Source organism: Paenibacillus sp. FSL K6-1330, from assembly GCF_037976825.1.
In the GTDB taxonomy this organism is placed as follows: domain Bacteria; phylum Bacillota; class Bacilli; order Paenibacillales; family Paenibacillaceae; genus Paenibacillus_AQ.
Genome location: NZ_CP150269.1, coordinates 6,795,172 through 6,852,842 on the forward strand (window position 1 = coordinate 6,795,172; position 57,671 = coordinate 6,852,842).

Genomic DNA, 57,671 nt, shown 5'->3' on the forward strand with positions numbered 1-57,671 from the left:
GACTGGTCGATGTCAATGACCTTCTCGATATGCTCCAAACCTTTCATCTCGCGGTATTGCCCCGGACGTACTTTGGCTCTGTTCAAGTCACGAGCAAGTGTCTTGTAGAGGATCTCGTTGACCAGTGTCGACTTGCCTGACCCGGACACACCGGTTACCGCCGTAAAGACGCCAATCGGAATTTTCACGTTAATATTCTTCAGATTGTTCTCTTTCGCGCCTTTAATCTCAAGCCAGCGTCCATCGGTCTTGCGCCGCTTGCTGTTGACCGGAATGAACTTACGGCCGCTCAGGTACTGGCCCGTCAGAGAGTTAGGGTCGTTCATAATCTCCTTCGGGGTTCCCTCCGCGATGACTTGGCCGCCATGAATACCAGCGCCAGGACCAATATCGATGATATAGTCCGCAGCCATCATGGTGTCCTCGTCATGCTCGACCACAATCAGCGTATTGCCCAGATCCCGCATATGCTCCAGCGTCGAGATCAGGCGGTCATTATCCCGTTGATGCAGCCCGATGCTGGGCTCGTCCAGAATGTACAGCACGCCCATCAGGCTTGATCCGATCTGCGTGGCTAACCGGATCCGCTGCGCTTCCCCACCGGACAGGGTTCCCGCCGAACGACTGAGATTCAGGTAATCCAGACCCACATTGACAAGGAAGCCCAAACGACTGTGAATCTCCTTCAGAATGAGATTTGCGATCTGTTGTTCTTTCTCGCTAAGCTCCAGATGATCGAAAAATTTCAGGGACTCTCCGATCGACAGGCTAGTGACATAGGCCATGTTGCGGTCATTGACCGTAACGGCCAGGCTTTCCTTCCGGAGACGATGACCTTTACACACATCGCATGGCTTGCTGCTCATATAACCTTCGATGTATTCGCGAATACCCTCGGAATTCGTATCGCGGTAGCGACGTTCTAGGTTCGGAATGATGCCCTCGAAGGTTACATACGCTTCCTTGCGCTGACCGAAGTCATTCTCATAACGGAAGTGAACCTTCTCATTGCCTGTACCGTACAACAGTTTATTCATCTGTTCTTGGCTAAAAGTACTGACCGGCTTGTCCAGCGGAATGCCGAAATGCGCGCAGACCGATTTCAGAAACTGCGGATAATAAGTGGATGTGCCCCCGCTCCATGCGGCAAAGGCACCTTCCTCCACGCTTTTGCTCGTATCCGGTATAAGCAGCTCCGGATCCACAATCATCTCGACGCCCAAGCCGTCACAATCGGGACAAGCACCGAAAGGGGTATTGAAGGAGAACATTCTCGGCGTCAGCTCTTCCATACTAAAACCGCAGATCGGGCAAGCAAAGTTGGAGCTGAACCTGAGCTCCTCCTGACCCATGATATCAACCAGGAGCTGACCGCCTGATAGGTTCAGTGCCGTCTCGATCGAATCGGCCAGACGTGCCTCTATATCTTCCTTAACTACGATCCGGTCCACAACCACCTCGATCGTATGTTTTTTGTTCTTCTCGAGTTCGATGCTTTCCGACAGATCGCGCAGCTCTCCATCGACGCGCACCCGAACGAAGCCCTGCTTCGCTATATCGGCGAACAGGCTCTTATGCTCGCCCTTGCGTCCGGAAATGACCGGCGCGAGGATTTGCAGTCTCGTCTTCTCGGGATACTGCATGATGCGGTCTACCATTTGCTCGACCGTCTGGGAGGTAATCTCCACGCCATGCTCCGGACAGTGTGGGTGTCCGATCCGGGCGAACAAGAGACGCAAATAATCATAGATTTCCGTGACGGTACCTACCGTAGAGCGGGGGTTGCGACTCGTCGTTTTCTGGTCAATCGATATCGCCGGCGAGAGGCCTTCAATGGAATCGACATCCGGTTTCTCCATCTGTCCGAGGAACTGGCGTGCATAAGCGGACAAGGATTCCACGTAACGGCGCTGACCCTCGGCATAAATCGTATCGAATGCGAGAGAGGATTTGCCAGAGCCGCTAAGCCCCGTAAGAACGACGAACTTGTCACGCGGTATCGTGACGTCGATATTTTTCAGATTGTGTGCACGAGCGCCTTTGATCACAAGATTTTCAATGGCCAAACGATATCATCTCCTACTCCATATGGCATGCATGTGATGCTTATACTTTCACAAAGAGAACGACAGCGTAGGCCGTCCCCCCTGTCATTCGTTTCTCCAACATTTATTCGGCTTGCAGCTCCAGCAGCGCATCACGAAGCTCTGCCGCACGCTCGAATTGCAAATTCTTGGCCGCTTCCTTCATCTCGGATTCCAGACGCTGGATCAGATTCTGACGCTCTTTCTTCGACATCTTCTGTCCTTCTCCCACCAGATAATCTGCTTTTCCCTCTGCAACCTTTGTTGCTTCGATGACATCGCGGATCTTCTTACGGATCGTTTGCGGTGTAATACCGTGCTTCTCATTATATGCAATCTGGATGCTGCGGCGGCGCTCGGTTTCCTTAATGGCCCGATCCATAGAGTCTGTGATCTTATCACCATACATGATCACTTTACCTTCCGAGTTCCGGGCAGCCCGGCCAATCGTCTGGATAAGAGCGCGGTCCGAGCGGAGGAAACCTTCCTTGTCCGCATCCAGAATCGCAACCAAGGAAACCTCCGGCAGGTCAAGACCCTCCCGTAGAAGGTTAATACCCACCAGCACGTGGAATGTACCAAGCCGCAGATCGCGCAGAATCTGCATCCGTTCCAATGTCTTGATATCGGAGTGCATGTAACGAACCTTGATGCCAATTTCTTTCAGGTAATCAGTCAGGTCCTCTGACATCTTCTTCGTGAGGGTGGTCACGAGCACACGCTCGTCACGTTCCACCCGGTCATGGATCTCGCTAATCAGGTCATCGATCTGCCCTTCTGTTGGGCGCACATCAATGATCGGATCAAGCAGGCCTGTCGGCCGGATGATCTGTTCGACCATCGTATCGCAGTGCTCCATCTCATACGGACCCGGCGTGGCCGATACGTAGATGATCTGGTTGACTTTCTCCTCGAATTCCTCGAACTTCAGCGGCCGGTTATCCAGCGCGGACGGCAGGCGGAAGCCGTGATCAACCAGCACCGTTTTCCGTGCCCGGTCACCGTTGTACATCGCGCGGATTTGCGGGAGCGTAACGTGCGATTCATCAATGACAAACAACATATCATCCGGGAAATAGTCAAGGAGCGTATATGGCGTAGCACCAGGCTCCCTGAAGGTCAAAGGGCCGGAGTAGTTCTCGATGCCGGAGCAGAATCCGACTTCCTTCATCATCTCGATGTCGTAACGGGTACGTTGCTCGAGGCGCTGCGCTTCCAGCAGCTTGCCTTCCGAGCGCAGCAGTTCAAGGCGTTCTTCCAATTCGCGCTCGATGTTCACGATTGCTACCCGCATCGTCTCTTCACGGGTAACGAAGTGAGACGCCGGGAAGATGGCGATATGCTCGCGTTCCCCAACCAGTTCGCCCGTTAAGACGTCGATCTCCGTGATCCGCTCGATCTCGTCGCCGAACAGCTCGACGCGAACGGCATGCTCCCCCTTGGAGGCAGGGAATATCTCGATCACATCCCCACGGACGCGGAATGTACCGCGAACGAAGTTGATATCGTTCCGCTGGTACTGGATATCAACCAGCCGCGACAAAATCTCATTGCGCGGCTTCTCCATGCCCACCCTGAGCGAAAGCAGCAATTCTCCGTACTCATGCGGCGAACCCAAGCCATATATGCAAGATACGCTCGCCACAATGATGACATCGCGCCGTTCGAACAGCGAACTCGTTGCAGAGTGGCGGAGCTTATCAATCTCTTCATTAATGCTGGAATCCTTCTCGATATACGTATCGGAGGAAGGGATATAAGCTTCCGGCTGATAGTAATCGTAATAACTCACGAAATAATCCACCGAGTTATTCGGAAAGAATTCTTTAAACTCGCTGGCCAGCTGTGCAGCCAGCGTCTTGTTATGCGCAATGACGAGTGTGGGACGGTTTACCTTGGCGATTGTCTGCGCGATCGTAAACGTCTTACCCGTTCCTGTTGCACCTAGCAGCGTCTGATGTTTTTTCCCTTGGCGGAGTCCTTCGACCAACGCATCAATAGCCGTGGGCTGATCGCCCTGCGGCTGGAATTCAGACTGGATCTCAAAGGATTTGGTACTGACAACTAAATCGCTCATTGCCCTTCATCACCCTCATACTCTAAAATGAAATTCATGCTAAAAGATATGTCGAAACTTCCCGATGATATACTATGGGAAATTAGTGGTGTCTACGTAAAGAATAAGAATATTTGTTCCCGTCTCATTATACCCTTTACGTTTTTTTGATGCAAATAGTTTAATGAAAATTTCAATAAGTTCCAGCGCGAATGTTCCGTGCTTCAACTTGTATGACCCCACAGCCTTCATATTACATGTCGGACTAGCTTCAAGCGAACCCATGGTCTTCAATTAACTTCCTTAAGGAGATGATACAGCGTTATGGATATTACAATTATTTTTGGCATTCTCGCCGGTCTGGCCGCGTTGATCGGAGGGTTTTTATGGGAAGGCGGGCATCTGAGCGGCCTGCTGCAAGGAGCGGCTGCGCTTATCGTATTCGGCGGCACCATCGCGGCCGTCATCGTCAGTTTTCCGGCCACCCGGCTCCGCACCATCCCGGCTGCGCTCAAGCTGGCCTTCGGCCGCAGCAACCGTTCAACGGACGAGCTGATTGACGCCATTGTTGATATGTCGGTTACGGCCAGAAGAGACGGGGTCCTGGCGCTGGAGCGTATCTCCGCCGATCACGAGGATCCGTTCTTGCGGGAAGGCATGCAGATGGTCGTCGACGGCAACGATCCGGAGATGGTGCGCCAAATCCTGGAGCTCGATATCAATGCCGCCGAGCAGAAGCACGAAGGGTATGCCAAGATTTTCGAGTCCGCCGGGGGATATGCTCCTACCATGGGGATCATCGGTACCGTCATGGGATTGATCCACGTGCTGGGCAGTCTGCAAGACCCAACCGATCTCGGACCTTCGATCGCGGTCGCGTTCACCGCTACTTTATACGGCGTCGCAAGTGCCAATATTATCTTTTTGCCCATTGCGTCCAAGATTAAAGCACGTTCCGAAGAAGAAATTGCAAATATGGAGCTGCTGCTCGAAGGAATTATGGCTGTTCAGAACGGAGAGCACCCGCTGTTAGTTCGTAAAAAGCTAGCCTCCTTCGCTTCCGCTGGCACCACGGACATTCCGTCCTCAAGGGGGATTGTGCATGAAAAAGCCGAATAGACGGCGCCGTCATCGCAAGCAGACCGAAGGCGAACAGCGCGACCGCTGGATGATCACCTATGCCGACCTGATTACGCTGCTCCTGATCTTTTTTGTTGTAATGTATGCCATGAGCCGGCTCGATACGGAAAAATACAAACTTGTCACCCAATCCCTGCAAGCCACCTTCCAGAGCGGAGACAGCATCCTGGAGATGGGTTCGGGCATTACCGGCACAGCCGATACGGAGAACCATAAGAATCCTCCACCGCAGCCTGCCGCCAATGAGGAAGAAGAGGATAAAGATGCTGGTTCAGAACCGCTAACTGAACGGGAGCTGGCTTTCCGTGCCCAGGAGGAAGAACTGGCGAACTTTATGGGGCTTATTCAGCAATACGTGAAAGACAACCAGCTCGAAGAGGATATCTTTATCGCGGACGAGCCGCAAGGGATTGCCATTACGTTAAGCGACCGCTTTCTGTTCGATGTCGGCAAGGCCGAGCTTAAACCCGGGGCCGCTCCCGTTCTGGGCAAATTGGCGAGCCTGTTCGGTGATTTAAACACCACCGTGAGCATCGAGGGGCATACGGACAATGTGCCAATCGGACGCTATTCCAGCTACAAGGACAACTGGGAGCTTTCCGGTGCCCGGGCGATGTCGGTACTGCGGTTCTTCCTTGAGAGCAGCAAGCTGGATCCGGAAGGCTTCCAGTATGCAGGTTATGCCGATACGAGGCCAGCCGCGGATAATGCGACTGCTGAAGGCAAGCAGAAGAACCGGCGGGTCGAAATTACCGTGTTACGACAGCTTAAGGAGTAGGAAGATAGCCTCCACGCGGCTCAACCCACTCCACGCCTTGACTTAGAAGAAAATGCCACCCCATCGTCCCCAATATGAAATAAGCGCCCGGTAGACTGAATCCATGCATTCAGATCTGACCGGGCGCTTTCGTTTAAAAAAAATGATTCGATTACTAACAACGTTCCTGAGAGACATTAGGTTTCCAACATACTTGTTAAGCTAAGCGCCTTGCCCTGCCCCGCGCTCGCTTGGCCGCAGGACAGCGGAACCGACGGCCAGCAGAATGACCGCCATCAGACTGAGGATGGCTAGCGGCAGTGCGATATCGGAAAACGTGCCGCCTGTAGCCGCGATCTCCACCGCCTCAATGGCCCATTTTTGCGGTATGAAGTTGGCGATCTTCTGCATGAATTCCGGCATGATAGCAAGCGGCCAGAAACACCCGCCCAGCATGCAGGTCGGCGTGACGATCATGGAATTGATCATAGCCGCATTTTGCCCGTTTCGGATCAACCCAGCAACCGTACTTGCCAGCCCTAACGATACCATCATAAAGGCCATCAGAATAAGGAAATGCAGCAGTAACGGAATTCCGTAATCGTAACGGAGCACATACCGGCTGAGCGCGAGCACGATGATCACCTGCAACGAGCCGACCACCAAGCTGCCCAGAAAATTACCTAAAGCGATCTGATAGGCACGCACCGGTGCAGTGTACATGCGAGACAGCGTTCGCTGTCTGCGGTCATCGATCATCATCGACACAACGCTGGAGATGAGGGTCATCATGAACATCAGGGTAAAGCCTGTTACGTTCGAGAGTCCCGGCTTGGCGTACAGATTCAAATCCGTGACCTCAGTATCCACCCGATTCAGCGCGGATTGCTTGAGCACTTCTTGCAGCATCAACATGCGGTCAACAGCCGGCTCCGAGGTTTCCCGAATCAAAGCAGCCGTGCCGCTCAGACGCGTAACCGCAGAGTCCGCCGTCATTCGTATCATCACCGAAGCTTCCGAAGTTGAAGCCTCATATACCTGAACCGTCGGCCACTGTCCTTCAATCAATCCGTCGCTGAAGCCCCCCGGTATATAAACGCCTACCATGCTTTTATTCTCCACCAGGTCTTCTCTCAACATGTTCTCGGATTCGAACTCCTTGAGTACGTATTGGCCGCTGCGCTCCAGCTCGTTCATCAGATACTGGCCTGCCGGGCCCTCATCCTCATTCACATAAGAGACCAGAATGCTCGCAGCCGAGGTCTGCCCCAAGAAAAACACCGTCAAGGTAACAACCACGCAAGGAACCAGCAGGAAGACGATCCAGCCTCTTTTGCGCCCCAGTGTGCGTCTTACCATATGCCAGGCTATGGTTAAGCTATGCATGGTATCCCACCTTTCTGTACGTAATCATGGCTGCAGCCGACAGGGCCGCGGTAATAGCCGCTAGCATACCCAGACAAGTGAGAATCAATTGCACGTCGCTGTTCAGCATCATCCGCAGCATGCTCTGCATGGCCCAATGATTGACGGTGAAGGAAGCGATCTTTTGGAAAAATTCCACGGGAAGCGGCATGAATCCCCCGCTGACAAATGTCATGGCGATAATGATCGCCTGCATCAGCCCCCTGGCTCCTGCCGCCGTTGAGGAGACTAGGGTTATAAACGTGGCAATGGTCATGGACGATAGCGTGATTAAAACGCAGACCATGATGAGCAGCAAAGGGTGAGGCCCCCATTTCACGCCGTACAGCCACATGGAACCCAGCACAATGGCTGCTGCCTGTACAAGCGTAATCAGACTGCAGCCAATAATCTTACCGGCAAATACAGTTCCGGGTGTGACCGGTGCGCTTTGCAGGCGATACAGGGTCCGGCTTTCCCGCTCTCCCAGCAGACTGCTGCTTGCCATCTGACCGGAATACAAAAGAAACATGATCAGCATGGAGGCTGCGTAATATTGGGCTGCTGAATACGTGGCTCCTTTCTCGCTTAGTTTCCCGATCGTTACGTTCGATCCGGACGAGGTTTCAACAGGTGCTGCCGTTTGAGCGGCAAGAACTTTATCTCCGCCCATAACGATAACCTCCGCCTGTTTGTGATTGACATCCGCGATAAAGGTCTTGAAGATGGTGTCTGCTACCAGGTTAAGATTACGGTCTCTTCCGGGCAACAATTCAAGCTTCACGTCCGCTCCCTGGCCCATTCGTTCATCAAAGGAAGCGGGAATTATCACCGCATAATCCACCTCGCCCCTGCGCAGCTTTCCTTCAACCTCTTCACGGCTGGATGCCATCTCTTGAACCAGAATGTCCTGTATCTCCGGTGAGCCGGTTAGAGCCTGAACACTCCCCGGCAGCTGGCCTCCGTCCACAGCATTCACTACAAATCCCACTCTGACCGATGGCTGTTTAAACTCCTGATCGTTGCCAAACCAGCCCGAGAGTGCATTTCCCAATATAAAAATAAGGAGGAGTGGCAGCAAAAACTGGTTAATCAGCACCGATCGGCTGGTAGCCATCCGCTTTAGCTCAAACCAGGCAATAATCATCGTATTCATCTTCGGGTATTCCTCCTTCATGAATTCCTCTGCATATGTCCCTTATGATCAATCACGCAGCGTCCGCCCGGTCAGACTGAGAAATAGCGTTTCAAGCCCCGGTTCCTCGCACTCCAGAGAGCGAAGCGTCGTATGCTGCTTACTGCAGATGAACAGAATATCCTGTAGCTCCTCCTGAGCCGACGGTACATAGACCTCAATCTGGTTATCATTCTGCGTGACGCGTCGAACGCGCGGGTGAATGGTCAACTCCTCCACCAATTCCGGTGTGATCCCATCAGCCGTAAGTATGATTTTTTCCTCATGCGCCACGCGTGCCCGAAGCTCCTGCTGCGTCCCGCAGGCGATAACATGACCTTGATCCATAATCGCCACCCGATCACTGATCGCAGCAACTTCCTCCATATAATGACTCGTATAAATTACGGTAGAGCCCATGCGGTTCAACGTCTTCACGGATTCCAGGATGTGATTTCGGGACTGCGGATCAATCCCTACCGTAGGCTCATCCATAATGATCAGCTTCGGACGGTGCGTGATTGAGCATGCAATATTCAATCTTCGTTTCATCCCCCCGGAGAAGGTGGACGGCTTTTCCTTCGCCCGATCCTGCAAGCCGACAAACTCCAGCGCCTCTTGCACCCGTTCCTTCAACTGGTGGCCTCGCAGCCCGTACAATTTTGCAAAAAAAACGACATTATCCCAAGCCGACATCTCTTCGTACAGAGCCAGATCCTGCGGCACCAACCCGATTCTCCGCTTCACTTCCAGCGGCTGCTCATCAATCGAGATACCGTCCACCTTAATGCTGCCCTGATCCTTGGGAAGAAGGCCACAGATCATACTGATAGACGTGCTTTTGCCGGCCCCGTTCGGTCCTAAAAGTCCAAAGATTTCCCCTTCGTTCACTTCCAGGTTCATATGATCCACCGACAGCTTGTTTCCATATCTTTTCACGACATCCTTCATCTGCAGAAAGACCGCCATATTCACCATCTCCATTTCTCATATCTCTCGTAACCATTTGTTGATTTCATTCTACCTGGAATATCCGAATTATTAAGGTAGAAGAAGTCACCTTATAGGGTGACGAAAGTCATCTCCTTGCCCAAAACATCCTTGTGATATAATGAAGCCAATCGTTTGAACGTTTTGATTTCACTATGGAAAAGGGTCTGATCGCACGTGACATCCCCACTCACCTATCTAAGGTATGGATTAATTCTTCTTCCGGCCGCCGCAGACATCTTTTTGCAGCAGCTCGATGATTACGGGGAATATATGGTGTACATATTGCTGTTTCTGGCGATTACGGTGCTAAGCCGCTTTTTGCCATCGCCTGCTTATCTGAAGGCAGCCGCTCTGCTGGAAATTCCACTATCTCTGTGGCTATGCCATCAATACGGCTTCATGATGGTGTTCCTGTCCATCTCCACCCTATGCGTCTATTTGCCCTTATTGCAGCGGCCAGGTAGGCTATGTCTGGCGCTCGGTCACCTTCTGTTGCTCAACATGGCCATAACCGATTACGATGCCCTGCTGCTGACGACAGCCAATCTTCTGTTTCTGTTCATGGCAGTAACGTTCAACCACATCCATGAAATGCATCAGAAGCAAGTGGATCATATTCAGTTATACGACGAGCTGAAAAGGCTGCATTTCCAGCAGGATGAAGCAGGCAGACAATTGCTGCAATTTGCCCATCAGGTAGAGAGCGCAGCGCAGGCCGAGGAGCGTAACCGCATCTCCCGCCAGCTGCATGACGATATCGGCCACCGCCTGATTCGCATAAAAATGATGATGGAAGCAGCTCTCCATATCGTGCCTCAAGATTCCGGCCGCGGCATGGATATGCTCCATCAAATCCGTGACCAGCTAGGAGAGAGCATGGAGCAGATGCGATCGGCCGTAAAACAAATGAACCCGGTCCGGCGGATTACGGACGACTATTCCCTGGATCGGCTCCTGGAAGAGACCGGCCGGGAGACCGGGATCGAGACCGACCTTATATTGCAGGGCATCCCCTATCCGCTCTATCCCAGTCAACAGGTGGTGCTGTACAAAAATGCCCGTGAAGCTATCACAAACGCCATCCGCCATGGCGAGGCTAAACGAATCCAAATCATCCTGCATTACGGAGATCAGGACGTCCGGATGGAGGTTTCCAACGATGGCACAGTCCAGGAGCCAGCTGGCCACGAAGCTGCACCAGACCATCAAGGTATCGGAATGAGCAGCATGCTCGAACGAACCCAAGTGGTGGGTGGGACGCTGGAGGTACGGAGAACCGTACCTTTTACTGTCATCACCCGGCTGCCTGTCTACCAGAAGCGTGAGATTATGTAATTTAACAAGACAAGACGCAGTATCTTATTTTATAGAAAAGGTCGTGGCCATCCATGATATCCGTTTTAATTGTAGATGATGACCCGTTCATTCGGGAAAGCTTGAAATTACTGGTGGGGATGGACCCGGATATCGAAGTATCGGCTGTCGCGGAGCACGGCGAGGAAGCGCTGGCTTTGTTGGAGGAGGGACTTCCTGTCGATGTTGTGCTCATGGACATTCGGATGCCTGTATGTGACGGTGTGGAAGGAACGCGGCGGATTCGTGAACGACATTCGGATGTGCGAGTGCTTATGCTGACTACCTTCGATGATGATGATTATATCGTGGAGGCTCTGCGGAACGGGGCTAGCGGTTATCTGCTGAAGAACATTCCGCCGGACCGCATCATCCAGGGAATCAAAACGGTGCATGACGGTAATATGCTGATTCATCCCGATATCGCCCGCAAGCTGACTGGCATGCTTCGTCCAACATCGCAGCCCGTCCCTAAAGCTGCTGAGCTGGAACAATTCGGGCTGACCCCGGCCGAGAAGAAAGTCGTCGTCCTTATTGCGGACGGCTTGTCCAATAAGGAAATTGCCGGACAGCTTTTCTTAAGCGAAGGCACCGTCAAAAACTATGTCACCGAAATCCTGGGAAAACTGAATCTTCGGGACCGGACGCAAATCGCCATTTTTTATCTTAAAAAGTTGCAGGGTTAACATTCTTCGTTAAACTGGTCCGAGCATATGCATCCAAAAAAGCGGGCTGTCCCAAAAGATCTTAGATCTTGCGGGAGGCCCCTTCTTGCTGTTAGAAGACGCTCCATGTACGAATCGTTCCTCCCATCGCTGATATGAACGAGACCTGTCAAATAGCAGTTTGTAACTCCCTTGTTTTCCCAATCCCCTTTATACAAGAGAGGGTGTAAAAACTGAACTAGAAGGCAAAAGCTATCAACGGTGAGCAGTCTGATATCCGCGGGTTTTGTATACCGCATGTTTTCTCTCCGTCTGCAGAGAGTGCACCACGAACTGTTGTCGTGCGTCGTTTCCTTTGGAGGGATGGCACATAGCGATGGACGTGGATTCTCTCTTACGGCTTTTCCCTTTGCCTTCTAACTCAGTTTTTCATCTTCCACCTGTTTTTGGGGGAACGGGATCACCTTGAATCAACCATTCTCACAATACGACTAGATTCCAATAGGAATGGTGATCACCTATTTATCCCTTTCTCTTCAAGTTCTCGGGCAATCGACCAAATAAATCCACTTAGTTCACGCGCCACGGCCACAACTGCTTTGCCACTAGGCTTACCCTTTGACAGCATTTTCGTGTATTTTCGATGTAGTCGATACTGTGCCTTCCAGGATATGGCCTGAATTTCAGGAGATTTTCCTTGTTGACGTTTCTTTAACTCTCCTTGTAGCGCAGGTTTATAGCGGTAACTCCAAGCGGATTCGACCAATAAACGACGAAGGTGGGTATTCCCCGATTTCGTAATGTTTCCCTGCCATCGGCTTTGGCCACTTGAGTATTCCCTCGGCACCAAACCTGTGTACCCCATGAAAGCCTTCGCATTACCAAACCGGGTAAATGAACACACTTCCGCTACGATTCCTGTTGCTGTCGTTTCAGCTACTCCACGTAAGGTTTGAAGGGCTTGTATTAAGGGGGCGTGGTGCCCTTCCGTGGCTTCTTCGTGAATGGCTGCTTCCATACGCTTCAGACGTTCTTCATTTTCATCCATCTGATGCAGCATTTCCTGCAGAACCAAACGTTGAGAAGCGGACTCGAATGGAATACGTCCTAACCATAACCGGTATTTAGCCGTCCAACGGCGAAGTGGCTCTTTAGGTGCAATCTGATGACGAAGGAGAAACTTCCCGATCCGCTGCCGGATTCGAGCTCGATCTTCCTTAACATCTTCACGCATTCGTACCAAATCACGAAGCGCTTCTTCCTCTGGAGTAGGTACATGCACATGTGTTAATTCACCTGCTCGAAGTAATTGTGCCAGACGCATCGAATCCCTACGATCCGTTTTTACCCGTTCTCCTGGACGACTAGGCATAAGTGATGGGGCGATAACAATGCAGTCATATCCATGTGCAGTTAGCAAACGAACTAAAGGATATCCTGTTGGACCTGCCTCGTAACAAACGCTTAATTCATTGGGTTGGCCTAACTTCCTCAATACTTTCAAGATGTGATACTCGGTATGAGGAATCGTGCCCAAATACCGAGCGCCTTCTCTTCCTGGATCAGCTACAGATACAGCAATATTTTCCTTCGACACGTCTAAGCCTACGTATTTTATGGTATCCTTCATAGTACAGACTCTCCTTTGCAATTTAGCTCTGATTTTGGTTTTGGTTTAGCTTCTACTACACCATTATTCCCAAAATTAACCTAAGATGTTGCAATTACGGGGAGTCTGTCTCGTTCATGATAACTGTTGCCCCCACATTTCTTGGATTGGTTCTGAGCAAGGACGAAATGTGGGGGCAAAGGCGAGCGCTGACGCTTGTCCGGAATCGATTCGTCCTCTCCGCTAAGTTGTGCAGATCCCTCACTTTAATTAGACATACGAAAAGAAACTGGATTTGGAGGACGACATTCCACCTCATCATCTTGTTCGCATCATGCATGAAGCGGTTAACTGCTTGGATGACCGCATCTTTTCGGCCACCTATCCCGGTGGCGAACGAGACAGCTACCATCCCAAGATGCTCACCAAAGTCATCATTTACGCCTACACACAGCGAATCTATTTTTCTCGTCAGATCGCCAGCTCCCGGACTTCCGTACCATCAATCGTTTTCGTTCCTACGTCAAACGGGAACACTATTATTTGTATTTCTGCTTCGAGGACTGACGAAAGTGAGCCTAGGTCGGATGGCTTTCGCTTGCCCATAATCTACTCAAGCAAGCGACAAAGACCGAAAAGCAAGAAATGGCGGTGCAAGGATAACATCCTGAGCACCGCCATTTCTTCATTTGACACATTTTTTATCTGACGAACCGCCCGTCAAGTGAGCAAACCTACTTATGGGACAGCTCCTTTCAGTATTTATGATGAATGGAACCCGGCTTCTTCGGAGCCGCCGGTCGTCTTACTACCGGAAGAACCCCGCTTGCTGCGAATATGAAGTTTATTCGCCAGCAGGGTGATCAAGCTTACCGGCTTCAACCCGACCGCTATGCCATCCCTCGGGTCGGGGGCAACGATAGCTCCCAATTGATGATGATCCCCCGCGTAGATTGCACGCTGCAGGAATTTACTCTCCCCCTGATGGTTCTGAACCTCCAGCTTACAGAAGGCCGAATTCTGACGAAGCGCGCTATGCAGCTGTTCCTTACTGTGAATCAGTTTACCGTTCACCTTCAGGATCGTCTCTCCTGCCAGAATGCCAAGTTCGCTTGCCGGACTATTCGGAAGCACTGCGAGAACGCGTAGTCCACGAATCGGATGCACAAAGATCGGACTGCGCTGCTGTTCTTCATAACGGCTGTACCACACCAAGCCCTCATGCAGCAGTAATGCCGCTAATGCAGCCACGATCGTGAGTGGTGTCCACCACTCGGCCAACAGGCTCAATGCCAGCACAATGGCTCCGTAAAATATGAGCCGCTTCGATGTGATGCTTGCCTTCTCCTGCGGGAGCATGCTCTGCGTCATTTCCCCGAAGCCAATCACGACCGGGAGTGCCATCATGGTAAAGCCTGTACTCCAGGCATCACCACCGAAGAATGGCGTCCATGGCAGCACGCTTCCTCCGCTTACCGCCGGAACAAGCAAGAACAAGGGCAAGGGCCAGAAGCTCTGCATGTGATAACCGCCTACGAGCTTGCCACGCTTACCCTCAAGAAACAGCGGTGTAGCAAAACCCGAACCCTGTATCCTGACAAGCAAGGCTTCTGCAAAATGCAGAACGGCGGATAAAGCCAGCAGCGCAGGAATGTCCAATCCATGGATCGTTGTCGTTATGTGACTGACCCAGCCATCCGGCTGCCAATTCGGAAACCAGCCTAATCCAAACTGAATGATCCCGAGAAGACCGATGGAATAGGCAAAGCATAAGTACCGGATATGAAACAGCATCAGGATCAGGGAAGTCACCCATATGCATATGATGGCTTCCAGGCTTAAGGATATTCCCAGGAAGGCTACTACGATGGACACGCCGATTCCTGCCAGCAGCCCGCCCAGAAACGTTCGCCATGTCTGCAATCCCCAGGAATGCAGCTTCACATGGAACAACTTACGCTCCACCAACACCTGCCTTCGGTAGAACAGCATGACAAACAAAATCGAAATATAATAAAAGGGCTGCGTCAGCAGTTGTATGCCTGCATCTATCCCATACATCAGCAGTTGTTTCAATGTCTCCAACAGCTTGCCACGCTCCTTTCAGCTTCAAGATGCTTCGAAATTTATACTTTCAGATATCTTAAAAGAAAAAAAGAAGGCTAACGTTCAGCCTTCTTACTTGTTCGACGCCTTGGCGGCGATTTCCTTCCGGACCTCAGCAATTCCGCGATTCATTTGATTATCCTCTTTCGGATCCTGAATCTTCTCAATCAATGCGGCTTCCAATGCCTCGGCTGTAGCGCCGTTAAGGATACCGTCCGCTTTCAGCTTGTGCTTGCTCTGGAAACTCTTAACGGCCTTCTCTGTATTCCGGTCGAAATAGCCATCCGTACGCCCGATCTTATAACCAACCGCTTCAAGCATGATCTGTGCATTCTTCACGTCCGTGCTATTCGTGTCGTACGTATAAGTTTTCTTCTTATCGATCGGTGCAACGGTAAAGTATTCTGGCTGTGACACCTGAATATCCGGCTCAATTCCCTTCTCATGGATCCAGGTACCGTTTGGCGTCAACCACTTGGCAATCGTTACTTTCAGCAGGCTTCCATCGCCAAACTGCTTATCAAAGCTCGTTTGCACGGTACCTTTTCCGAAGGAATGCTCTCCCATCAAGGTAGCTCCTGCCGATTGCTGCAGTGCGCCTGCCAAAATTTCGGAAGCGCTGGCGCTGCCCTTGTTCATCAGCACCGTTATCGGATAAGATTTCGCCTCACCGCCCGAAGGATGCTTCTCCCGCTTCTTATTCTTATCCTCTACCTGAACGATCAACTCGCCTTTAGGTACGAACTGCTCTGCAATGTCGATGACAACGGACAGCACGCCGCCTGGATTGTTCCGGACGTCGATCAGCAGTCCCTTCATGCCTTGGCTTTCCAGTTTCTTGAGTTCTTCCTTAAAGCGTTCGCCTGTATTCAGCGAGAATTGGGAGATCTCAATAACACCGATTCCGCCCTTCTCCATCCGTGCCGACACGGTTTCCAGATCGACGTCATCACGAACGATAACATACTCGACAGGCTGCTCAGAGCCTGCACGCTTAATCTGAAGGACGGCCTTGGAACCTTTCGGACCGCGAATCTTGTTGACTGCCGCGTTCAACTCCAGACCCTGCAAAGATTCCCCATTAACTGAGAGGATGGTATCCTTTGCCCGGATCCCGGCTTTATCCGCAGGAGATCCCTTGATCGGGGATACAACAACGACACTGCCATCTACAGAGGATACCTCCGCACCAATCCCTGAGAAGGAGCCCTCAATGCTCTCTTCAAACTGGGCTGCCGTTTCTTTTCCCATATAGTTGGAATATGGATCTTCCAGCGCTTCCATCATCCCGTTGATGGCGCCGTCGATCAGTTTCGACCGATCGATATCCTTGTAATAATTGCTTTCGATGAGGTCAATCGCTGTCCCCAGTTTTTTCGCTTCAGACTGCTCCAGTCCATTCCTGTTTGCTATACTGGCCAGCAGCCCCTCACCGTCTCCGGTCTGGCTAGGAGCGGGCAGCTGGGTCAAAGCCATCGTTAACAGCACGCCGCACAGCATGGCAGCTATGACCAGAAAGACAGCCGTTCGTTTTTTCAGCAAGTACTTCACCGCCTTTGTACGTTTCAACTGCTACACATGGGGAATCCCGTCCACCTAGTATATGATTGGCTTGCCGGGAATATTTATACAGCGGTCTGAAGGTTATATGGTATAAGTCCTAAAAGTTTGTTACAGATAAGGCGAAGGATTGACCGGCGATCCATTGATCCGAACCTCAAAATGAAGATGCGGTCCTGTGCTCTGACCCGTGGAACCCACTTCGGCAATCTTCTGCCCTCTAGACACCTTGTCGCCTTCGCTGACTTTAATCCCGCCATTGCGGATATGTCCATACAAGGTCCATACGCCGCCCCCATGATCAACAATAACACAGTTTCCGTAACCGCTCCACCACTCGGCCAATATGACCGTGCCGCTCTCAGCTGCCCGGATCTCAGTCCCCTGTGGTACCGCGAAATCCTGGCCTGTATGCATCTTGCCAGCCTGGCCCGTTACCGGATGAACTCGAGGCCCATAACCCGATGAAAGTCTGGCACCGGAAACTGGGATCGCGAATGGTCCGCCGTTACCTGTGTATCCGCCGCCACCTTTACTTCCACCGAGGGTGGTCGCCTTGGCTCTTTTCGCCGCAGCCGCTTTGGCAGCCGCTGCTTTACGGGCAGCTTCCTCAGCCGCAAGCTTATTCTTTTCCTTCTGCAGATCCGAACGTTTGCTTGCTAAGGCAACCAACATTTTATCCTGCTCTTCGGTCAAGATTTCCGCATCTTCGATATCCTGATCATACTGGGCCAGTAGTACGCGCTTCTCCTGTTCCTTCTCGTTCAGGATACTCTTGCGGTCCTCCATTTGGCCATACAGGTCCTTGGCGGTTGCATACTGTCCTTCAAGCTCCTTCTTCTTGTCGATGACAAGCAGCTTGTCCTGCTTATGCTCCACCAGCAAATCCTGGTCCTGGTTAACGATCGTCTTCAAAGAATCCGCACGCTCAATAAAATCGCTGAAGCTGGTCGAGGAGAGCAGCACATCCAAATAAGATACTTGCCCATCCATATAGATGAGGCGAATCCGGGATTCCAACAGCTTCTCACGGGAGGCGATACGCTCCTCCGCCGCTTCAAGTTCTTTGGTTGTTTTTCTCAGCAGATCCTCTGTCTCCTCGATCTTCATGGAGATTTTGGTCAATTCATTGCTGACGATGCTGATCTGCTCCATCACATATTTCAAATTCTTCGTTGTTTTTTTCTTGTAATGCTGAGCTTCTTGTTTATTTTCCGCTGCTTTGTTCTTCTGTGCCCGTGCTTTCTTGACCTGCTCCTGAAGCACGCTCAGCTCTCGATCTACATCGGCTGAAGTCTTCTTCTCGGCTTGTCCGACGGTCGGTTGGATCATAACAGTGGCCAGTAATAAGGCTGCTACTCCTGCGGCGATTTTCTTCAAGTTTCGCTCCCCATCCTTTACCTTGTTTTATACTTTCAAAAATTTACGTATCGACATGGTGCTGCCCCAGATGCCAATGACCATTCCCAGCCCAACGATAATGATGCCGAGCTGCAGCCACAAATCTCCCAGCGGGATTAAGCTCTTTGCCAGCGTCAGATCGGTTTGCGACGCAGCGTACAGACGATTGTAGCCTACAAACAACAGCGTGACCGTCACAATGGAGCCCATCAGGCCGATCATGGCACCTTCCACGAAAAACGGCCAGCGAATGAAGTTGTTGGTCGCGCCGACAAGCTTCATAATGCCGATCTCGCGGCGACGGGCCAAAATAGTAACTCGAATGGTGTTCGAGATCAGGAACATAGACATCAAACCGAGTCCCGCTACGAAAATAAAGCCGATATTCCGCACCGTCTTCGTAATCTTGAACAGAGTTTCGACCGTGCCTTCCCCATACTTGACTCGCAGGATCGGCTCCTCCGTATACTTCTGGTTCAGAGCGGTAATCTTGTCGGCAACAAAACCGACCGTGGTCGGTTCAATAACGGAAACCTCGAATGCATCAGGAAGCGGATTCTGGTCCGCCTCGCTGAAGCCTTCCACCCATTCGGAGCCCAGGCTTTCTTCAAGCTCCTTCATGCCCTCTTCCTTGGACACGAACTTGATGCCGCCGACCTCCGGCATTGCCTCGATTTCACTCTTGATGGTTTCGCGCAGCTTCTTATCCACATTGAGATTTAAGTACGTATTGATTTGCACATTGCTATCTGCTTTATCGGCTAAAGCGTTAACATTCATGACTAATAGCATGAAAACGCCCAGTATAAACAAAGACACTACGATGGAAGTAACCGATGCCACCGACATCCATCCATTCCGGAAAACGCTCTTCGCCCCTTCCCGCAAGTGCCGCAAGAAGGTTCTAAAATTCATACCCGTAATCTCCTCTCTGCTGGTCACGGACGATCTGTCCATGCTCAATCGCAAGAACGCGTTTACGCATGGTGTTCACGATATCCCTGTTGTGGGTAGCCATTACGATGGTGGTTCCCCTGAAATTGATTTCATCCAGCAGCTGCATGATGCCCCACGAGGTTTCCGGATCCAGGTTACCTGTAGGCTCGTCCGCAATAATGACGGAGGGGTTATTCACAATCGCTCTGGCGATTGCGATCCGCTGCTGCTCACCCCCGGAGAGTTGGGAAGGTTCGCGGTTCGCCTTGGCTCTCAGGCCCACAAGCTCCAGCACCTCCATGACCCGTCTCTTGATGAGACGCTGCGGCGCTTCAATAACCTCCATGGCAAAAGCTACATTTTCGTAAGCAGTCAGCTTGGGCAGCAGACGATAGTCCTGAAAAATAACCCCGATATTTCGGCGAACATAGGGAATTTTGCGCTGCTTCAGCTTCCCGATATTAAATCCATTAACAGAAATTTGCCCCTTCGTAGGCACTTCTTCTCTATAGATAAGTTTCATAAACGTCGATTTGCCAGCACCTGACGGTCCGACAACATAGACGAATTCATTTCGATTGATTTTGACGGAAACTCCTTGAAGCGCATGAGCGCCGTTCGGATAAGTCTTCCATACGTCCTGCATTTCGATCACTTCATCACTTCCCAATCCTTAATTAGCCATTATACTTTTCGACAGTTTCCATCGAATTCCTTTAAAATCCATGAAAAATCCTCACGACATCGTCTATTGTAACAAATTTGTTACCTTTTGAGTACCCGAAAGTTTAAGCCCACCGTGACATATACATGAAAAAGTGCATGAACTGCGGCCAATACGAAGTTAAGAAGGTGGTTCGAATGAAAAAAATTCATCTTGGTCTCATCATTGTCATCAGTTTCGGTCTTCTCCTCTCCGTCGGCTTCGGTCTATTGACGATGTACGTGAACCAGAAGGAACTCCCGAAGGGGGTCGTTCTCTCCGGTTGGCAGGTAGGCGGTACACCCGCAGACGAGGTGCTGTCAGAGCTGGATCAACGGCTGCAGGCGATGACAGCATTGAAGGTGGAGCTGCAATCGGACACTCTGAAAGGGCACACGGAAAGCTTCACTCTCCGGGAAGCCGGAGTTCAATTCAGCGCTGCCGATTTTCGGGAAGCTATCGCCAGGTTGTCCGAAGGATCATTATGGGATCAGGTTCTTTACCGGCGTAACTTTCAGCTGGAGTGGCATATATCCACGGACTGGGATCGCAATGTGTTAAAAGAGCGGTTGAGCGAAGACTGGCAAAAGGAACGCTTTGGCGAACCCGTCAATGCGGTGCGGAGCATATCCGAAGATGACGTTGTCCGGTACACCCCGGAGAAAACGGCATACCGCATCGATTGGCCGGCATTCTATGAAGGGTTCGGCGCTGCGCTTCCGAATGAGTCCCACTTCACCGAGCCGAAATTCGATGAGATCATTACGGTCCAACTGCCTGTCATCCGTCAAAAGCCCCCCGTTACCGTAAAATCGCTGCAGGATGAGGGGATTGAGCGCAAAATCGTCGAATTCTCTACGAGTCTCGGATCCAGCGGGCCTGGACGCGTTCATAACGTGACTGCCGCTGCCAAAGCCGTAGACGGCATGATTCTGAAGCCCGGCGATGAATTCAATTATGCTCATATTATTGATGCTGCGAAGAAGGAGTACGGCTTTGAAGAAGCCCCCGTTATCGTGAACGGCAGGCTGGTTCCCGGGATCGGCGGCGGGATCTGCCAGGTATCCAGCACAGTCTATCATGCCGCTTTGCTCGTCGGGCTGGAAATCACCGAACGGCGCAATCATTCCCTTCCGGTCAGCTACCTGCCCAAGGGGCAGGATGCCACCTTTGCTGAAGGGGTGATCAATTTTCGCTTTCGGAACAATACAGGCAAGCATCTGCTTATTTTATCGGAGGTATCGCACGATAATTTAACACTAAAGATGTTCGGCACCTTCCCGGAAAATACGGAATATGAGCTTGTGTCCACCACCGTTGAAACCTTGCCGTCACCAGAGAAAATCATTCACAATAACTCGCTTCCTCCAGGACTCAAGCAGGTGGTTCAGAACGGGAAGCCAGGCTATGTGGTTGAAACCTACCGAGCCAAGAAAGTAAACGGCAAAGTTGTGGAGAAAGTCAAAATATCCAAGGATACCTACCGCCCCCAGAACAGCATCGTTGCCATTAATCCGACGAACGATGTCCAACTGCCTGAAGCGAATGATACCCCGAAAGAGGAAGTGGTTGAGGACGGTATCAGTGCCCCGTAAACCTGAAGACAGCATGGAACAGCCCGGATTCGCGATAGAACCGCGAATCCGGGCTGTTTGCCTTGCCGTTATTTCAATGTAATGTATCGCCTTTATAGCAGCTCTCGTATTCACCAGACGGATATCCTCGCCTTCAATCAGCTCGGCATTCAGATGTCCCATCCGGAAGGGCATCGTTGTTATCCTTAAAACTGCCGAGATGCTCTGACCTCGGCTTCCGGATGCTGTGACAGTTCATCTCTGTACTCCACTTGCCGAATCTCGCACCCTTTGCCTAAGATCACCCGGTTACCGCGGACGATATCGGCTTCAACATACTCGAGATCAAGGACATCGCCTTCAATAATACGAGCCTCCAGCCGTGTTCCCCGTAAAGGCAAGGACAGCATTTCCCAGAGCCGCTTCCCTTTTTTGCGGACCGTTATCCGGTCTCCAACGATTTCCTGTGCAAGGCAGCGGCCCAATACTCGGATATCCGCTGTTCCAACATGCAGGCGGCCATCGATCTTAAATCCCCCTTGCAACGTGGCGGATTCACTCCGCACGTCACCACGGCTTCTCAGGTTTCCGGTGACCTCAAGTTTTTTCGATTCGGAATCTCCGTGAATGCTGCAATGCCCCCCGATAAAGATGGAGCGACAGCGCAATCCATCCTTCAAACTCAAACTGCCGGCTACATGCAGCTCCTCAGACTCCACAGCCCCCTTAATGGTTCCCGATCCGTTCACGCGAATCGTACGGGCAGCTATGGCGCCACTAACACTCATATTTCCATTACCTATTAATTCTCGGCAATCCAGATCTCCATTCACCTGCCCGGCACCGTCAATGCGCACCTTATCGTATTGGCCGCCGCTTGAACTTCCGGTTCCCGTAATCTTCAGATCGGACAGCTTGTCGTCATGTGGTATCATGAGTATCCTCCTCCAGATTTACAAAGTAATCACTATCTATATCTTTACTTCTTCATCACAACAGTTATTTCTACAATAAATGTCCGTCCTCCACCAGGTGGAGTCATAATCTCCCTCTAAGATACCACACCTCCGCTATTCATAGAACAGCCCGTTGGCTGAACTTCACCTCGGTCCCAAGACCGAGGCGTTCTCAGGCACTTTATCTCGTCTTTGCCTGCAAATGATGGTTCGGGTTTGCTTGGAGCAAGGGAGATTGATTGTGATATGATTCAAATAGGCTCGTCATTGATCTCTCATTTATTAAAGTGAAAGGGGATACATCATCATGGCTCTTATGCAATGTCGCTTTTACTCGGAGGTACTGGGTCTCAGTACGTCCATGACCGTCATTCTCCCTCAGCAAACCTCTTCGCAGATCGGTATGACCAATCATGCCAAAAGCGGTCTGCATCCGACGCTCTTCCTGCTGCACGGCCTGTCCGACGACGATTCCATCTGGCTGCGCAGAACCTCCATTGAACGCTATGTGGCCGAGATGGGCATTGCCGTCGTGATGCCGCAAGTTCACCGCAGCTTCTATACCGACATGGAATACGGTGGCAAATATTGGACCTTCATCAGTCAGGAGCTGCCGGCCATTGCCCGTTCCTTCTTCCCGTTATCCCCCGCGAGGGAAGATAACTTCGTCGCCGGCTTGTCCATGGGCGGATACGGGGCATTCAAGCTGGCGCTCCGCTGCCCGGAATCCTTTGCCGCGGCTGCCAGTTTGTCGGGCGCTCTCGATATGGCGGGTCATATCCGGAGGAATGAGGCCTTGTTTGAACATCAATTAGTCTACGGAGATCAAGATATTACCGGTACCGACAACGACTTGCTGTGGCTGCTACAGGAAGTCGAACGATCCGAAGGGCCTAAGCCGCTGCTGTATCAATGCTGCGGAACCGAAGACTTCCTCTATGAAGACAATCAAGCGTTCCGAAAAGCCTGCGAAGAAACCTCCCTCGAACTCATCTATCAGGAAGGTCCAGGCAATCATGATTGGGGATATTGGGATACCCACATTCAGGATGTGCTGAAGTGGCTACCGTTGAAGGCCTGATAAACCTATAGACACACCATGACATGCCAGCGGTTCGTTTTCGGTTCTATGAGGTGCGTTTCTGATATCTTAAAAAAGGTGGATCAGCAAACTTATCGTTTGCCGATCCACCTCTATTTTTTTCACGCCAAGTATTCTATGCCGTTACTCTACATTCCCTTGACGGAGACCCAGCCATTCCTCCGTGACCTGAAGGGTCTGCACGCTGCGATCAATGGCCGCCTTCACTTGCTCGGTTGCCGTGCCGCCGTATACGTTACGCGCATTGACCACCGTCTCCGGTTGAAGGACGCCATAAATGGAGTCGTCGAACAGCTCCGAGAACTGCTTGAATTCGTCCAGCGTCAGGTCCAGCAAATACTTGCTGTTCTGGATACAGTACAATACAGTCTTGCCGATCACTTCGTGCGCCTGACGGAAAGGAAGTCCTTTGCCCACCAGGAAGTCCGCGATGTCGGTTGCGTTGGAGAAGTCGGTATTCACCGCTTCGCGCATGCGGCCTTTGTTGACCTTCATCGTGGCGATCATCGGCGCGAACAGCTGCAATGCGCCTTCCAGCGTAGCCACCGTATCGAACATGCCCTCTTTATCTTCCTGCATATCCTTGTTATAAGCAAGCGGCAGGGACTTCAGCACGGTGAGAAGACCCATTAAATTGCCGTATACCCGTCCGGTTTTGCCGCGAACAAGCTCAGGCACATCCGGATTCTTCTTCTGCGGCATAATGCTGCTGCCCGTGCAGAACGCATCATCCAGCTCGATGAAATTGAACTCCGTGCTGCTCCAAAGCACCAGCTCCTCGCTTAAGCGGGACAAGTGCATCATGATGATGGAAGCATCCGAGAGGAATTCCAGGATGAAGTCCCGGTCGCTGACCGCATCCAGACTGTTCTCGTAAACACCATCAAACCCAAGCTGCTCTGCCACGAAATGGCGGTCGATCGGGAACGTTGTACCCGCAAGCGCGCCTGCCCCGAGCGGCAACACGTTAATACGCTTATAGCTGTCGATCAGACGGTCGATATCCCGCTGAAACATGGACACGTAAGCCATCAGATGATGTGCGAACAGAATGGGCTGTGCACGCTGCAGATGCGTATACCCTGGAATAATCGTATCCAGGTTATCCCTGGCTTGTCCGATCAATGCGGTTTGCAGCTCATGCAGCATGCCAGTCAGCGCCACTACGCGGTTACGTAAATACAGATGCATGTCCGTAGCCACTTGATCGTTACGGCTGCGGCCTGTGTGGAGCTTGCCGCCGACAGGTCCGATTTCCTCAATCAGATTCTTCTCGATGTTCATATGAATATCCTCATCCGATACGGAGAACTCGATGCTGCCCTCACGGATGCGCTCCAACACCTTGTTCAAGCCAGCCTTGATCGTCTCCACGTCTTCGGCCGGCACGATGCCGCATTTGCCCAGCATGGACACATGCGCAAGGCTTCCCTGGATATCCTCTTCGGCCAACTGCTTGTCAAAACCGATGGATGCCGTATATTCCTCTACCAATGCGTTGGTCTGCTTCGTAAAGCGTCCGCCCCATAACTTGCTCACAACACTTGCCCCTCTCTGTTTAAGGCAGAGGGCCGCTTCCCGCTTAAGAAGTCCCTTTCATCCCGGTTACGCGAGAATCAGTGGAGCTCCCTAGCATGAAACGGCCTTCAGCCTGTTCATTATTGTAAACTTATTGATTCTGGTTCACGCCGGTTGCCACTTTCAAACGCAGTGCATTCAAGCGGATAAAGCCGGTGGCATCGCCCTGATCATAAGCTTGCGTCGGATCGGCTTCCATCGTTGCGATATCCGGGTTGTACAGACTGACCGGACTCTTCACACCTGCGCCGATAATGTTGCCTTTGTACAGCTTCACGCGCACCGTACCGGATACGTTCTTCTGGCTCTCCGTTACCAGCGCTTGCAGTGCCAGACGCTCCGGCGCAAACCAGAAACCGTTATAAACCAAGGTACTATAGCGGGTAATCAGGCTGTCGCGCAGATTCATCACTTCACGGTCCATCGTGATGGATTCCATTTTGCGATGAGCGGTGAACAGGATGGTTCCGCCTGGAGTCTCATAGACGCCGCGGCTCTTCATGCCAACGAAACGGTTCTCTACCATATCCACGCGACCGATGCCGTGTTTGCCACCCAGCTCGTTGAGCTTCTCCATTACTTGCAGCGGACTCATCGATTCGCCGTTCAGCGCAACAACATTCCCTTGTTCAAACGTAAGCTCGAGGTATTCCGCCTCGTCTGGTGCATCCTCAGGCGATACGCTGAGCAGGTACATATCCTTGCTATCCTCTGCACTTGCATCGAACCAAGGATCTTCCAGCACACCGCTCTCATAACTGATATGGAGCAGGTTGCGGTCCATGGAGTAGGATTTGGCAGCCGATGCCGTTACCGGAATGCCGTGCGCTTCCGCGTATGCGATCATCTCCGCACGTCCCGGGAAGGAGTTACGGAACTCCTCGATGCGCCAAGGAGCGATTACTTCAATGTCCGGTGCCAAGCCGGCAACACCCAGCTCAAAGCGAACCTGATCGTTCCCTTTACCCGTAGCGCCGTGCGCAATCGCCGTCGCGCCTTCCGCACGTGCGATATCCACCATGCGTTTAGCAATCAATGGACGCGCGATGCTGGTCCCGAGCAGGTACTGCCCTTCGTACATGGCACCCGCCTGGAACATCGGATAGATGAAATCTGTTGCAAATTCGTCGCGCAGATCGTCGATGTATACTTTGGAGGCGCCTGTCGCCAGCGCTTTTTCCTCAAGTCCGTCCAGCTCTTCCTTCTGGCCGATATCGGCCGTGAAAGCAATGATCTCCGCATCGTAGGTTTCTTTCAGCCACTTCAGAATAACGGACGTATCCAGGCCACCGGAATACGCCAGTACGATTTTTTGTTTTGCCATGGTTAAACTCCCTCTCTTTGTTACTAACAACCCTGTCGTTCATTATACTAAAGATAACGTCCATTAACGCATTTTCATAGAGAATGTTCGTTGCAATTGAATGACTCTAAGCCATCAAAGCAACCATCAAAGCCTTCTGGGCATGGAGACGGTTCTCAGCCTGATCGAAAATAACGGAATTAGCACCGTCGATCACGCCTTCGCTAACCTCTTCGCCACGGTGGGCAGGGAGACAATGCAGGAACAGGTAATCCGGCTTCGCCGCCTTCACCAGCTCCTCATTCACCTGGTAGTCCGCAAAAGCGGCTTCCCGCTGTGCCTGCTCCTCTTCAAAGCCCATGCTTGCCCATACATCCGTATAGATCACGTCCGCATCCTTCGCGGCTTCGATCGGGTCTTGGGTGATCGTGATTTTGCCGCCCGTTTGCGCTGCGATCTCCTCGCTCAGCTTCACGATGCTGGCATCCGCCTCGTAGCCCTTGGGACTGGCCACAGCCACATGCATGCCCATCTTGGCTCCGCCAATCAGGAGTGAATGCGCCATATTGTTGCCATCGCCGATAAAGGCCATTTTGAGGCCTTTTAGCTTGCCTTTGTGCTCCAGCACGGTCTGCAAATCAGCCAGTACCTGACATGGATGCGCCATGTCGCTCAGGCCGTTGATAACCGGAATGGAGGCATATTTCGCCAGGTTGACTACGTTGTCGTGCCCGAAAGTACGGATCATCAAGCCGTCCAGATAACGGGACATCACCTGCGCCGTATCGCTGATCGGCTCGCCGCGTCCGAGCTGAATATCGTTTTTGCTTAAAAAGAGTGCATGTCCGCCCAGCTGGAACATGCCAGCCTCGAACGACACCCGCGTCCGCGTGGACGACTTCTCAAAAATCAAACCAATCGTCTTGCCCTTCAGCGGCTGATAGACTTCGCCGTTCTTCTGCTTGCGCTTGATCTCAATTGCCGAATCGAGCAAGAACTGAATCTCTTCCGTCGAGTATTCGTCCAGCTCGATCATATCCCGCCCTTTCAGGCTCAATTCCTTCACTTGTCCGCTTGCGGCCATATCCTTCAGTCCTCCTTAACCATGCTGTTATTGTCCAAAATGCTGCTGCACGATTCTTCTATGCTTGGCTAACCGCCGTATGCTCATGTATAAGTTCCGTAACAATCGATACCGCCTGGTCGATCTCTTGTTTTGTGACGTACAGATTCGGAAGCAGCCGGATCACATTCGGTCCTGCCGTTACGAACAGCAGCCCGCGGCTCTGTCCTTTCAGTACCAGCTCGCCAACCGGTTCAGCGCATTCGATGCCGATCAGCAAGCCTTTACCCCGGATCGCCTTCACAAAAGGATGACTGCCCAGGCTCTCATTCAGCTTGGTCATCGAATATTCTCCAGCTTCGGCCGCGCGCTGCGGCACGTTGTCCTCGAGCATTGTCTCGATGGTGGCCTGGATGACGGCGCTCGCAATCGGCGTGCCGCCAAACGTCGTCGCATGGCTTCCTGCCGTGAAGGCTTCGCGCAAGTAAGCTTTGCCCAGCATCGCGCCAACCGGGAACCCGGAACCGAGCCCTTTGGCCACGGTGAAAATGTCCGGCTCGATGCCGTAATGTTCGTGCGCAAACAGCTTGCCGGTCCGGCCCATGCCTGTCTGCACCTCGTCGACGATTAGCAGTAGTCCGTGCTTCTTGCACAGCCCTGTGACGGCTTGCAGGAACTCCGGCTCCACCGGATGCACGCCGCCCTCCGCCTGCACCATTTCGATCATGATGGCGGCGGTGTTGTCGTTAATGGCCGCTTCCAGTGCCGGAAGGTCATGCAGCGGAACGCTTTTGAAGCCTGCCGGAAGCGGAAGGAAGCCTTCCTTTACCTTATCCTGGCCGGTTGCCGTCAGCGTAGCCAACGTCCGTCCATGGAAGGACTGCGTAAACGTAATGACCTCGTACCGTCCCGTTCCCTTCACCTTCTGATGGTAGCGGCGCGCCAGCTTAATGGCCGCTTCGTTCGCTTCCGCTCCGCTGTTGCAGAAAAAAACGGCGTCAGCGCAGGTGTTGGCTGTCAGCAGCTCAGCTGCTTTTTCCTGACCGGGAATGTGGAACAGGTTCGAGACATGCCACAATTCATCCAGCTGGGCTTTCAGCTTCTCTTTTACTTTCACCGGAGCATGGCCAAGATTCGTTACCGCCAAACCCGCCATAAAATCAAGATATTTGTTGCCTTGATCGTCCCATAACCAGCTGCCTTCCCCTTTGACCAAGGCGATTGGATATCTGGCATACGTTTGGAACAATGAGCTTTCATTCGCTGCTTTAACACCGCCTGCTGCTGTTTCTTTTCCCATGACCTTCACACACTCCTTTGCATATGGCATCGCTTCATGTTTCAGGTTTGAAACGTCTGCGATAAGAGACATCTACTATGCTTACCCAGCACTGCGAATTCGGATCATTCTTCCGATCCCTGTTGCCCACAGAATTTTATTGAATGATATAAGTTAGGATAAATTCCGTGGACAAAGGGGCCCACTTCGCTTCTACGGAATGATTCCGCCTTCTCCGTTGAAGTTTTTCGGTTTGAATATCAAGCCGTAACCTGTTCATTCCTTATTACATCCGCACGATGCGCGTTCCCAGCACTTCTCCACCAAGCACTCGGCTCAGTACATTCGGTTCGCTTCCGTCCACGATGACGACTTCGCTCACTTTGCCGTGAATGCAGCTGATGGCCGCTCTGACCTTCGGTATCATGCCGCCGTAGACTTCGCCTGTCCCGATCATGTCCTCAATCTCCTGCACCGTCACGGTCGGAAGCACCCGCTTCTCGCCGCCTGCTCCCTTCATGATCCCGGGTACGTCGGTGACAACGATCATCCGGTGTACCCCCAGATGGGAGGCAACGGCACCAGCCGCTGTATCGGCATTAATATTGTAGCGCTGACCGGATGGATCCACCCCGATCGGTGCAACCACAGGCATATAGCCCATTTCCAGCACGCCGCTCAGAATCGACGACTTCACAAATGTCACATCGCCGACCCAGCCAACCTCCGCGTGGTTCGTCACCGGTTTGGCCTCAATCAGTCCGCCGTCCGAGCCGGACAAGCCGATGGCAGAGCCGCCCACGCTTTGAATCCGCCTTACGATCTGTTTATTGATGGTACCCGCAAGGACCATCTCCACGACGTCCAGCACATCCTCCGTCGTCTTGCGCAGCCCGTTCACAAACTCGGTCTCAATGCCGAGTTTCTCCAGATTGCCGGAGATCGCAGGTCCGCCGCCATGAACGATAACGGGGTTGACTCCCTTTTGCTGCAGATCCTTCAAATCCTCGAAGAAGCTGTCAGGAAGCGCAGCGAGCGTGCTGCCGCCGCATTTCATAACAAACGCATCTGCACCTGCTGTTTGGACCGGCAACGTATCCTTTTGATCGATCGTGCTCTTCATATCCGTCTCCTCCGTCCTACTGATTATTTATCTACGTACGATAAGCCGCATTAATGCGGACATAGTCATAAGTTAAATCACAGCCCCAGGCCGTAGCCGAGCCATTTCCGATATGCAGCTTCACGTCAATATCCACGGTATCACCCTGGAGGTAAACCAGAGCCGCATCCTCGTCAAAAGCAACGGGCCTTGACTGCTCCAGCACCGAAATTGGACCGATGGCAATATCCACCGTCTCCGGATTGACCGGACGGCCCGCACGGCCGACAGCCGCAATAATGCGTCCCCAGTTAGCATCTGCGCCGAACACCGCAGATTTGACCAGGCTGGAACCAATGATCGTCTTGGCGATGGCTTGCGCGTCATCGTCGCTTTCGGCGCCGTTCACGCGAACTTCGATCAGGCGGGAAGCTCCCTCTCCGTCACGTGCAATCGCCTTCGCCAGCTGCTGGCATACATAATGGAAGCCGGCTGCAAATGCATCCCAATCCGGATGCTCCGGCGATAGCACGTCATGCCCTGCCAGGCCGCTGGCCATCGCAACCAGCATATCGTTGGTGCTTGTATCCCCATCCACCGTAATCATATTAAAGGTCAGGTTGGTCGTTTGGCGCAGCAGCAGCTGCAGCGCTTCCTGACCAATGACCGCATCCGTCGTCATGAATCCGAGCATGGTCGCCATGTTCGGATGAATCATCCCCGACCCCTTCGCCGTTCCGGCGATAGTCACCTTCGTACCGTTAACTTGTACGGTGACGCAGGCTTCCTTTTTCACGAGATCGGTTGTCAAAATCGCCTGGCTGAAGCTTTCAGCCCCCTCGCTTCCGCCGCTGAGTCGTGCAGGCAGGCCGGTGATACCCGAGGAAACGCGGTCCATCTTCAGCAGTTCCCCGATGACTCCCGTTGAGGCGACAGCCACATCGTTCTCTTCCAGACCGAATTGTGCAGCCGTGCTAGCTCGCATCGTATAAGCATCCTCTTCACCCTGCTTACCTGTACAGGCATTGGCATTCCCGCTATTGACGACGATCGCGCGAAGCTTGCCGTCCTGCAGGCTTTCACGCGTCACCTTCAGTGGTGCCGCTTGAATGAGGTTTGTCGTATATACAGCAGCCGCCACAGCAGGCACGTCACATACGATGACGCCCAGATCATTACGATCGGTCTTCTTAAGTCCACAGTGGAGTCCAGCAGCTTTAAAGCCTTGCGGCGTTATGATGCTGCCCCCATCAATAATCGCAAACATATTCTCTCCCATGTCTGTATCCCCAGCCGCTTACGGATAAATCGGCGTAAACGTAAGTCCGAGGCTCTCCTCCCATCCCATCATCAAATTCAGGTTTTGGATCGCCTGCCCGGCCGCACCCTTCACCACGTTGTCAATGACCGATATAATGGTCACTCTGTTCGTACGCGCATCCACCGCAAATCCGATATCACAGAAGTTCGACCCGGTGACTTCTTTTGTCGCAGGCCATACGCCCAAGTCACGGATTCTCACAAACTGGCGGTCCTTGAAATACTGGCGATACAGCTCAATGATATCCTCTTCCGTATAAGGGCCATTCAGCGTGGCATACATGGTGGTCATGATTCCCCGCGTCATCGGGACCAGATGGGTCGTAAAGGTAACGGTGATCGGTTCGCCCGCAACCTGAGTCAATACCTGCTCAACCTCGGGAATATGCTGATGCTTATTCACCTTATAAGCTTTAAAGTTCTCGTTGATCTCGGCATAATGCGTCATCAAACTCGTTCCCCGGCCTGCACCGGACACGCCGGATTTGGCATCGATAATAAGGGAAGAGGCATCAATCCATCCCGCACTAATTGCCGGAATCAGCCCGAGCAGCGTTGCTGTCGGATAACAGCCCGGATTGGAGATGAAATCCACATCGCGGACCTCTTCGCCAAACACTTCGCATAGGCCATATACAGCCTTCTCCAAAAGTTCCGCACTCGGAGCCGTGTGCTTATACCACTGTTCATACACTGCTCCGTCCTTCAAGCGAAAATCTCCCGAGAGATCAATGACCTTCAGGCCCGCATCCAGCAGCTCTGGCACCAGCTTGGCACTAACGCCCGAAGGTGTGGCCGCGAACACCAAGTCCGCCACCTCCGCGATTTCCGCTGGATTAACACCATCCAGGTTCCGGGTCATGATATTCGTCAAATGTGGAAAACCATCCGATATCGGTACGCCTGCAGTTGATGAAGAGATTACCGATGTAATCTCAACGCGCGGGTGTGCTTGCAGCAACCGGATCAGTTCCACGCCACCGTAACCGGTAGATCCAACAATAGCAACTTTTACTGTGTTTGTGTCCGTCATTTATCCTCATCCCTCTCCCCAAGGAACAGCCAAAGGACCTTATGCAAGGTCCCATTCATCCATTCCCTTCATCTCTACGTCATGCCCATCCGTTTCCATCCTCCGATCGATTCACATTGTCCCCTGAGCTCTGCCCTTGACGTGGTAAGCCATAAAAATCAGGTGACTGACTGCTGATGCTCTTGATATGGTTTTCCATCGTGAAGCAGTCAGGCTAGTGATGATCTTGTTCGGAAGTCTTCTGTCTCCTGCATTAAAACGACGCTTTTGTCATAGGTATTCATTGACTTTATCCGTCTCATAAATATGTATTATTATACGACTGTATTCATATAAATACAATGGATTATTCAAATTTGGTCCCCATTTACAAATGAATACCAATCGCCTTCAATGTCTAAAGAGTCGATTCATATTCCTCTTTTAGAATGGAATACAATTTGAGGTCCCAATGCTGACCCTTGATCTTGATCCCCTTCCTCAACGTCCCCTCATAGGACATGCCGATCTTCTCCATGACACGCTGAGAGCCGATGTTCCCTTCTATGCAACGAGCTTGGATGCGTACAAGATCCATTTCGCCAAATCCGAGTTTCAGTAACGCGGAGGCTGCTTCCGTCATAAGACCTTGTCCCCAACAATCCCGCGCGAGTACGTAACCGATCTCGGCACTCTGCTGTTCGGGCTTCCACCACACAAAATCCACCGTCCCCACCAAACGCCCGCTCTCCTTCAGCTCGATCCCCCAAGGGGCAATATCATGCTTGGCATACTGGACTAGTATAAACTGGATGAATTTCTTACTGTCATCGATCGAGCGATGGGTTTCCCATGTTACGTACTTGGCAACCTCATCATCAGAGGCATAGGCATACATCTGATCCGCATCCTGCATCGATATTCTGCGAAGCCGCAGGCGCTCGGTTTCCAACACCGGCAAATTAGCAAAGATCTGTTCGATTTCCATTCGTAAGTCCCCCTTACTTGTTCTATAAACTAAGACTTCACGCCCCCTATTACTATTAACCTAATAAATATGACTATCGACCTAAACTGTGCTTTGATATAATCCACTTTAGGAAATATGTTCCTACAACTTAGATTCCTGGAGGTAAACAATGATATTCAAAAGAACAACAGCCCTCTTATGTCTTCTCTTACTGATTAACCTAACGTGGCAGGCCCCTCTACCAGGTTTCGCTGCCGATACGTCCACCAAAGCAACAACCAATCCGGCGCACTCGTTAATCCTTAACAAAAACACGGCGACTTATTTAAAAAAGGGAGTCATTCCAGGCTTTGGTGGCATTAAATTCGATATGACCAAGAAACAGATTGCCTCCAAATTGGGAAAACCTGTGAGTTCATTCTACCACTACGGCGGTGAGTTTTGGATATTCAAAAACATTTCATATGCCGGATTTAATTTCGAGAACCCCTATACAGGCTCTAACGGCATGTGGTGTTTGTTAATAGGCAAAGAGGCATTCCCGAATAAAACCTTTGCGGACGTCAAAAAACATTTGGGCAGCGCCTACGAAATGTATTACAACGACATGGAAGAGGAATACGAGATGGTTTATACCTTCGACAAGGTTCGTATCTCCTTCATGGCGGAAACACCAAAGGCTGAAATTACGCTTGTGCAAATTAGCCGGTAATGATTACATCATATAAAAAAAGAAGTAACACATGTTCAGATAGCAAATCTGACCGACGTGTTACTTCTTTTTTTAGAGTATGCTGACGAGCCCTGATGTTACGCCTTAATATTGCGGAAGCCTTCACCCAATACCTCATGGGCATTGCTAATGATGACAAACGCATTCGGGTCCACCGATTGCACCACCGTTTTCAGACGGGGAATTTCACTTTGTCCGACTACGACCATCAGAACTGTCCGGTGTTCACCCGTATAGCCTCCCTCTGCGGTCAGCTTGGTTAGTCCACGGTCAAGATCCTCGAGAATGGCCTTCGTTATCGGCTCCGTATGATCGGATATAATGTAAGCCACCTTCGTGAAGCTAAAGCCCAGCTCAATGGCATCAATCACTTTGCCTGTCACGTACAGTCCAATGAGAGCATACAATGCCTGCTCCAGTGACAGCACGAGGGCTGCCGAGGAGATCACAATCGCATCCAAGAGCACGACGCAGACGGAAAAGCTGAGGCCGCTGTATTTTTGCAAAAGCTGAGCCACGATGGTCAATCCACCAGTTGAACCCCTGCCGCGATAGACCAGCCCCATGCCGATACCGACGCCGATCCCGCCATAGATGGAAGCCAAGAGCGGATTGGAGGTTGGAATCGGCCAGTCCTTGGTCAAAAAGACGAACAACGGCAAAATCACGCTTCCCAGCAAGGAACGGATGCCGTAATCGCGTCCAAGGAGCCAGAAGCCAAGCACAAACAAGGGGATATTCAGCGCCCACTGCGTAAATGCCGGTTCAATGCCGAGCCATGCTTGCGCAAGAACGGACAATCCGGACACACCGCCAGAGGCGATGTGGTTGGGCAGGAAAAACAGGTTAAATGACAGCGCCATAATAAAGGAGCCGATGATGATAAAAACGGTGTCCACCGTCTGTCGAAGGGGACCGTTGATCGGAATCAGGGGTTCTCTTTTTCTTTTGTTAATCGATGGATTACCAGCGGATTGCGCCATAGCTCTTCAAATCTCTCCTCAACGTCCTACTCGACTTCCAGCTTGATCTGACTGCGCAAATATCCATCGATAAAAGCATCCAGATCCCCGTCCATGACGGCTCCTATATTACCGGTCTCCACCTGTGTACGATGGTCTTTCACCATGCTGTACGGATGGAATACATACGAACGGATCTGGCTGCCCCATGCGATGTCGGACTGCTCGCCGCGAATTTCCGCCAATTCCCTCTGCTGCTCTTCGATCTTGCGCTCATAGAGCTTGGAACGAAGCATGGTCATCGCACGCTCACGGTTCTTGATCTGGGACCGCTCATTCTGACAGGTTACAACCACTCCTGTTGGCAAGTGAGTGATCCGTACGGCCGAGTCCGTCGTATTGATATGCTGACCACCGGCACCGCTCGCACGGTAAGTATCAATCTTCAGGTCCTCCGTGCGGATGTCCAGTTCAATCTCATCGTTAATCTCAGGAACGACGTCACAGGACACAAATGAGGTATGGCGACGGCCGGAAGAATCGAACGGGGAGATGCGAACCAGGCGATGCACCCCTTTTTCGGCCTTCAAATACCCATAAGCATTGTAGCCCTTAATGAGCAGTGTCACGCTCTTAATTCCCGCTTCATCCCCGGGCAGGTAATCCAGTGTCTCCACCTTGAAGCCGCGTTTCTCCGCCCAACGCGTATACATGCGATGCAGCATTTGGCCCCAGTCCTGAGACTCGGTTCCCCCCGCGCCCGGATGCAGCTCAAGGATGGCATTCATTTTATCGTAAGGCTGGTTCAACAGCAGTTGGAGTTCAAACTCTTCTACACGCCCAACCAGGTCCTTGATCGTTTCTCCAATTTCTCCTGCAAGGGAGTCATCGCCTTCTTCATCCGCCAGCTCGATCATCACGACGGCATCATCGTAATCCACCTGCAGCTTCTGATAGTGATCCACCGATGACTTCACGGCATTCATCTCGGTAATAAGCGCCTGAGCCTTCTCATTGTCATCCCAGAAATCCGGGGCTGCCATCTTCTCCTCAAAGTTCTCAATCATCTCCTGCTTTAAACTTAAGTCAAAGAGACCCCCTAAGATTGGTTAGTTTCTTGCTAATTTCACGCAGGTCCTGCTTCACACTTGGATCGATCATGAGTCCTCGTCCTTTCTTATCTACATGTAATAATTTCAGTATACCCTCTCCTGCATGGAAAACGTTCCATTTAAGAGAAAATCCACATCACATCGCTTCACAAAATATTTCGCTGTTTATTCAGATAAACTCCCTTAAACGCAGCAGTGATTTCGGATCACGGTGGAATAGTCCACAGTCACCCGGTTCATCTGCCGCTCTTAAGGGAGTTGAAAAGTTCGCGCCCATAACCTGGACGGGCTATATAAGGATGATCGAAGTTTACAATAATGCTGATCAATTTCAATCATCGCAAGAAAAATATCCTCTAAACGCGGTCTTGCTTCTGTGAAAGCACACATCGATGGACATTTTTCTTATATTCATCACCACTTGGCTAGATTGCTTAAGCGTTCTGTCCATGGCAGTGCTTATACTTCTTGCCGCTGCCGCAAGGACATGCATCATTCCGGCCGATCTGTTCAGCCACCTGGACCGGGCGCTTCTCCGCAGGTTCGCTGCTGCTGTTCGTGGAGACTTTATTTTCGTCCACAACGGCTTGACGCTCCTGGTTTGTCGCGATTTGGGCCTTCATGATGTACGTCGCCACTTCTTCTTGGATTGTTGCAATCATGGCATTAAACATCTCGAAGCCTTCGAATTGGTATTCGCGAAGCGGATCGGTACCGCCGTATGCACGGAGGTGGATACCTTGACGCAACTGGTCCATCGCATCGATATGATCCATCCACTTGCTGTCCACCGAACGCAGCACGATAACTTTTTCGAACTCGCGTACCATTTCTTCGCCGATGGCTTGCTCACGCTCTTCGTACTTCTTCATCACGCGCTCGAAGATATACTCGGTAATCTCTTCGGCTTCTTTGCCCCACAGATCTTCGCGAGTGACGGAACCTTCGTCCAGCAGCTTGCTGTTGACGTAGTCTGCCACTTCTTGCAGTTCCCAGTTCTCCGGAATATCATCGCTGCAGTGAGCCTGCACAACACGATCAATGACCGGCTTAATCATCTCTACAACGATTTGCTTAATGTCTTGGGACTCCAAGATCTCGCGGCGCTGTTTGTAGATGATCTCACGCTGTTGGTTCATGACGTCATCATATTGCAGAACGACTTTACGCATGTCGAAGTTGTTGCCTTCTACCCGCTTCTGCGCGGATTCAACCGCACGGGTAATCATTTTGCTCTCGATCGGCTGATCTTCTTCAAAACCAAGACGATCCATCATATTCAGCACGTTGTCTGTACCAAAACGTTTCATCAGCTCATCACCGAGGGACAGGTAGAACTGAGTTGACCCCGGGTCACCCTGACGACCGGCACGACCACGCAACTGGTTATCGATCCGGCGCGATTCGTGACGTTCTGTACCGATAATGTGAAGTCCGCCAATATCCTGTACGCCTTCACCAAGCAAAATATCCGTACCGCGTCCCGCCATATTCGTCGCGATCGTTACCGATCCCGGCTGACCGGCGCGTGAGATGATTTCCGCTTCCTCCGCATGGTACTTCGCATTCAGAACTTTATGCTGGACGCCTTTGCGCTTCAGCAGCTCCGATAAACGCTCGGAGTTCTCAATGGAAACTGTACCTACCAGAATTGGTTGGTTCTTTTTGTGACGTTCTACGATCTCCGCTACAACCGCCTTAAACTTGCCCTCTTCGCTCTTGTAAACCACATCCGGCATGTCGACACGCTGATTCGGTTTGTTCGTAGGAATTTGCAGCACTTCAAGACCATAAATCTTCTTGAATTCTTCTTCCTCGGTTTTCGCCGTACCAGTCATACCTGCCAGCTTGCGATACATCCGGAAGTAGTTCTGGAAGGTGATCGTTGCAAGGGTCATACTCTCGTTCTGAACCTCGATGCCTTCCTTCGCTTCAATCGCCTGGTGGAGACCGTCGCTATAACGGCGTCCAGCCATCAGACGTCCCGTGAATTCGTCAACGATAACCACTTCGTCGTCGGTAACAACGTAATCCACATCGCGGCGCATGATCACGTTCGCTTTCAGCGCTTGTACAATGTGGTGGTTCAATGTTACGTGGTTATGGTCATACAGGTTGTCGATACCGAAAGAACGCTCCGCTAGTGCCACGCCTTTTTCGGTTAGGGCCACGGATTTGACCTTAATGTCTACCGTATAATCCTCTTCCGCAGTCAGACGCTTCACAAAGCGGTCGGCTGCAAAATACAGCTCGGTCGATTTCTGAGCTTGTCCCGAGATGATGAGCGGCGTACGCGCTTCGTCAACCAGGATGGAGTCCACTTCATCAATGATACAGAAATAGAGCGGACGCTGAACCATCTGCTCTTTGTAGAGGACCATGTTGTCCCGCAGATAGTCAAAGCCGAACTCATTGTTCGTACCATACGTAATATCGCAAGCATACGCCTGCTGTTTATCCGGGTGTTCCATACCGCTCAGGTTAACCCCGACCGTCATTCCCAGGAAATTATATATTTGCGCCATCTCTTGGCTGTCACGCTGCGCCAGATAATCATTGACCGTTACAACGTGAACACCTTTGCCAAGCAGGGCATTTAAGTAAACCGGCAGCGTACCTACAAGGGTCTTACCTTCACCGGTCTTCATCTCTGCAATTCTGCCTTCGTGGAGGGCCATTCCTCCAATCAGCTGCACGTCATAGTGACGCTTGCCAAGTGTCCGTCTGGAAGCTTCACGAACTGTCGCAAACGCTTCAGGAAGCAATTCCTCCAGCGTCTCACCTTTCTCGATTCGTGCACGGAACTCTTCGGTTTTGGCTTGCAGCTGCTCATCGGAGAGCTTCTCAAAATCCGGTTCCAGTTTGTTGATCACATCGACCGTCTTCATGAGACGTTTGACATCACGCTCGTTGGTGTCGCCGAAAATCTTTTTGACAAGTCCTAGCATGGTTAACCCCTTTCGTGCAAAACAAGTGATAGAATCAACTTCATTAAATGCCAAAGGGTTAAATGATGAAATCGATTCATTGATTCCTTATGATGGTCCCATTTGATGCAGGCTAAAAAGCCCGTCCCATAAAATGAGGGTTTGCATAAATTGTAACAGTTTGTAAGGGATGCCGCAACAATATGTGCTATCACAAGAGATGTCTGTTACGTGAAGCCCTACTCTATGAGACGCGGGGAGGCTCAAAAAAGTTGCGTCGAGCATTTACCCAGCTTTAAACAATGGAATTATATTCATTTCACAAACAAAACACCACATCTAAATAAGTGTGAAATATTCATCTCCCATTGTCCAGAAATAACAAAGACTCCGCCCCGGTGATGCTGTTCAATCATGGCTAACCGAACGCGAATCCTCTTATAAAGGAAGTCCTTAAGACGTTATACTGGAGCTGTTTAAGAAACGGCCCTGAAGTCCCCTATAAGTCGTCTCATTAAAATAATGGTTGCACTATTCAGCATACTCTGATGGTTTACCATCAAATACCACCATCTTTACGATGCCTACCGCATCAAAAACGTATATATCCAAATAAAGAGCCCCACCCGCTTACACGGATGAAGGCTCATCTTACATTTCAATTTCATTTCACCATTTTAAAATTCGAATCAGGTCCAGCTACTTCTGCATTCCGCTTGGAATGCCGCTTAAGCTTAATCCCGCTCGATCAATCCGTACTTGCCGTCATCACGCTTGTAAACGACATTTACTTCCTGTGTGTCAATGTTGGAAAATACGAAGAAATTATGGCCTACCATGTTCATCTGCAGGATCGCTTCTTCCACGTCCATCGGCTTCATGGTAAAACGTTTCGTACGGACAACTTCGTAACTGTCATCGTCATACTCGACTTGCTCTGCCTCCATCTGACTGGTTGCCGCTGCTCCGTTCGTCGCAATGAGCGTTTTCAATCCGCCCTCTTGTCTGATCTTACGGTTCAGCTTGGTTTTGTGCTTGCGAATCTGACGTTCCAACTTGTCCACAACAGCGTCAATGGAAGCGTACATATCGTCGCTTCGGTCTTCCGCACGCAGTACCACGCCTGTGAGCGGAATGGTCACTTCCACTGTGTGCAATCCTCGAATGACATTCAGTGTGACATATCCTTCAGAGGTGGGGGGTGCATCAAAATACTTATCTAGCCTGCTGAGCTTCTTGTCAACATAGTCCTTCAAAGCATCGGTCACTTCAATTTGTTGACCTCGGATAGTGAATTGCATTGGGCACTCCTCCTTTGCACCTTCATTATAGCATTTTGTTAAGGCTATGTAAAAAGTCAGAATTGTGAATTTTAGCACAATATTTTTCAGGGAACGGCGCACAGAAAAAGACTCCGGACAAACCGGAGTCTTGGGCTAGCGAATCTCGAATTGTTAACCATCTATACCGTTTATGTAGGTCGGCTGTGCCGGGATGATTATAATTTGATTACGTTAGCTGCTTGCGGGCCACGAGCGCCTTCAACGATCTCGAATTCTACGGATTGTCCTTCTTCCAGAGTCTTGAAGCCCTCGGATTGGATCGCGGAAAAGTGTACAAATACGTCGCCGCCGTCCTCAGTCTCGATGAAGCCATAACCTTTCTCTGCGTTGAACCATTTCACTTTACCTTGCATGCACTAACATTCCCTTCATTGTCAAATAAAGTGTGACACTAATTGTCCACATTTCCGACTATAGCACCCACCTTATCCACTGTCAATTACCAAAGAAAAGGTTTTCTTTTGCAAAAAAACCGGAAAAATGTCGACTTGGCTTCAGGACTGAATTGGCGGGCGAAAATAGTTTGCGGACAAAATAGGTTTATGGTTATTTACCCTATAATAAATGTCATGAACCATGTTCCTTTAGAAAAAAATCTACTTAAATGATACAAATGAACAGATTCTCAAGTAGCCAAAATGAAGCCATACAAAAAACTCTTGGCAACGCCATCTGCATCGCCAAGAGCATAAATTAGTCGTCTTAATGGGCACCCGGATCATAGGGTGGGGTTTCCGGAATACTTGTCCCCGTATCATTAAAATTCTAGCAGTGCAAAAGGGTAAAATTCCGTACTTGAGATTTCCTTTAATGTGGTTGGAACCGGGTTGCCCTCAGCATCAAGAAAAAATAGACGCCCTCCTAACCGATTTAGTAGATCACTGATTAAGAGGAGGAAAGGCTGTACGTCTTCTCCTAACATCGGTCTATTCCATTCGAATGATATTCTTTTTATTTTTTTATTTTCAATCAGTCCCATCATGCCTAAAAAAGCATGGTATTCCCCGCCTTCGATGTCAATCTTTATAAGGTCAATGAATTCTATATCTTGCAACTCTGAATCTAACGATACAGCATTTATTTCAGTTGAGATATAAGTGTCTATCAGGTTTTCATCTTTTGGTTTCTCGTGAATAGAAGAATAACCATGAAATCTTTCGGAAGTAAGAAAGTTTAGTATAGTATTCTTTGAGTATATAGCTTTATTGATTATCTTTGTATTTTCAGTAGTCCAATTCATAGCAAGATTATCTTTTACGTTCAGGACTAATTCAGGATTCGCCTCATAGCCAATTACTTTCCCATTAGCACCTACTAGTTTAGAAGCCAATAATGTAAAATAACCTACATTCGTTCCTACGTCTATCACTGTTTGGCCAGGTTTGACATGATTTAAGAAATACTTAGTTAATGGAACTTCAAACATTCCTGTCAGAACCAAAGTAGGCATAAGACTTAAATCCTTGGAAGAAATAGTTAAGAAAGCATTGTAAGCAAGCTTGACTAGCATTTTATCATTACCTATATAGGTTCCGTTCATAAATATCTCCTTTGTTTTCAATAATTATCTTATAATCGGCCTGCTACATCAAAAAACCATTCTTTCTCATTCATACTATCCCCAACTAATTGAATTGTCTTGAGAACTTCTTGGGCCTGCGTTTCGGATCTATGGATACAGAGTAACAAGTAATACAAATAGTATGCATCAGTGAAACATTCAGACACGTGCAATAGGTCTTGAATTACTTGTAACGCATCATGGTCTCTTTCCAATTCAATCAAACACAGGATAATCCATTTACTACAAACTGGTTTCCATTCGTCGCTTGAATGATTATACTGTCCAATAAAATACTCTAACGCCTCTAAATATTTTTCATCCATTACATGCTGGATTCCAGCCCAAAACACAACTGATTCTGTTAGATATTTCGGGTTATCTATAGGGGTGAAGATTCGGGTTGAACTGTTGTTACTGCCACTTTTTCTTGTTGCAGCAATCTCCCACCTCGCGATCGGGTGATCCTGTATCCAATCATAAACTACTGGAATGTATACCGTATCATCCATCACATGATACAAATTCCTTCTAAATTTAATCTGATCCTCCTTATTTTTAAAGAGTGACTCATCTATTGTAATGTCCCAATCCTCGACCTGATTCAAGCTCTCAATTGAATGCGCTGATACATAGAATAAATATTCCATAAGTATTGATACACTATCTTCCCAGTTGTATTTCTTGGCAGTTATCAGTCCATTTTCCGAGGTTTTTCGGCGTAGTTCCCCATCTTCCAGCAAATTCATTATTCTACAATAAAGGTCGTCTTCGTTACCGATTTCAGCTATGAGAATGTTTTCTCCATCGATACCGTATTCCATTACCCCATCATTATTTGTTGATACAACAGGACAGCCGGTAGCCATCGCTTCAATCACAGGAAGTGAAAAGGATTCAAATTCGGAAGCAGAAACAAACATAATTGCATGCTGGAAAAGCTCTGCTATCTCATTCTGCGGAGGATTTACATACACTCGGTCAGCTGCATCTGCCCAGGAATCGCCAGGATTCTTGGGATTAATCCAATAGAGTTTAACTACTGGATATAACTCTTTTACTCTCTGAACAACATTAATAATTCGGGGTATTCCCTTAAACGTAATATTCTCATTTCCCATTATGAGAATGTATGGTTCATTATATTTGTTAATATTACTCTTGATAATGGTTGTAAAAACATCATGATCTATTGCATTTGGAATGATTACGGAATCTCTTTCAAAATTCTTCTTTAATGAATAAGATGCCTTGTGCGATACCGTCATGATAAATGCGGGAAGTTGCATTTGTGTCTTAACATAGGATTGTACATCTTCGGATAGACGTTCGATATGAAATAAATGCTCATCACCTTGCTCAAAATAAACAACTGGTGCTATCCCTGTCTCGATACATGCTTGTATATGATCCCAATAGGTTGCGACTATAACGTCACATAAGGGAATCCCTTGTGCCAGTTCAATCCCGAAGGGAACTTGCTTGTATTCGGCATAGATTGGATACCAGTCTGGCTTTGGGAAATGCGATACTATACAAACCTCCCATCCTTTTTTCATTAATCTATTAGAATGTTCAAAAATTACTTTTACCCCTCCGCACACACTCACATGGGTCATTACATAAACAATTTTCAAGTTTTCTTTTTCCTGTTGTTTAGGAGTGACCTTTTGAGATTGTGCTAGATACAAACGTTTGTTACGATCAGAATATTCTCTTTGCCTTAGTTTTGAGATCATAAAAGCCCTCCTATAATGATCCTGCCCATTCTGACCTTGGAACCATTTCTTTCATTCGCTTTAAAGCATCCTTCTGAACGTTTTCATCCCCTACTTTTAATGACAATTCGTGAATTTTGTATACAACAGCAAAATCATAAGAACTACTCAGTTTCAGATATTGGTTGTAGTATTGATAAGCATCACCGTACATTTCCATTTGATTGAGAATATCCCCTGCTAATTCGTACACTTTTGCTTTATCAGTCGATTCTTCAGAATCTGTCAGTGCCTGTAATGATAATTCAGTAAACTGAAATTTGTATAGCATCCTGGCTAATTCATAACGAATCATTGTAGCATTAACATGATTCATAAAATACTCTATAACTTCATATTGACGCAACATCAATAAATCGTAAAACAAATCTTCCATCAACGAAACTAATTGAGGACTAACTTCAGCCTCTTGTACACCTTCTCTATTGATAATTTTCAACAGGATCCCTTTATCCTTATTACATATACTGAATTCATGTTTAAATTTATTAAAAAAATAAGTATCTCGAGTTACAACTGCAAGATACAAAATATCTCGATGGGTACCATCAATTACTCTCTTATTTTTTAAAAGGACCTGCTTAGCCCTTTCATATTCTCCTTCAACTTGATAAGTCCATGCTGTCATTGCGTCATTCAAATCCTGTTTGAATGATGCTGAGATTATGGTGAAGGCAGGATTTCTAAGAAGATACAGCACTTGCAATAGAAGGCTCGCTTCTTCTACTGATTCCAAAGTATAAATTGAAGCCAGCTTCTCCAAAGTATCCTTTGGATTTAAGTTTATATATGATTCCAGAAGTATTCTCAGCGATGCTGCATGCATTTTATTCTGGGTGAGGCTTTGAAAAATATGTTCGCGAGCAGATTCATAATTGTTCCATTTCATATACATTTCAGCTAGCTGAGCGTGTGCTAAATATGACCCAACACCTTCCATAGATGAATACAGATGACTGGTAACGTCACCCAACTCCAGACATTTAAGAAATGCAGCCTCTGCATCTTTAAAATATTCAATTTCTGTATATAAAACACCCTGTTCATAATATAAATCCGTATATGTCGGGTGAAGTTGAATGAAATCTCCAAGAATTCGTAGTGATTCATCATATCGCTTCAAACTCATTAACGATTGCGTCAAATACACAATCAGTTTAGGTCCAAAAGACATATTCGGATCAAGTCCGTAGGATGTGCTGTATGCTATAACGGCTTTATCCATTTCACCAATAGATTTATATTGATTCCCCAGATTGAAGTATCCAAAAGCTGTTGGTTTCCGACGTAGCTCTTCTTCAATAATTCTCATGTTTCTGCCATGCTTATTTTTATTTTCAATAATGGATTTTTCGTATCCATCATGAATAATGTATACAGACAAGGCACCCGGAGAAGTCTTCGGAAAGTCTATGAAATTAATCTGTTCATGAATTGCTCCTTGGTAAATAAATCCTTGAAATCTAGAGTACATTCGAATAAATGAATGAGTGTCGACAATACCGTTTCTGATAATATTTCGAATTCTTAAAAAATAATAGTCGGCAGTTAAAGGTTCGAGTAGTAAATGTTTACTCGCAGAATCCAGGTATTCATCAGCATCCAGAGTCAGAATATAGTCACCTGTAGCGAATTGTGCAGCAAAATTTCGTGCATCAGAAAAATCGTCATTCCACTCAAAGCTGAATATTTTTGTAGTATATTGGGAAGCAATTTCAACTGTTCTATCCGTAGATCCAGTGTCTACTATAACGATCTCATCGACGATCCCTTTTACACTCTCGAGACATCTTTCCAATGTTCGCTCTTCATCTTTTACGATCATACATAATGAAATAGTTTGAAATTTCATAGTACAACTCCTTAAGCTTTCACTGTCTTTACCCGTTCCAAACCTTCGACTGCAGGTACAAAACCTGCTTCAGCGCTTTTGGAATAACATTTTTTCGCCTCGGCTTGCTGATTAGTCACCTCATAATAAACACCCAAATTATATAAAGCCCTGTAAGAACCAACGCCTTCTACCGATTCGTAAGATCCATCCGTAATTTCCCCCAGCTGCATACAATATTCAAATACTTCCTTGATTTGAACCAGATCACTAACTTCCTTTCTTTGTATTAAAGAAAGTCCATATAAAAAGTATAGATCCGTATAATTCGGGAAGAAATCGATGGCATCTTGAAGAAGTAAGTCCAAGGAATCAAATTCAGCATTATAAAACAAACAATAACCATATGATAAAAACAACGTAGAAATATATTTAGGGATAGAATGTTCCTTAGATAGCATTCTTAGCGCATCATCAAAATAGAGGACTGCTTCTTTATATTTTTGATCTACAAACAATGTTTGACCAATTTGAAACCTAAAGTACACAGAATCAGGTTCTATCTTCAATTGTTCTTGAAGCAGCATTATATTCCGTTCTATCTTTGATTTATTTTGTATTTTAGCTTTTTGGTATCCATCATGTAATAGTTTTACATTACTATACCTCGTAGTTTCTAGTGCTCTCCCTTGAAAACAGAGTTGTTCATGAATAGCTCCACGATAACGATAGCAGGCATTATTCGGGAAAATCCTTGTGATATTGGAGCTTACAGATTTCTGTTCATTGATAATACTGCTTATAGTCACTGTTGCAGGCACTGTAGGCTTCTTCTTAATAAACTCTCGTAGAGAGCAGATCGATTCTTCGCCCAAAACTTCGTCTGCATCAATCATAAAGACAAAAGGCTGTTTAGCATGCTGAATAGCGAAGTTTCTGGCATCAGAAAAGTTATTTGCCCACTGAAAAGAAAGCAATTTCACCGGATATTTCTGTACTAGATTGACTGTGTCATCAGTTGAGCCCGTGTCTACCACAATAATCTCACGAACAACATTTATTAGAGAAACAATACATCGATCTATGACCTTTTCTTCATCTCTAACAAGAATACAAGCTGATATCGGTAGCAGATCGTTCATAGTCCCCTCCTGATTTACTCCTTTAACAATGTAACAATGTGCGGAAGCGACTCCAGCTTATTTTGACGAAAAAGTTCTGAAATCATATTCATAAAAGAGGCGTTATGCTCAAACACTCGAGTGTAAGATTGGATTATCTTAATAACTATTTCAGAAGATAATCCTTTATAAAACCCTGATACACCTACCAAATGAATTCTTAAGAGAGAATATAAAATGGACATCCTTGCAAATTGGGTAAATATATTTCCCTTAACATTGGGGAACAGAGTTTCATAAACATAATTAACTAAATAATTTTCTAAAATATATCCTTGTTGCATCATGAACGGAGTGTAATAACTTTTGTGATTCAATTCATAAGATTTAACCAAATCATTTAATTCAATCATTTCTCCCTGAATATTCAAACCTTGTAGCATTTCATGATAGCATTCCATGTATCTTGGAATTTCTCCACCTACCGCATTACGTTTTTCAATAATCTCAATGATAAGCTTTAATTGTAATTCATGATTAACTTGAATCCGTGAAAGACTGGATGTAAATGATTCATCCTGCATTTTGTTTTTATACGCTTTAATTATTGAGGGGATATCATCGTAATCATTTCGATCTATTGCCTGCTGAACTTTATCGATAATTAGACCAAGTAGAATCATACGATCATTTAAATGCAGATTTCTATTTTGCAATATTTCAATAGCAAACATTCGTAAATCCCAAAACAAATATTCCCCATTGGCAGATTCAGATGTATTCATCCACCCCATCTGTCCCCAATTGTTTTTAAATGCTATATTTGTATACTCAAAATCAATACCCTCGGAATTCAAGAGAGCCAGCCTAGCAATCTCCGGGCAAGAGAGCTTTGCAGACATTTCCAATGAATCTCCTACCTTGTTAATGACTCTAGGATAAGTACTGCAAGTTCTAGAAAGCATCTCCTCGCCCACTGAGGCTTGAATTGCACACAATCCACTTTCCTCCAGCATTGGGCAACGACCTTTTTCGCCCATAACGAAACTAGCGTAATAATTATCTCCTGCCTCAACATCTTTATTTCGCTTCATAGAATTCTTTAATTTTGCAGTAAGTACAGGTTCCTTTATATTCTTATATTTCTTGTATGTGTCCTTATCTAAAGTAACCTTCCATCCAACGCAACAGCTATCTTCACAAGCAGACCCGATACAATTAAAAGTTTTCATATAGGTTGGGATAAGAACTTCATGCTGCAAGAATATCACCCCTGTGTAAAATAAAATAATTAGAAAAGGGGGCCACATATGGCCCCCCAAGAAGCATACTACCGTTTATTTATATTCAAAATTCAATGTCCCGCTACTCTGGCCATCTGAATTAATCAGATAGAAAGACACTATTCCTGCAGATGCTGCCGCCGGAACCTGAAATTTAACTCGCGTGGTGTTCACATATGATGCGTTATATTCAACGCCATTAAAGTTAATTTTCGCTCCAGAGGTCAAGTTTCTACCGTCAATATAAATTGTAGTTCCTCCATTAATCGGTCCTGACGCAGGAGACACTGCAGTAATCACTGGAGCTGGCAACGGTGGTGGCGCTTCGTAAGTAAATGTGGCCACAGCTGACAGGCCTGATGGATTCGTAATTTTGATCTCAACCGGGCCAGCAACTCCAGAAGCAGGGGTTGTTATTCTTATTCTGGAAGAGCTGACATAAGTGTAACTTATATTAGAGTTATTCATGCTAACAGTTAACCCAGAAGCGAAGTAACTTCCATCAATATATACGGTTGTTCCACCAGCTAATGGTCCTTTATTCGGTGTCAATGCAGAAATAGAAGGAATATCCTCTTGATAGGTAAATGCATTAACCAAATTCGAAGACTTTCCATCCGGATTTGTCAATGTAACATCAACAGATCCGGCAATCGCCGATACAGGCACTCTAACTCTGACATTAGTTGGGCTCATGTAGGCTGCCAAGGTCAATGGAGTATTTCCAAAAATCACAGTTGCGTCCTTTTGGAAATCAGTTCCAAAGATATCTACAATATAACCGCCTCTCATATTGCCTAAGTTTGGAGTAAGGCTTGTAATAACTGGAGCCGGATAAACTGGTGGTGCATCGTAAGTAAATCCACCAGCTAGATCAGCACTTTGCTCATCTGGATTAATAACTTTAAGATCAACAGGTCCTGGTGCCGCACCCGCTGGAGTGGTAACCTTCATACGAGTAGCGTTCACATATGTTGCTCGGAGGTCTATTTCTTGACCACCGGTTACAAAATATAATTTAGCCTTAGGATCAATATTTGCTCCATCTACATAGATCACTGTACCTCCTGCTAAAGGTCCGTTAGCCGGAGAAACAGCTCTTAACGTTGGTGCTGGCTTTGGTGGAGGCGCGTCATACGTAAATGCATCGGCAACCGTTGCTAATTGCTGATCAGGATTAACGACAGAAAGAGAGACCTTCTCTGGTTTAGGCCAGGTTGGAGTCACTATTTTCAATCTCGAAGTATTTACCAATGTCGCCTTAAGTTCAGTTCCACCCCAAATTACTTTAGATCCTGAAACGAAATCACTACCATCAATATAAACTGCTGTACCACCCTCTAAAGGACCATTCGTTGGACTTACAGAAGTGATTGTCGGTGGTTTAGGTCCTGGTGGGTTTATATATTTGTATGCCTGCTGAAGTAAAGAAATCGTTCCATCTGCATTGACTACTTTCACGTCGACCGTATCTTCCTGTGTCCACGCAGGTGTCCTTGCAGTTATTTTCTCCTGGCTGTAATAGACGACTCCTGAAGCCAAAGTATCACCAAAGTAAACCTGACTGGTTTTCTCAAACATCTTACCGTTTAATGTAACTACTTCATCGCCTGTAGTATAACCTTCAGAAGGCGCAATGCTGATAAGTTCCATTTTAGGTGGTACTTCGTATGTAAATGCACCCGGAACAGTTATTGTAGTACCGTCAGAATTCTCTATGGTTACATCTACAGTGCCTGCTTGGTCTGCAGGAGGAGTAATCGCAAACAAATATATGGAGGAATTAAAGGTTACTGAAGTTGCATAATTCTCACCGATCTTAACCTTTACACCATTCATAAAGTTTTTCCCAGAAATAGCCAATTTCGTCCCACCAGCCATTGGTCCGGACGGAGGTGTTATGCTACTAACTTCTGGTTGAGCATAATATGCAAAATCCGCTATAGCCGTTTGATTATCAGTATTGATTAATGTAACTGTTGTGTTACCCTGGTTACCTGGAGGAACAATCACTTCCAGTTGTTGATCACTAATGAAATTAACGGAGGTAGAAAATACCCCGCCAAATTTCACTCTAGGATTCGGAAGAAAATTCTGTCCTTCAATCACCACTTTTTGTCCGCCAGTAATTACATCTTTATTTGGGGTTACGTTCGTAATTACCGGGGCCGGATTTTTCACCTCCAAATTAACAGGAGGTATATAATAAGTACGATTTGCCCCCGTATAGTCCTTGTATTTCACATTGGAGCTTGAATTTGTAATCGGAAATATCCCATTCTTGCCGTCGGACTTTTGACGAATCTTATACGTGAACGAAAGCGTATCCTGTTTTAACTCAAGGAAATTCCAAGTTAATGTATTTCCCGAAACCGTCGGCTTTGGAATGTTATTCTCGTAGGATCCTTCGACGATTTCAAATCCGTCCGCAACAGTTTCAGTTACAACTACATCATAAGCACTCGCTAATCCGATTTCTCTAACGATAGCTGCATAAATTTCAGACAACCCTGTAGAACCGAGGACAAAATGATGATGATGTGATGTTGTGGCCATATCTTTCAACAACTTGTTCGGTCCACTAGTTGCAGGATCAGTATTTACATCCAGCAATGCAATTGTATAGAATACAACTCCTGCCTCTTTCGCTTCCCGGGCCTTTTTCAAGGTGTAATCATAAGCGTTAAGGCCATCGCCGCCTACCGTAGCATCACCATCTGTTAATAACACAATAACTGGTTGAGCCTCTGAACGGTGATTTGCCAACATTTCCTGAGCTTTTGTAATAGCCTCAGCAGTATTCGTCCCCCCGCTAGCCACTATTTTATCAATATAATTCTTGGCTGCGGAGCCATCTGTTGTAAGTGGAAGGCCTGCAAAGGCATTGGAAGAATAGTCAAGGATACCAACTTGGTGCTGTGACAGGTCCATCAAATCGATGAAACCTTTAGCTGCTTCCTTAGCGTTATTCATTTTCTCAGAACCCATACTCCCAGACCTGTCAATAATAAGAATAACATCATTAGGACGAACAACGTTCACTGGAGGTGTGCCCTTTAAGTTGAGAGTCACCTCAGTCTCCCCACCGACCAAAATACTTGATGGATTGACCGTTTGCGATGCCGTGACATAATTAACGGCAGCATTAGTTTGTAAATTGGGGAAGATACCGATGCTAATTAATATTACTAGGAGCATCGTTAATAACCGCTTACCCTTTACCATACTTAACCTCCTATTAGTATTTCTGATCAACAAAGTAAGAATCAGCATATGAGTTGTTATCATATTGTTTCTGTACTCTCGGGGACATATTATGAACCCTCTGCATCTGATTCATAGCATTTGTCATTAAAGTTTGTATCGCTTTGTTTAAATCAGACAATTCTTTCAACAATACAACCTCTTGTTGGCTGTATGCTTCACTCTCCATCAAATTCAAAGCATGATAGAGTTCGTCAATTTCTGTTTCTTTACTAAGCAATTGCTTTGCATCGCATGACCTTACTATTTCCTCATAAATATACTTTAATCTGCACATTATATCGTATCTTTCCATGCTAGTTCCCTTTTCCACTTTTGACGAGAAGTACTGCCTGCTTCCATGTATCTACCAATTCCCGCGCAAATTCTATAACATTGTCCAATAATTGAAGTTCTTTTTTAATTATGAATTCACTGAGCTGTGATAAGTAAAACTGGTACAAATCACGCAATTCATAAGAAATTTGATATTCGAAATTCAATGTACTTAACAATTCATATAATATAGAGCGTGCACCATGAATGGGTGTGAGCATATCTGCATGCTGATTTTTGTCTAAAAGCATCTTCGCCATGTTCAATTTTCGATACAATTCTTCATATAAAAGAAGAGTCAGATCACCCGGACTAGCCGTTTCCACTTTTGTTCTCAAATATTGTTGTTGGTAATTGGAAGTAATCATCAATGTACCTCTCCCTTTAATTAAAATTGACTTCGAATATAACGAAGTTGTTAGTGCCACCTACTGTCCTAATTGGGCGCCTAGCCAAGAACCTCGACTGTTTAACTTTTGGATCGCCAGTTCCATAGCAGTAAACTGCTTGTAATAACGACTTTCAACAGTCTGTAAACGATTATTAACTGTGTTGATCTTATCGTTAATATCACCGATTTGTTTACCTAATTGACTGTTATCCTCCACATCAGAAACAGTGCCACTTCCAATCTGTTTAATAATTTTATTGATTTGTGTCGACAAATTATTATACAGTCTCTCGGCGTAGCCTATTTCACTTTGATAGTTTTTATCCTTAGGGTCTAAACTGCTTGATTTAGAAAACAAGTCCATAACTCCGTCTGGATTGTTACTCACGGCTTCTTTGAGTTTGTTCTCGTCTATCGTAAGCTTTCCTAACTCACTCGTTAATCCTTGTGTATATCCCTTGAATGTGATCCCTATATCAGACAAGGAATCCATATTTTTATCAAGGCCTTTTACATTAGAAATCAACGAGGAGCGCAATAATGACAGTGTATCTTGTAAAATACTATCGCGATATAGCACTCCTGACTTGGCTTTCGTTTCCCAAAGGTCGATTTGTTTGTCAGTCATTGCTTCCTTTTCTTCATCAGACAAAGGGGCATAATTACGGTTCGGTACAGTTTTGACCAAGGAGTTGACTTTATCAACCAGCGAGTTATATTGCTCAACAAAACCCTTTATCTGGTCTACAATGCCGGTAGTGTCCCGAGAAACTGAGACTGAAGCAGTCGTTGTTGATACTCCCTTCAGGTCGAATCGAACCCCATTAAATTCAAATGAGTTGGTTTCCAAGATCATCTCTTTACCATTCAGCTCGACCGTTGCATTTGTACCGGTTACTGTAGCAGGTGTACTAAGTTTCAATAATGAAGCTGCGGTTCCGCTGGTGTCATTAATCATTACAGAAGCACTAGCACCCGTCGATGTTGAGCTAAGCATAAATCGCTTGTTTATGCTGTCATAGCTCATGGAAACACCTATATTAGCGCTATTAACCTGTTTTAGTACAGATTCATATGTAGAATCAGCCGTTACTGTAACCTCTATACTTTTCCCGTCTTTTCCAACAACTTCGAATTTACCGTCTCCAACTATTTCGGAACTGTTTACCTTGGCCTTTAGATCTACAGAAACATTGTTTCCGGTAACTAGTGCGCTGGTGGCCAGGCTATTTACTTTGATCGTATATCCTCCACTGGTTGCAGTTGATGAAGTTGTGGCTGTTACTACACTAGTGTCACTGCTTACTGCGGTTTGCTTATTATAAGCGCTAGAGAACCGCATTTTATCTGTTAAGTTTCTGATTGTGGTCAGATGTGTATTCATTTCTCGATATGCATCACGTTTCCAGGCAATCTTCTGCTTTTGTTGATTCAGTTTGTTTAAAGGAGCTCGTTCTACCTGCATTAATTGCTTAATCATACTATCCGTATCGAGTCCGGAAGCATAACCACTCAATCTAATAGGTGAGGACAAGTAAATGCACCTCCTGTTACTTTATTTGCGTTCATCAAGAAAAAGGCCAACCTGTTCACATAAGTTTTGCACCAAGTCCAGATACTTCTCCGGTGGAATCTCTCTTAAGGTCTCATTAGTTTTCGTGTCCACTACTTTTACGATCATTTGATGACTACTCTTGTGAACTGACCACTGTAAGTGTGTATCCATTCTGAGAAGGACCTTGTTTCCTCTATCAATCAAATCGTTTAATCTTTGCTCAGTTACGAGCGAATCAACTTTACTCGTTGCAGTTTCTTGCTGGCTGTTGATAGTAGAAGCATCTTCGCTGATGATATTAGCCTTTTGTATCGGCCTGTCAGAGAACGAATCAACTCGCACTTAAAACAGCTCCTTATATAGTTTTAAATTTATTTAAAAAAGCCGACCGGATAATCCGGCCGGCTCCTGCATTAAACCATTGATTAACGGAGCAATTGCAGAACAGCTTGAGGTTGTTGGTTCGCTTGAGCCAACATAGCAGTAGCTGCTTGTTGCAGAATATTCGTTTTCGTGGATTCGCTCATTTCTTTTGCCATATCTACATCACGGATACGAGATTCTGCAGCTTGGAGGTTTTCAGAAGTTGTACCCAAGTTGTTAATAGTGTGCTCCAAACGATTTTGAACGGCACCCAAGCTAGCACGATTCTCAGAAACGAGATCGATTGCACTTTGGATTTTTTCAAGGTTTTCAGTTGCTTTAGCATTAGTTCCGTCAAGGGCAGCCAAGCCATTAATTTTAAGCTCAGTTGTAGTGGCTTTAGTGAGGGAAAGAGTAATTGTTTCACCTTTGTTAGCACCCACTTGAAGCACGAGGCTCGCAGGAGCGGAATCACCCAACAAGTTTTTCGTGTTAAAGCTTGTTTGAGAAGCAATAGCATCAATTTGCTCAGTCAATTGGCCGATCTCGGCATCAATTTTAGCAGTGTCAGCAGAAGTCAACACTTCGTTAGCTGCTTGAGTAAACAATTCACCCATACGTTGCAGCATGGAATGAGTTTCATTCAATGCACCTTCTGCAGTTTGAATCAAAGAGATACCATCGAGAGCATTTTTGTTAGCTTGCTCCAATCCACGGATCTGGTTACGCATTTTTTCGGAAATAGCCAAACCAGCAGCATCGTCAGCTGCACGGTTAATTCTATAACCAGAAGACAATTTCTCTAAAGATTTGCTTTGAGCATTGTTATTAGCGGTCAATTGACGCTGAGTGTTGTAAGAGCTGATATTGTGATTAATACGCATGATATAATTCCTCCTTGGAATGTGTTGGTGATTAGCATCCTTGCTTCACCCTATTGTGATCGAGACATTAGCATACGGCCGTTACTGCCATGTCTTTCGACCCATATTATATTTATCGGCTGCATCCTAGGATTGTTTATAGCAGTTTATCAATTTTCCATAAAAATTTTTATGCCTTAGACGGATCCATCACTTGTTTCAAAATTTGTTGAATATCTTCATTAAACTGGATAGCATCTTGATTCTGTTGTTTAATTGCTTCATATATCTCTTCACGATAAATGGTTACATTGGGAGGAGCTTCGATACCAATTCTGACCTGATCGCCATTCACTTCAATTACAGAAAGCACAACATTATCGTTAATCATGATCTTCTGCCCTTTATTTCTTGACAGAATCAGCATCAAAATCCTCTCCTTTCTTCCTCTCTGACAGCGATATCTTTGTCGAGTAACCTCCATTGTCCAAAACAATTTGAGCAGCAACATTTCTAGCTCTATTGAGTACAATAGGAGCCCTTAAATTGCAAGAAATATCTTCAGCAGAACGAACAGTAACGACTACCATCACTTGTACATCCTTTTCACTTTCTACACCTAAAGCTTCTATCCAATGAGAATCTAATTGAAATTCATAATTCTTAAAAAAGGCAAAAGGGTCTGTTACGATAAAGGTTAAATCTTCATCTTCAATGGATTGTAAAAACTCAAAAGGACGACGGTCCTCTTCTGACTGAACAACAAAATATTTCGATAATTCTTCGAATCCAAATATTGGGCGCACAAAGGTAATAACTTGATCATTCATAATCTCTATTGGACCAAATCTCTTTGTATTGACAATCATGGTTTATATTCCTCCCTTTCTAACAACAATAGCTATAATGACATTTGTCCATTATAGCTATTGTAAACCTGTAGTTAGACAACTGTATCCAGTTGATTTCCTATTACAGATATATTTATATAATTTTTTTGTGTTAAATAAGTACTGACCTTACCAGGCTGGTAATCAATTACCGGTTTATGAGTTTCAGGATTAAAAGTGACCCCACCTGGAATATAAGTAGTATTGACCTGTCCGGGGATGAAGGTAATCTCCACATTATCATATCCCGGTTCACCCATCACCTCAACTCTTGGCCGGTCCTTAAACACATTTTCCCTAGCAATCTCGGCAAACACGTTCCCGCCTTCTTGAATTGCCATCATACGATCTCCGTTCTGAGCGATCTCTGCAATGTTTTGCATTGATATTTGTAACGAAGACTGGGCAATACGGTCCGTCAGTTCTTCAATTCGCGGCTTTCCTAGTGCAGACCAAGCCTTTCTCGAGTCGATCTCCAAGCTCGCCTTAGTTTGTTCCATCTCCACGACACCACGCTGCTGTCTCATGTCGAGAGTCGGCCTGGGTTGTTCAATACTCAGCTGACCCTTTGTAGTCTGTAGACCAATCTGTGAGTACCCTTGCTGAATCTGTATTCGGGGGATAATCATTGAAATCCCCCTACCTTAAGAAATCCAACAAACTTGGACGAATAATGCGAGCCATGGTGTCTAAAGAAGCCTGATAAACACTCTCAGAGGTTTTGAGATCAATTATTACTTTTGATATATCTGCATCTTCAACTTTTGATTGTAGATCCATGTAGTTTATATTTAAATCACCCAGCCTACTAAGAGTAAATTCAAGACGATTTTGCTTTCCACCCATCTCCGACTGAGCGGTTATTGTCGTCTCGAGATTCTTCTGTAGTGAAGGAATGGCACTTTGGATGCCTGCTGTATCGTCTGCCAACAGCGCCTTCTTAAGATTATCTACCACAGCAAATATTCCCGTGGCGTCTCCAAACGCTCCAAACACTTTCCCTCCCAAAGTGTTCACAGAAACAGTAATTCCCGCTCCAACTTGATATCTCACTTCGCCATTATCCAATTCATATGCGGTTTGGGTTGGATCATCAGGGAATGGCTTCTCGTCGGTTCTCTCACCATTAAAAATGTACTTCCCTTTGAATTGTGAGTTACCCAAAGAAATCAGCTGTTGATATAACTGATCTACCTCTGCCGCAATATTTACTCTAGCATCTTTCGGTACTGTATCAGTTCCACCCTGCACCGCCAGTTCTGAAAGTTTTTGAACAATCTGTGTAACTTCGGTCATTACTGTGTCTCCATACTTTAGCCACGCATCTGCATCCTCCGCATTTTGCTCAAACTGCGTTGTAGCAGTGATTTGACCACGGTATTGGAGCGCACTGGCTACACCCACCGGATCGTCGGAAGGACGGTTAATCCGGCGCTGGGTCATCATTTGCTCCTGATATTTGTCCAGTCTGCGATAGTTACCTTGCAAACCGCTCATCATGGAGCTAGTCATCATGGATTGGGTTATGCGCATAAATTATTCCTCCTATCTGCCGACGACGCCGGTACCGTTGATTAATTTGTCCAGCATCTCATCAATGGTAGTAACCACACGTGATGAGGCGCTGTAAGCATGCTGGAAGCGGATCAGATCCGACATCTCTTCATCAAGTGATACACTGCTAATCGATAGACGGAGTGTATCGGCATGCTCCACCAACAACGTGCCGTTCTCCACCATCTTTTTGGCATTGCTGCTGTCCGTACCCAATTTGGAGATAACTGACTGCAGATATCCTTCAAAATTCGTGATGTCCGTTACTGAACCACTGTTGTTATTCGGATTGAAATTAAACGTACGTTCTGACAGTTGCGCAATCAGAAGCGCCATGCCGCCGTTCCCTTTCAGAACCACCTCAGAGGTCGTACCGTTATCCGGATCAGTCTTCATTTCTGTCCGCAGGGAAGCGCCGATATTCTTCAGATCGGATTGGATCGTCTGGCTTAATCTCATATTCCCAGCGGTAATTGGCCCGCCGTTAGCAGATACAAAGAAGTCGCCCCCTGTTGTGGCCGGCTCATTAAGGGTATAACCCAATTTATGTAATCCGTTAAGGCCATCAACCGTATGCTTCACATCCTGAGCAAGCTTGCGAGGATTATTCGCATCCATAACCGCT

At 47.7% G+C, this 57,671-nt stretch carries 48 protein-coding genes (2 of these 48 only partly in view); 7 read left to right on the forward strand and 41 right to left on the reverse strand.

Translation table 11 applies throughout. The features are described 5' to 3' along the window. Both uvrA and uvrB read right to left on the reverse strand, forming a co-directional pair. Window positions 1-2,066 carry the 5' portion of an excinuclease ABC subunit UvrA gene (gene uvrA, locus NYE54_RS31040; protein WP_076324053.1) on the reverse strand. Its footprint begins 802 nt before the window's first position, so only the first 2,066 of its 2,868 coding nucleotides appear in the window; it begins with the start codon at window positions 2,064-2,066; the stop codon falls past the left edge of the window. Window positions 2,067-2,169: 103 nt separating this feature from the next. Then, complete coding sequence (uvrB, locus tag NYE54_RS31045) at window positions 2,170-4,161, reverse strand: excinuclease ABC subunit UvrB (protein ID WP_076324052.1); 1,992 nt, start codon at window positions 4,159-4,161, stop codon at window positions 2,170-2,172. Between the two features lie 303 nt (window positions 4,162-4,464). Between uvrB and NYE54_RS31050 the strand changes: the two genes are divergently transcribed. Together NYE54_RS31050 and NYE54_RS31055 are read left to right on the forward strand one after the other, a co-directional pair. Further along, window positions 4,465-5,259 carry a flagellar motor protein gene (locus tag NYE54_RS31050; RefSeq protein ID WP_339268410.1) on the forward strand — a complete coding sequence of 265 codons (795 nt, stop codon included), beginning with the start codon at window positions 4,465-4,467 and terminating at the stop codon, window positions 5,257-5,259. Next, window positions 5,243-6,058, forward strand: a complete 816-nt coding sequence (locus NYE54_RS31055; RefSeq protein WP_339268412.1) for a flagellar motor protein MotB — start codon at window positions 5,243-5,245, stop codon at window positions 6,056-6,058. The genes NYE54_RS31050 and NYE54_RS31055 overlap by 17 nt, the downstream gene beginning before the upstream one ends. Before the next feature lie 201 nt (window positions 6,059-6,259). Here NYE54_RS31055 and NYE54_RS31060 read toward each other — a convergent pair whose 3' ends face one another. The 3 genes from NYE54_RS31060 to NYE54_RS31070 are packed head-to-tail and all read right to left on the reverse strand — an operon-like array spanning window position 6,260 to window position 9,593. Beyond that, on the reverse strand, window positions 6,260-7,423 hold the full coding sequence (locus NYE54_RS31060) for an ABC transporter permease (RefSeq protein ID WP_339268414.1): 1,164 nt from the start codon (window positions 7,421-7,423) through the stop codon (window positions 6,260-6,262). Continuing rightward, window positions 7,416-8,597, reverse strand: a complete 1,182-nt coding sequence (locus tag NYE54_RS31065) for an ABC transporter permease (RefSeq protein ID WP_339268415.1) — start codon at window positions 8,595-8,597, stop codon at window positions 7,416-7,418. Before NYE54_RS31065 ends, NYE54_RS31060 begins: the two co-directional genes overlap by 8 nt. A gap of 48 nt (window positions 8,598-8,645) precedes the next feature. Beyond that, a complete protein-coding gene (locus NYE54_RS31070; protein WP_339273709.1) occupies window positions 8,646-9,593 on the reverse strand; it encodes an ABC transporter ATP-binding protein in 948 nt (315 codons plus the stop codon). A gap of 189 nt (window positions 9,594-9,782) precedes the next feature. On the opposite strand from NYE54_RS31070, the gene NYE54_RS31075 reads away from it, so the two are divergent. Continuing rightward, on the forward strand, window positions 9,783-10,943 hold the full coding sequence (locus NYE54_RS31075) for a histidine kinase (protein ID WP_339268417.1): 1,161 nt from the start codon (window positions 9,783-9,785) through the stop codon (window positions 10,941-10,943). A 53-nt stretch (window positions 10,944-10,996) separates the two neighbouring features. Continuing rightward, a complete protein-coding gene (locus NYE54_RS31080) occupies window positions 10,997-11,647 on the forward strand; it encodes a response regulator transcription factor (RefSeq protein WP_339268418.1) in 651 nt (216 codons plus the stop codon). Between the two features lie 493 nt (window positions 11,648-12,140). On the opposite strand, the gene NYE54_RS31085 is transcribed toward NYE54_RS31080, so the two are convergent. The 6 genes from NYE54_RS31085 to ftsE all read right to left on the reverse strand — a co-directional run bounded on the left by NYE54_RS31085 (window position 12,141) and on the right by ftsE (window position 19,893). After that, window positions 12,141-13,256, reverse strand: a complete 1,116-nt coding sequence (locus NYE54_RS31085) for an IS110 family transposase (protein WP_339268420.1) — start codon at window positions 13,254-13,256, stop codon at window positions 12,141-12,143. A gap of 741 nt (window positions 13,257-13,997) precedes the next feature. Then, window positions 13,998-15,320, reverse strand: coding sequence for a PDZ domain-containing protein (locus NYE54_RS31090; RefSeq protein WP_076324044.1), 1,323 nt, complete (start codon window positions 15,318-15,320; stop codon window positions 13,998-14,000). Window positions 15,321-15,413: 93 nt separating this feature from the next. Then, window positions 15,414-16,883 (reverse strand): S41 family peptidase, encoded by a 1,470-nt coding sequence (locus NYE54_RS31095; protein WP_339268422.1) that lies wholly within the window; start codon window positions 16,881-16,883, stop codon window positions 15,414-15,416. 129 nt (window positions 16,884-17,012) lie between these two features. Beyond that, window positions 17,013-18,281 carry a peptidoglycan DD-metalloendopeptidase family protein gene (locus NYE54_RS31100; RefSeq protein ID WP_339268424.1) on the reverse strand — a complete coding sequence of 423 codons (1,269 nt, stop codon included), beginning with the start codon at window positions 18,279-18,281 and terminating at the stop codon, window positions 17,013-17,015. 27 nt (window positions 18,282-18,308) lie between these two features. Beyond that, complete coding sequence (gene ftsX / locus NYE54_RS31105) at window positions 18,309-19,217, reverse strand: permease-like cell division protein FtsX (RefSeq protein ID WP_076324041.1); 909 nt, start codon at window positions 19,215-19,217, stop codon at window positions 18,309-18,311. Then, window positions 19,207-19,893, reverse strand: coding sequence for a cell division ATP-binding protein FtsE (gene ftsE / locus NYE54_RS31110; RefSeq protein ID WP_076324040.1), 687 nt, complete (start codon window positions 19,891-19,893; stop codon window positions 19,207-19,209). The genes ftsX and ftsE overlap by 11 nt, the downstream gene beginning before the upstream one ends. A 206-nt stretch (window positions 19,894-20,099) precedes the next feature. Here ftsE and NYE54_RS31115 point away from each other — a divergent pair, with 206 nt between their 5' ends. Beyond that, on the forward strand, window positions 20,100-21,536 hold the full coding sequence (locus NYE54_RS31115; protein WP_339268426.1) for a VanW family protein: 1,437 nt from the start codon (window positions 20,100-20,102) through the stop codon (window positions 21,534-21,536). A gap of 185 nt (window positions 21,537-21,721) precedes the next feature. On the opposite strand, the gene NYE54_RS31120 is transcribed toward NYE54_RS31115, so the two are convergent. Further along, window positions 21,722-22,450, reverse strand: coding sequence for a polymer-forming cytoskeletal protein (locus NYE54_RS31120; RefSeq protein WP_339268428.1), 729 nt, complete (start codon window positions 22,448-22,450; stop codon window positions 21,722-21,724). A gap of 328 nt (window positions 22,451-22,778) precedes the next feature. Here NYE54_RS31120 and NYE54_RS31125 point away from each other — a divergent pair, with 328 nt between their 5' ends. Next, window positions 22,779-23,552, forward strand: a complete 774-nt coding sequence (locus NYE54_RS31125; RefSeq protein WP_339268429.1) for an alpha/beta hydrolase family protein — start codon at window positions 22,779-22,781, stop codon at window positions 23,550-23,552. Window positions 23,553-23,696: 144 nt separating this feature from the next. On the opposite strand, the gene argH is transcribed toward NYE54_RS31125, so the two are convergent. The 8 genes from argH to NYE54_RS31165 form a co-directional block, all read right to left on the reverse strand. Then, window positions 23,697-25,112 (reverse strand): argininosuccinate lyase, encoded by a 1,416-nt coding sequence (gene argH, locus NYE54_RS31130; protein WP_339268431.1) that lies wholly within the window; start codon window positions 25,110-25,112, stop codon window positions 23,697-23,699. Between the two features lie 130 nt (window positions 25,113-25,242). Then, window positions 25,243-26,475, reverse strand: a complete 1,233-nt coding sequence (locus NYE54_RS31135) for an argininosuccinate synthase (RefSeq protein ID WP_076324035.1) — start codon at window positions 26,473-26,475, stop codon at window positions 25,243-25,245. A gap of 106 nt (window positions 26,476-26,581) precedes the next feature. Continuing rightward, on the reverse strand, window positions 26,582-27,538 hold the full coding sequence (gene argF, locus NYE54_RS31140; protein ID WP_339268433.1) for an ornithine carbamoyltransferase: 957 nt from the start codon (window positions 27,536-27,538) through the stop codon (window positions 26,582-26,584). Window positions 27,539-27,596: 58 nt separating this feature from the next. Beyond that, window positions 27,597-28,817: an acetylornithine transaminase gene (locus tag NYE54_RS31145; protein ID WP_339268435.1), complete on the reverse strand. Its 1,221-nt coding sequence runs from the start codon at window positions 28,815-28,817 to the stop codon at window positions 27,597-27,599. A gap of 265 nt (window positions 28,818-29,082) precedes the next feature. Beyond that, the gene (gene argB, locus NYE54_RS31150; RefSeq protein WP_339268437.1) at window positions 29,083-29,919 is read right to left on the reverse strand and encodes an acetylglutamate kinase; all 837 of its coding nucleotides are present in this window, start codon (window positions 29,917-29,919) and stop codon (window positions 29,083-29,085) included. A gap of 31 nt (window positions 29,920-29,950) precedes the next feature. Further along, on the reverse strand, window positions 29,951-31,177 hold the full coding sequence (gene argJ, locus NYE54_RS31155; RefSeq protein ID WP_076324031.1) for a bifunctional glutamate N-acetyltransferase/amino-acid acetyltransferase ArgJ: 1,227 nt from the start codon (window positions 31,175-31,177) through the stop codon (window positions 29,951-29,953). 18 nt (window positions 31,178-31,195) lie between these two features. Beyond that, window positions 31,196-32,251 (reverse strand): N-acetyl-gamma-glutamyl-phosphate reductase, encoded by a 1,056-nt coding sequence (argC, locus tag NYE54_RS31160; RefSeq protein ID WP_339268439.1) that lies wholly within the window; start codon window positions 32,249-32,251, stop codon window positions 31,196-31,198. A gap of 397 nt (window positions 32,252-32,648) precedes the next feature. Next, the gene (locus NYE54_RS31165) at window positions 32,649-33,218 is read right to left on the reverse strand and encodes a GNAT family protein (protein ID WP_339268441.1); all 570 of its coding nucleotides are present in this window, start codon (window positions 33,216-33,218) and stop codon (window positions 32,649-32,651) included. A 151-nt stretch (window positions 33,219-33,369) separates the two neighbouring features. Here NYE54_RS31165 and NYE54_RS31170 point away from each other — a divergent pair, with 151 nt between their 5' ends. Continuing rightward, window positions 33,370-33,912: a hypothetical protein gene (locus tag NYE54_RS31170; protein ID WP_339268442.1), complete on the forward strand. Its 543-nt coding sequence runs from the start codon at window positions 33,370-33,372 to the stop codon at window positions 33,910-33,912. 98 nt (window positions 33,913-34,010) lie between these two features. Here the strand turns inward: NYE54_RS31170 and NYE54_RS31175 are convergent, their stop codons facing one another. From NYE54_RS31175 to flgK, 21 genes are all read right to left on the reverse strand, one after another. Further along, window positions 34,011-34,916: a YitT family protein gene (locus NYE54_RS31175; RefSeq protein WP_076324026.1), complete on the reverse strand. Its 906-nt coding sequence runs from the start codon at window positions 34,914-34,916 to the stop codon at window positions 34,011-34,013. Window positions 34,917-34,942: 26 nt separating this feature from the next. Beyond that, window positions 34,943-36,056, reverse strand: a protein-coding gene (prfB, locus tag NYE54_RS31180) for a peptide chain release factor 2 (RefSeq protein ID WP_098749186.1) whose coding sequence is annotated in 2 segments (ribosomal slippage) — window positions 34,943-35,983 and window positions 35,985-36,056 — 1,113 coding nt in all. Because the reading frame shifts where the segments join, the coding sequence is not laid out codon by codon here. Window positions 36,057-36,441: 385 nt separating this feature from the next. Next, window positions 36,442-38,955 carry a preprotein translocase subunit SecA gene (gene secA / locus NYE54_RS31185; protein ID WP_076324024.1) on the reverse strand — a complete coding sequence of 838 codons (2,514 nt, stop codon included), beginning with the start codon at window positions 38,953-38,955 and terminating at the stop codon, window positions 36,442-36,444. A gap of 713 nt (window positions 38,956-39,668) precedes the next feature. Continuing rightward, window positions 39,669-40,235 (reverse strand): ribosome-associated translation inhibitor RaiA, encoded by a 567-nt coding sequence (raiA, locus tag NYE54_RS31190; protein ID WP_076324023.1) that lies wholly within the window; start codon window positions 40,233-40,235, stop codon window positions 39,669-39,671. Window positions 40,236-40,432: 197 nt separating this feature from the next. Then, window positions 40,433-40,630: a cold shock domain-containing protein gene (locus tag NYE54_RS31195; protein WP_009594275.1), complete on the reverse strand. Its 198-nt coding sequence runs from the start codon at window positions 40,628-40,630 to the stop codon at window positions 40,433-40,435. Window positions 40,631-41,034: 404 nt separating this feature from the next. Continuing rightward, the gene (locus NYE54_RS31200; protein WP_339268446.1) at window positions 41,035-41,817 is read right to left on the reverse strand and encodes an FkbM family methyltransferase; all 783 of its coding nucleotides are present in this window, start codon (window positions 41,815-41,817) and stop codon (window positions 41,035-41,037) included. A 29-nt stretch (window positions 41,818-41,846) separates the two neighbouring features. After that, on the reverse strand, window positions 41,847-43,577 hold the full coding sequence (locus tag NYE54_RS31205; protein ID WP_339268448.1) for a glycosyltransferase family 4 protein: 1,731 nt from the start codon (window positions 43,575-43,577) through the stop codon (window positions 41,847-41,849). Window positions 43,578-43,587: 10 nt separating this feature from the next. Continuing rightward, entirely contained in the window at window positions 43,588-45,468 is a 1,881-nt protein-coding gene (locus NYE54_RS31210; protein WP_339268450.1) for a glycosyltransferase, read from the reverse strand. 11 nt (window positions 45,469-45,479) lie between these two features. After that, window positions 45,480-46,589 carry a glycosyltransferase family 2 protein gene (locus tag NYE54_RS31215; RefSeq protein ID WP_339268452.1) on the reverse strand — a complete coding sequence of 370 codons (1,110 nt, stop codon included), beginning with the start codon at window positions 46,587-46,589 and terminating at the stop codon, window positions 45,480-45,482. A gap of 14 nt (window positions 46,590-46,603) precedes the next feature. After that, a complete protein-coding gene (gene fliB / locus NYE54_RS31220; protein ID WP_339268454.1) occupies window positions 46,604-47,830 on the reverse strand; it encodes a flagellin lysine-N-methylase in 1,227 nt (408 codons plus the stop codon). A 75-nt stretch (window positions 47,831-47,905) separates the two neighbouring features. Continuing rightward, entirely contained in the window at window positions 47,906-51,076 is a 3,171-nt protein-coding gene (locus tag NYE54_RS31225; protein ID WP_339268455.1) for an IPT/TIG domain-containing protein, read from the reverse strand. Between the two features lie 13 nt (window positions 51,077-51,089). Beyond that, entirely contained in the window at window positions 51,090-51,410 is a 321-nt protein-coding gene (locus NYE54_RS31230) for a hypothetical protein (protein WP_339268456.1), read from the reverse strand. Window position 51,411: 1 nt separating this feature from the next. Beyond that, window positions 51,412-51,798: a flagellar export chaperone FliS gene (fliS, locus tag NYE54_RS31235; protein WP_339268458.1), complete on the reverse strand. Its 387-nt coding sequence runs from the start codon at window positions 51,796-51,798 to the stop codon at window positions 51,412-51,414. 60 nt (window positions 51,799-51,858) lie between these two features. After that, complete coding sequence (gene fliD, locus NYE54_RS31240) at window positions 51,859-53,355, reverse strand: flagellar filament capping protein FliD (protein ID WP_339268459.1); 1,497 nt, start codon at window positions 53,353-53,355, stop codon at window positions 51,859-51,861. Between the two features lie 21 nt (window positions 53,356-53,376). Then, window positions 53,377-53,718, reverse strand: a complete 342-nt coding sequence (locus NYE54_RS31245; RefSeq protein ID WP_339268461.1) for a flagellar protein FlaG — start codon at window positions 53,716-53,718, stop codon at window positions 53,377-53,379. Window positions 53,719-53,801: 83 nt separating this feature from the next. Then, complete coding sequence (locus tag NYE54_RS31250; RefSeq protein WP_339268462.1) at window positions 53,802-54,623, reverse strand: flagellin; 822 nt, start codon at window positions 54,621-54,623, stop codon at window positions 53,802-53,804. Between the two features lie 169 nt (window positions 54,624-54,792). Continuing rightward, window positions 54,793-55,029, reverse strand: a complete 237-nt coding sequence (gene csrA / locus NYE54_RS31255) for a carbon storage regulator CsrA (protein ID WP_339268464.1) — start codon at window positions 55,027-55,029, stop codon at window positions 54,793-54,795. Further along, window positions 55,007-55,471 carry a flagellar assembly protein FliW gene (gene fliW / locus NYE54_RS31260; RefSeq protein WP_339268466.1) on the reverse strand — a complete coding sequence of 155 codons (465 nt, stop codon included), beginning with the start codon at window positions 55,469-55,471 and terminating at the stop codon, window positions 55,007-55,009. The genes csrA and fliW overlap by 23 nt, the downstream gene beginning before the upstream one ends. Window positions 55,472-55,545: 74 nt before the next feature. Further along, a complete protein-coding gene (locus NYE54_RS31265) occupies window positions 55,546-56,121 on the reverse strand; it encodes a DUF6470 family protein (protein ID WP_339268468.1) in 576 nt (191 codons plus the stop codon). A 10-nt stretch (window positions 56,122-56,131) separates the two neighbouring features. Continuing rightward, window positions 56,132-57,025, reverse strand: a complete 894-nt coding sequence (flgL, locus tag NYE54_RS31270) for a flagellar hook-associated protein FlgL (RefSeq protein ID WP_339268469.1) — start codon at window positions 57,023-57,025, stop codon at window positions 56,132-56,134. 12 nt (window positions 57,026-57,037) lie between these two features. Further along, window positions 57,038-57,671: the 3' portion of a flagellar hook-associated protein FlgK gene (gene flgK / locus NYE54_RS31275; protein WP_339268471.1), read on the reverse strand. 941 nt of this gene lie beyond the right edge of the window; only the last 634 of its 1,575 coding nucleotides appear in the window; its start codon lies off the right edge, out of view; the stop codon is at window positions 57,038-57,040.

Bases quoted from the DNA above. Each gene is read 5' to 3' on its own strand.
- NYE54_RS31120 (WP_339268428.1), bottom strand. From the start codon at position 22,450: ATGATACCACATGACGACAAGCTGTCCGATCTGAAGATTACGGGAACC.
- NYE54_RS31195 (WP_009594275.1), bottom strand. From the start codon at position 40,630: ATGCAAGGTAAAGTGAAATGGTTCAACGCAGAGAAAGGTTATGGCTTC.
- NYE54_RS31050 (WP_339268410.1), top strand. From the start codon at position 4,465: ATGGATATTACAATTATTTTTGGCATTCTCGCCGGTCTGGCCGCGTTG.
- NYE54_RS31085 (WP_339268420.1), bottom strand. From the start codon at position 13,256: ATGAAGGATACCATAAAATACGTAGGCTTAGACGTGTCGAAGGAAAAT.
- raiA (WP_076324023.1), bottom strand. From the start codon at position 40,235: ATGCAATTCACTATCCGAGGTCAACAAATTGAAGTGACCGATGCTTTG.
- NYE54_RS31060 (WP_339268414.1), bottom strand. From the start codon at position 7,423: ATGCATAGCTTAACCATAGCCTGGCATATGGTAAGACGCACACTGGGG.
- secA (WP_076324024.1), bottom strand. From the start codon at position 38,955: ATGCTAGGACTTGTCAAAAAGATTTTCGGCGACACCAACGAGCGTGAT.
- NYE54_RS31165 (WP_339268441.1), bottom strand. From the start codon at position 33,218: ATGGAAATCGAACAGATCTTTGCTAATTTGCCGGTGTTGGAAACCGAG.
- NYE54_RS31200 (WP_339268446.1), bottom strand. From the start codon at position 41,817: ATGAACGGAACCTATATAGGTAATGATAAAATGCTAGTCAAGCTTGCT.
- NYE54_RS31170 (WP_339268442.1), top strand. From the start codon at position 33,370: ATGATATTCAAAAGAACAACAGCCCTCTTATGTCTTCTCTTACTGATT.
- NYE54_RS31250 (WP_339268462.1), bottom strand. From the start codon at position 54,623: ATGCGTATTAATCACAATATCAGCTCTTACAACACTCAGCGTCAATTG.
- NYE54_RS31265 (WP_339268468.1), bottom strand. From the start codon at position 56,121: ATGATTATCCCCCGAATACAGATTCAGCAAGGGTACTCACAGATTGGT.
- NYE54_RS31215 (WP_339268452.1), bottom strand. From the start codon at position 46,589: ATGAACGATCTGCTACCGATATCAGCTTGTATTCTTGTTAGAGATGAA.
- NYE54_RS31145 (WP_339268435.1), bottom strand. From the start codon at position 28,817: ATGGGAAAAGAAACAGCAGCAGGCGGTGTTAAAGCAGCGAATGAAAGC.
- NYE54_RS31125 (WP_339268429.1), top strand. From the start codon at position 22,779: ATGGCTCTTATGCAATGTCGCTTTTACTCGGAGGTACTGGGTCTCAGT.
- NYE54_RS31205 (WP_339268448.1), bottom strand. From the start codon at position 43,577: ATGATCTCAAAACTAAGGCAAAGAGAATATTCTGATCGTAACAAACGT.
- argC (WP_339268439.1), bottom strand. From the start codon at position 32,251: ATGACGGACACAAACACAGTAAAAGTTGCTATTGTTGGATCTACCGGT.
- fliS (WP_339268458.1), bottom strand. From the start codon at position 51,798: ATGATTACTTCCAATTACCAACAACAATATTTGAGAACAAAAGTGGAA.
- NYE54_RS31115 (WP_339268426.1), top strand. From the start codon at position 20,100: ATGAAAAAAATTCATCTTGGTCTCATCATTGTCATCAGTTTCGGTCTT.
- ftsX (WP_076324041.1), bottom strand. From the start codon at position 19,217: ATGAATTTTAGAACCTTCTTGCGGCACTTGCGGGAAGGGGCGAAGAGC.
- NYE54_RS31210 (WP_339268450.1), bottom strand. From the start codon at position 45,468: ATGAAATTTCAAACTATTTCATTATGTATGATCGTAAAAGATGAAGAG.
- NYE54_RS31070 (WP_339273709.1), bottom strand. From the start codon at position 9,593: ATGGTGAATATGGCGGTCTTTCTGCAGATGAAGGATGTCGTGAAAAGA.
- flgL (WP_339268469.1), bottom strand. From the start codon at position 57,025: ATGCGCATAACCCAATCCATGATGACTAGCTCCATGATGAGCGGTTTG.
- argB (WP_339268437.1), bottom strand. From the start codon at position 29,919: ATGAAGAGCACGATCGATCAAAAGGATACGTTGCCGGTCCAAACAGCA.
- fliW (WP_339268466.1), bottom strand. From the start codon at position 55,471: ATGATTGTCAATACAAAGAGATTTGGTCCAATAGAGATTATGAATGAT.
- NYE54_RS31135 (WP_076324035.1), bottom strand. From the start codon at position 26,475: ATGGCAAAACAAAAAATCGTACTGGCGTATTCCGGTGGCCTGGATACG.
- uvrB (WP_076324052.1), bottom strand. From the start codon at position 4,161: ATGAGCGATTTAGTTGTCAGTACCAAATCCTTTGAGATCCAGTCTGAA.
- NYE54_RS31080 (WP_339268418.1), top strand. From the start codon at position 10,997: ATGATATCCGTTTTAATTGTAGATGATGACCCGTTCATTCGGGAAAGC.
- NYE54_RS31230 (WP_339268456.1), bottom strand. From the start codon at position 51,410: ATGGAAAGATACGATATAATGTGCAGATTAAAGTATATTTATGAGGAA.
- argJ (WP_076324031.1), bottom strand. From the start codon at position 31,177: ATGGGAGAGAATATGTTTGCGATTATTGATGGGGGCAGCATCATAACG.
- NYE54_RS31175 (WP_076324026.1), bottom strand. From the start codon at position 34,916: ATGGCGCAATCCGCTGGTAATCCATCGATTAACAAAAGAAAAAGAGAA.
- argF (WP_339268433.1), bottom strand. From the start codon at position 27,538: ATGGCCGCAAGCGGACAAGTGAAGGAATTGAGCCTGAAAGGGCGGGAT.
- csrA (WP_339268464.1), bottom strand. From the start codon at position 55,029: ATGCTGATTCTGTCAAGAAATAAAGGGCAGAAGATCATGATTAACGAT.
- NYE54_RS31055 (WP_339268412.1), top strand. From the start codon at position 5,243: ATGAAAAAGCCGAATAGACGGCGCCGTCATCGCAAGCAGACCGAAGGC.
- NYE54_RS31065 (WP_339268415.1), bottom strand. From the start codon at position 8,597: ATGAATACGATGATTATTGCCTGGTTTGAGCTAAAGCGGATGGCTACC.
- NYE54_RS31225 (WP_339268455.1), bottom strand. From the start codon at position 51,076: ATGGTAAAGGGTAAGCGGTTATTAACGATGCTCCTAGTAATATTAATT.